Genomic DNA, 56,786 nt, shown 5'->3' with positions numbered 1-56,786 from the left:
GCCACCGCCAGTACCAGGATGGTCAGGTAGGGCAGTACCTTGATCAGGTCGTAGCTGCCCGCGTCCACGGCGCTCTGGCCGGAACCCAGCAGCAGGAACAGCACGAAGGTGATGGCGGCGGCAGGTGCGGAGACGCGGATGTTTTCGCGGAACTTGTCCTTCATCTCGCAGCCCTGGGTTCGGGTGGCGGCGATGGTGGTGTCGGAGATGATGGAGAGGTTGTCACCAAACATGGCACCGGAGATCACCGCGCCGGCCATCAGGGCAGGGTCGATGCCCGCCTGCTGGGCAATGCCGTAGGCCACGGGAGCCAGGGCGCCGATGGTGCCCATGGAGGTACCCATGGAGGTGGCAATGAAGCCGGCGATCAGGAAGAAGCCGGGCAACAACAGGGAGGCGGGGATCAGGGTCAGGCCCAGTGCCACGGTGGCGTCCACACCGCCTGTGGCCTTGGCCACAGAGGCGAAAGCACCCGCCAGCAGGTAGATCAAGCACATGGCGATGATGTTGTTGTCGGCGATGCCGGCGATGAACTGGTCCAGGCTCTTGTCGATGGCCTGACGGGCCAGGGCAAAGGCCAGCACAATGGCGGGCAGGATGGCGATCACCGGGGAGAGTTGATAGAAGGCGAAGTCCGCCCCCTGGCTCTGGTGATACAGGCCGGCACCGACGAAGGTGGCCAGGAACAGCAGCAGCGGCAGCAGGGCAACGGCGGAGCTGCTCTGGGGCTGGGTGGCGGTAAGGGTTTGGGACTGACTCATGCTATCTCTTATCTCTTGCAACCTGCGGCCATCCTGGTCTGCGGCGTGAACTCGACACCCCATGTCGAGTGGGCAATGGCCGCATTGTGTCGGATCTCCTCAATTGTGTCAATCTAGACGTCTAGACGTTTTGATGTTTTTGCATCTTGGTGGCCATAACTGATTGTTTTTGCCGCCACGGAGGCGCAGAAGGTACACTGACGCCAGTTTGATATCGGGATCTCACCATGCACGTTCATATTCTGGGGATCTGCGGCACCTTCATGGGCGGTATCGCCCTGCTGGCCCGCAGTCTCGGCCACACCGTCACCGGCAGTGACGCCAACGTCTATCCGCCCATGAGCACACAGCTCGAGCAGCAGGGGATCGAACTGATCCAGGGCTTTGAGCCTGATCAGTTGGAGCCACAACCAGACATCGTGGTGATAGGCAACGCCATGAGCCGGGGCAACCCCTGTGTGGAAGCCGTGCTCGACAGAGGACTGCGGTACACCAGCGGTCCCCAGTTCCTGTCGGAGTTTGTACTGCCCCAGCGCTGGGTGCTGGCGGTCGCCGGTACCCATGGCAAGACCACCACCGCCTCCATGCTCGCCTGGCTGCTGGAGGACAACGATCTGGCCCCCGGCTTTCTGATTGGCGGGGTGCCGCGGGAGTTCGGCGTCTCCGCTCGCCTGGGTGAGACTCCCTTCTTCGTGGTGGAGGCGGACGAGTACGATACCGCCTTCTTCGACAAACGCTCCAAGTTTGTCCACTACCGCCCCCGAACCCTGGTGATGAACAACCTGGAGTTTGACCACGCCGATATCTTCAGCTCTGTGGCGGACATCCAGCGCCAGTTCCATCATCTGATGCGCACCGTTCCCGGCAGTGGTCAGGTGATCTGGCCTCAGCAGGACGCCAACCTGGCCCAGGTGATCCAGATGGGCTGCTGGAGCGAACAGGTCATCATCGGCGAGGATGGCTGGAAGGCGGTGATGCTCAGCGACGACGGCAGCCGTTTCCAGGTGTGGCTGGACGGGGAGCTTCAGGGGGAGGTGAACTGGGATCTCATTGGCGATCACAACATCAGTAACGCCCTGGGTGCCCTGGCCGCCGCCCGCCACGTCGGGGTGCGCCCCGCCGATGGCATCGTTTCCCTCGGCCGGTTCCAGGGGCCCAAGCGCCGCATGGAGCTCAAGGGGGAGGCCAATGGCGTTCGGGTCTACGACGACTTTGCCCACCACCCCACCGCAGTGGCGACCAGCCTGGCGGGCATGCGTGCCAAGGTGGGCTTCGGTCGGGTGTTGGCGGTGCTTGAACCCCGCTCCAACACCATGAAGGCCGGTGTCCACCAGCATACCCTGGCGACCGCGCTCAAGGACGCCGACCAAGCCTTCCTGCTGCAGCCAGAGGGGCTTGAGTGGGACATGGCCGCTGCCATGGAGGAGGCGCCGGTTCCGGTGACTCTAAGCCCCAGCGTTGAGGCCCTGGTGGCTACACTCATTGAGGATGTCCGCGCCGGGGATACCATCGTGGTGATGAGTAACGGCGGCTTTGGTGGCATCCACGGCAAGTTGCTGAGCGCGCTGGAGGCGCTGTAATGAAAAAATGTGATCAAACTATCACTTTGGCTTTTACCGGAGCTTCCGGTGCGCCCTACGGGCTGCGGTTGCTGGAGTGTTTGCTACAATCCGGCCGCAAGGTATTTGTGATGATCTCCGCGGCCGCCCGGGTGGTGTTCGTTGAGGAGCAGAAGTTTGCCTTGCCGGGTAACCCCAAAGCTTGCGGTGACCTGCTCCGGGCCCATTTCGGTGTCAGTGAAGAGCAGTTGCAGGTGTTTGGCAAGGAGGAGTGGTTTTCACCGGTGGCGTCCGGATCCGCCGCTCCCCGGCAAATGGTTATCTGCCCCTGCTCTACCGGAACCCTGGCCGCGGTGGCCACCGGCATGAGCAACAACCTCATCGAGCGGGCCGCAGACGTGGTACTGAAAGAGCGGGGCCAGCTGATTCTGGTGCCCCGTGAAACGCCGTTCCACGCCATTCACCTCGAACACATGCTCAAGCTGAGTCAGCTTGGGGCCACCATCATGCCGGCGGCCCCGGGTTTCTATAATCAGCCCAAGTCCATCGAGGATCTGGTGGACTTTATGGTGGCAAGGATTCTGGATCATCTGGATATTGAACATCAGCTGTTGCCCCGCTGGGGCTATGGCACCCCTACAGAACCAAACAGAGAATAATTATGAAACATACCCTGGAAGTGATGATCTCCGAGGCGGAGATCAACCAAGCCCTGGATAAGATGGCCGAGCAGATCAACCGTGACTACGCCGGTGTGGACTCCCTGCTGGTGGTGGGTCTGCTGAAAGGCTCCGTCATCGTGATGTCGGATCTGGTGCGCCGCCTGGACGGCAATGTTCACCTGGACTTCATGACCGCTTCCTCCTATGGCGAGGGCACCGAGTCCAGTGGCGACGTGAAGATCGTCATGGATCTGGCCCGCTCCATCAAGAATCGTCACGTGCTGGTGGTGGAAGACATCATCGACACCGGTCGCACCCTCTCCAAGGTGCTGGCACTGCTGAACTCCCGTGAGCCCGCCTCCCTGGCCATCGCCTCCTTCCTGGACAAGCCCAGCCGCCGCGTCGTTGACGTGGAGGTGAAGTACGTGGGTGTGGCCATTCCCGACGAGTTCGTGGTGGGCTATGGCCTGGATTATGCCGAGGCCTACCGTCAGCTGCCCTACATCGCCAAGGTGATCCCCTCCGAGGAGTGATTCTGGACCCTGATTGCACAGCAAGGGCGCCTTGGGGCGCCCTTTCTGTTTTTGCCTCATCCGCCGGTGAGTTTTACCGACAAAGCCGCACCGCGTAATCGCTTTTATCTTTTGGTAGCGGGGGTATAATGGCCGCCTTATCAGCTTGGAGCCAATCATGACCTCGCGCGTGCCCGCACTCGAAATTACCGACCTGAAGAAGACCTATCCCGGTGGGGTGAAAGCCCTGAAGGGGATCGACCTGTCCGTGGAAGCGGGGGACTTTTTTGCCCTGCTCGGCCCCAACGGCGCTGGCAAGTCCACCAGCATCGGCATCATAAGTTCCCTGGTGAACAAGAGCTCCGGCTCGGTGAAGGTGTTCGGTCACCCCCTGGACAGTGAGCTGGAAGCGGCCAAGCGCCACATCGGCCTGGTGCCCCAGGAGTTCAACTTCAACCAGTTCGAGACGGTGAAGCAGATTGTCATCAATCAGGCGGGTTACTACGGCGTGCCCCGTGCCCTGGCCGAGGAGCGGGCCAAGGAGTACCTGGATCAGCTGGAGCTGTGGGACAAGCGTGATACGCCGGCCCGTAACCTCTCCGGAGGGATGAAACGCCGGCTGATGATCGCCCGGGCGCTGATGCACCATCCCAAGCTGCTGATCCTGGATGAGCCCACCGCCGGGGTGGACATCGAGATCCGCCGCTCCATGTGGGAGTTTCTGCGCCGCATCAACGGCCAGGGGGTGACCATCATCCTCACCACCCACTACCTGGAGGAGGCGGAGATGCTGTGTCGTAACATCGGCATCATCGACAAGGGTGAGTTGGTGGAGTGCACCTCCATGAAGGCGCTGTTGGCCAAGCTCAGTGTGGAGACCTTCATCCTGGATCTGGCCCCGGGCAGTCCCCAGGCCGACCTGGCGCCGTTTTCCCACCGTCGCCTGGACGATCACACCCTGGAAGTGGATGTGGCCAAGGAGGATGGGCTCAATGCGGTGTTTGCCAAGCTGACCGAACAGAAGATTGAAGTGTTGTCCATGAGAAACCGGGCCAACCGGCTGGAGGAGCTGTTTGTCTCCCTGGTAGAAAATGGCCGTAAGGAGACCCAGGCGTGAGTCACCCCTATTACATCGCGTTCAGCAGCCTGCTGCGCAAGGAGATCAACCGCTTTACCCGTATCTGGGTGCAGACCCTGGTGCCGCCGGCGATCACCATGACCCTCTACTTCCTGATCTTCGGCAACCTGGTGGGCAGCCGCATCGGCCAGATGGGGGGCTTCAGCTACATGGAGTTCATCATGCCGGGCCTGATCATGATGGCGGTGATCACCAACTCCTACTCCAATGTGGCCAGCTCCTTCTACAGCGCCAAGTTCCAGCGCAACATCGAGGAGCTGCTGGTGGCACCGGTGCCCAATGTGTTGATCATCCTTGGCTACATAGGCGGCGGCGTGACCCGGGGGCTGATTGTCGGGGCGATCGTCACCGCAGTGGCTCTGTTGTTTGTGGACATACAGGTGCACAACCCCTGGGTGCTGGTCTCCGTGGTGCTGCTCTCCTCGGTGCTGTTCTCCCTGGCAGGTCTGCTCAACGCCATCTTCGCCAACAGCTTCGATGACATCAGCATCATCCCTACTTTCGTGCTGACGCCGCTGACCTATCTGGGCGGGGTGTTTTACTCCATCAGCATGCTGCCGGAGTTTTGGCAGGGGGTCTCCAAGCTCAACCCCATCGTCTATATGATCAACGCCTTCCGTTATGGCTTCCTGGGAAGCAGCGACATCGGTCTGGGCAGCGCCTTCGCGGTGATCCTCACCTTCGTGGCCCTGTTCTTCGCTGTCGCCTATCACCTGATCAACAAGGGCACCGGCCTGCGTCACTGATCCCCGACGGCAGCGGCCTGGCCGCTGCCCTTACAGCCTGTTTCGGAATCCGCCATGCACGACGCCAACTCCCGCATCATCGTCTCCAACCAGAACGGTGTTCATGACCGCCTGAACTCTCTGGTGCACAAGCACCTGGCCAGGCCTTTTGAAAAGCCGTTTCATGACGCCACCCTGGAGACCTTCTACCGGATACGGGAGTGGGTCAGGGCAGACGGCCGACCGCTGATCTTCGACTCCTGTTGCGGGGTAGGGGAGAGCACCGCCAATCTGGCCAGGCGCCACCCGGAGGCGGTGGTGATCGGCATGGATAAGTCCGCCCACCGCCTGGGCAAGCATGAGGAGTACCGCCAGGAGGCGGACAACTACCTGCTGGCCCGGGTGGACCTGAATGACTTCTGGCGGCTGGCGGTGGCCGATAACTGGCGCCTGAGCCATCACTACCTGCTCTACCCCAATCCCTGGCCCAAGTCCGCCCATCTGCAGCGGCGCTGGCATGGGGCGGCGGTGTTTCCCTACCTGCTGATGCTGGGGGGCAAGCTGGAGATGCGCTCCAACTGGCTCCTCTACCTGCAGGAGTTTGCCCAGGGCCTGGCCATCGCCGGCATCGACGCCAGGGTCAATACCCTGGGGTTCGATGGCGACGACCTGACCCCCTTCGAGCGCAAGTATCGTCTCAGCGGACAGCCCCTGCATCAACTGAGGGCAGACCTGAAAGAGTTTTCTCTGCCCTGGCAGCAGAGTTTGCAGCTGCCTGCGAATCCCACTAAAAGTTAGCCTTATTCACTAAAATCAGTCCATTGCACTTGTTATCAGTCTGTTTAAGTCTATGATTTTACATAGACACAGTTCTGGCATGGCTTTCGCAAATCCCTCCTGTATTGGAGCGGTTACCCGGAAGGAGCAGCGTAATGAGCAGAGTGCAGCAGAAGTGGTTGGTGATTGGTGTCGGTATGAGCCTGGTGATGGCCTCGGAAGGGGCGGTGCTCTGGCTGGCCGTGCTTTAATTCCCTGTTCAGGCATCAGGGGCGCCGAAAGACCTGTGCCCCGAGGAGCAATTGCTGTGCGTCGTTCGGATTCGACGCCGGGTCGTTGTGTTCGCCGTCAGATACCCTGCCGTGTCCTGTTACGTTCGTTGTCCGTGCGCATTCGAGCGATCAGCAACAGGAGTAATGCACAAAAAAAAGCGCCGCACAAGGCGACGCTTTCCTGACAAGGGATGATCCTGTGGATCAGGCTGCCTGGGTCGGAATGACGTTGGCAGTACCCTTGATGTCGTTGTCCTGGTTCAGGTAAACCAGCTGAGGTTTGTGCGCTTTGGCTTCCTCATCGTCCATGACCACGTAGGCACAGATGATCACTCGGTCCTGAGGCTTCGCCTTGTGGGCGGCAGCGCCGTTTACCGAGATGATCTTGGAGCCACGTTCGCCACTGATGGCGTAAGTGCTGAACCGCTCACCGTTGTCGATGTTGTAAATCTCAATCTTCTCATACTCGAGAATGCCGGCGGCGTCCAACAGATCCTGATCAATGGCGCAGGAGCCTTCATACTCCAGCTCCGCGTGGGTAACGCGGGCCTGGTGCAGCTTCCCCTTCAACATGATACGTTGCATCTAGTTATTCCCTAATTACTTCTGGGTAAGATCCAGCCCCTGGGGGCGAACCGTTTACTTCGCCTCGTGGGCGATGGCTCGTCGGCCAGCTCAAGTGGCACAACGACGCCGGGGAAAACGCGTCTCCCTTGCGTCGCTGGGCTTTTGAGTCAGGTTGTTACACCTTTTTAACCTGAGCACTATAGCCAAATCAGTCGGCCAGATCCACCCGCAGGTTGTCGATGAGCCGTGCCCGGCCCAGTTGGGCGGCGGCCAGGATCACCAGTTCCTTGTCGTCGGAACCGGCCTTTTCCAGGCTGTGGGCATGGCAGATATGGATGTAATCGGTGCTGAATCCGGCACTGTTCAGACGGTCGGCCGCCTGCTGTTCCAGTGCGCGAAGATCGTTGTCTTCACGAAGTTTTTCAGCCATCCAGTCCAGGGTGCGTTTCAGTTCCGGGGCCAGTTGGCGCTCGTTGGCGCTGAGGTAGCCGTTGCGGGAGCTCAGGGCCAGGCCGTCGCTGTTGCGAACGGTCTCGATCCCCAGGATCTCAATGGGCATATTGAGATCGCGCACCATGGTGCGGATGACGGCCAACTGCTGGTAATCCTTCATACCAAACAGAGCCAGATCCGGCTGCACCAGATTAAACAGTTTGCACACCACGGTAGCGACGCCCCGGAAGTGACCGGGACGGCTCTCGCCGCAGTAGAGCATGGAGATGCCGGGCACCTCCACAAAGGTCTGATTCTCCAGCCCCTTGGGGTAGAGCAGATCCGGAGTGGGGGTGAACAGCAGATCGGCACCCAGTTCCACCAGGGAGGCCTGATCCTGCTCCAGAGTGCGCGGGTAGGCGTCCAGATCCTCGCCGGCCCCGAACTGCATCGGGTTGACGAAGATACTGACCACCACACGATCCGCGCGCTGCTTCGCTTCTTTCACCAGCAAAAGGTGACCACTGTGCAGGTTGCCCATGGTGGGCACAAAGGCGATGGTCTGCCCCTGGCTTCGCCACTGCTTCAGCTGCTGATGCAGCCGGTGGGTGTCACTGATGGTTTGCATGGGCTCTCCTTACTCGAAGCCGTGTTCCTCGGCGGGGAAGATCCCCTCCTCCACCTCACGGACAAAGGCGGCGGCTGCCGCCTGAATGGTGCCGTGCTCCTTGATGTAGTTCTTGGAGAACTTGGGGATGTACCCACTGGTGATCCCCAGAACGTCATGCATCACCAGGATCTGGGCGTCGGTATCTGGACCGGCACCGATGCCGATGACCGGGATGCTGAGGCTTTCGGTGATGTGGCGGGCCAGGGTGCTGGGGATGCACTCCAGCACCAGCAGGCTGGCGCCGGCGGCCTCGAGGCCTTTGGCCTGCGCCAGGATCTGGCGAGCCTGCTCACTGTCGCGGCCCTGGACTTTGAAGCCGCCAAATTGGTGCACCGACTGCGGGGTCAGACCCAGGTGGGCGCAGACAGGGATGCCCCGCTCTGTGAGACCACGGACGGTGTCCAACAGCCACTCTCCGCCCTCCAGCTTCACCATCTGGGCGCCTGCCTGCATCAGGGCGGCGGCACTTTCGAAGGCTTGCTCTTTGGTGGCGTAACTCATAAAGGGCATGTCGGCGATGACCAGCGCCTTCTGGGCGCCGGCACGGACACAACGGGTGTGATAGGCGATCTGCTCCACGGTGACCGGCAGGGTGTCTCTGTGTCCCTGCAGAACCATGCCCAGGCTGTCGCCCACCAGCATGACGGGGACGCCCTGGGATTCGAACGTCGCCGCAAAACTGGCGTCGTAGGCGGTCAAGGAAGCAAATTTCTTTCCCTCTTGCTTCCACTTCTTGAGGGTGGCAGTAGTGATCGCTTTCATCAGATTGCTCATCAAATGCTCGATGTTGGATCGGAGTTTATATTCTAATGACGGCCCGCTTGCAAATGAGAAGGCTCTTAAGCCGGGCTGTCACCGCCTGAAAACAGGAAAGAATCCGGTTTTCTGTAAAGGGTCTGGGGGGGGCAGGCGGCCAGCAGGGTGGTCAGCTGGCGGCCGTCGGCAAATTGGTAGCCGGGATCGATCTCAAACAGGGGCAGCAGCACAAAAGCCCGTTCCGCCACGCCGTAGTGGGGGACGGTCAGCCGCTGGTTGTCGATGCATTGGTCACCGAAGCCGATCAGGTCCAGGTCCAGGGTACGGGCGCCCCAGCGCTCGTGCCTTTCCCGCCCCTGGGCCAATTCGATGGCCTGCAGGGCGTCCAGCAGCGCCAGCGGAGCCAGATCGGTGTCGATGGCCGCCACGGCGTTGCAGTAATCCGGTTGTTGCATCCCCGCCATCGGGGGACTGGTGTAGAGGGAAGAGGCGTGCACTACCCGGGTGCCGGGCAGGCGATGGATCGCCTGCAGCGCCTCTGCCAGGATGGCCGGGGAGTCGCCCAGGTTGCTGCCCAGGGCGACAATGGCGCGGGTGGTCATCAGGCGTCCGGCTTGTTCTGGCCGGATGGCTTGCGTCGGCGTGGGCGGCGACGGCGGCGCTGGCCACCCTCGGAGCCCAGGTTGCGCACCATCAGGCGGCGGGCCTGATCGTCGGACTCGACAAACTTGGTCCACCAGCGGGCCAGTTCGGCCACATCGCCCCCTTCGGCTTCGCCGCGCAGCACCAGGAAGTCGTAGGCGGCGCGGAAGCGGGGGTGCTCGAAGGCGCGGAAGGCGCGGGCGCCGGAGCGTTTCTCCAGGCGGGACTGCATCTGCCAGATCTCCTGGGCCGGTGTGGAGAAGCGTCGTGGCATGGAGATGGTTTTACTCTGAGTGCTGACGACTTCGCCGCAAGCGGTCATCATGGCGTCATAGTGGCTGACGCCCTTGCTGGTGCGCTTGTCCATCATGGATTGCATGGGGTACCACAGCATGGCCGCATACAGGAAGGCCGGAGTCACCGGTTTGTCGGCGTTGACCCGGTCGTCGGTATTGCGCAGCACCGCTTCCACCAGGCTCACCACTTTGTCGCCGTCTTCGCCGCTCATCATTTTGTCCTGCATGGGGAACAGTGGGGCAAACAGGCCAAACTCTCGCATCATGCGGAAGTTCTCCAGGCCTTTGCCGGACATGAACAGCTTGAGGGTTTCTTCAAACAGGCGGGCGGCCGGGATGTCGCTCAGCAGGTGGGCCATCTTGTAGATTGGCTTCTCCACGCTGGGATCCAGTTTGAACTCCAGCTTGGTGGCAAAGCGCACGGCGCGCAGCATCCGCACAGGATCTTCGCTGTAACGCTTCACCGGATCGCCAATCAGCTTCAGGCGGCGGGCTTCGAGATCCTCCATTCCACCGAAGTAGTCACGGATGCTGAAGTCGCTGATGTCGTAGTAGAGACCGTTGACGGTGAAGTCTCGACGCTCGGCATCCTCATCGATGGAACCATAGACGTTGTCGCGCAGCAGCCTGCCGCTGTCATCTTTCTTGGCGTGCTTGCTCTCTTCGTCGTGATGGCCGCGCAGGGTGGCCACCTCAATGACGTCGCGGCCGAACAGGATGTGGGCCAGGCGGAACCGGCGGCCCACGAGACGGCAGTTGCGGAACAGGCGGCGAACCTGCTCCGGAGTGGCGTTGGTGGCCACATCGAAATCTTTGGGTTGGTGACGCAGCAGCAGGTCACGGACACCGCCGCCCACCAGATAGGCGTCATACCCCGCCTTATGCAGCCTGTAGAGCACCTTCAAGGCGTTTTCGCTGATGTCTGAGCGTGACACCCCATGGGCTTTTCTGGGGTGGATCTGCAGCTCGGGTTCTAACTGGATCTCTTGTTCCCGACTAACAAGTTTTTTTGCCAGTTTGGTCAGACGCTTAAGAATGGTACACCTCGACTGAATTTCAGGCTGTAAGGGTTGAAGGTATTATCGGCGCGCCATGATACCTCATCGCTGTCAAAATGATAAGCCGCAGCAGCGTTGTGGGTAAGGCGGTCGGCGTCAGCTTTGCTGTAACAGGATCTTCCTCTCTGTGGGCAGAGAGGCCAGCTGAAAGTGGCTCACAGCCCAGGCCAGTTGTGTGGGGCAGGGCGCTTGCCACAATTCTGGTGGCGGCGTCAGCCCCAGAAACGCCAGAGCCTGACTCAGCGCCAGCTCCGGTGCTGTCTCACCGATCGGCGGAGCGTGGTTCTGCTTGGAGAGCTTGTTGCCATCGGACCACACTGCCAGGGGCAGATGCAGGTAACCCGGGACGGTGAGCCCCAACGCTTGTTGTAGAGTTTGCTGGCGTACCGTGGTTTCCAGCAGGTCATTGCCCCGCACCACTTCGGTGATCCCCTGAAAGGCGTCATCGACCACCACCGCCAACTGGTAGGCGTAGAGGCCGTCACGGCGGTGGATGATGAAATCCTCTTCGGCAAACGCGCTGTCGGTGACGATGGGGCCGAGCAACCTGTCCTCAAAACTGGAGACGCCCTGGTCGTTGACCAGCCGAATGGCGCAGTCCTGACCGTCGAGATGGCTGTCCCGGCAGTGGCCATCGTAGACCCCTCCCAGCGCCTTGATTCGCTTACGCGGACAGTTGCAGTAATAAGCCAGCCCCTGCTGCTGCAACCAGCTGAGTGCGGCGTCATAGGCCTGATGGCGCTGGCTCTGATAGAGCACCTCGCCATCCCAGGTCAGGGCAAAGCGCTCCAGGGTGCGCAGTATGTCGTCGGCAGCCCCCGCCATTTCACGGGGAGGATCGATATCCTCCATCCGCAGAAGCCACTGGCCCTGAAGACTGCGGGCACGCAGCCAGCTGCCCAGGGCAGCAACCAGGGAACCGAAGTGGAGGGGACCGGAAGGGGAGGGGGCGAAGCGCCCGATATAATCTGTCATGGTGATCTGGAATGGAAAACGGGAGCCTGAGCTCCCGTTTCATTTGTCGGCTTAGCCGGCCATCTGTTTCTCTTTGATTTCGGCCAGTGTCTTACAGTCGATGCAGAGGTCAGCGGTGGGACGCGCCTCCAGTCGACGGATGCCGATCTCGACACCGCAGGAATCACAGAAGCCGAAGTCGTCTTCCTGAACCTTGATAAGGGTTTTCTCGATCTTCTTGATCAACTTACGCTCACGGTCCCGGGTGCGAAGTTCGAGGCTGAACTCCTCCTCCTGGGCGGCGCGGTCCACAGGATCAGGGAAGTTGGCGGCTTCATCCTGCATGTGGTTCAGCGTGCGGTCTACCTCTTCACGCAGCATGGTGCGCCAACCTTCAAGAATGGCTTTGAAGTGCGCCAGCTGCTTCTCGTTCATGTACTCCTCACCGGGCTCTTCGCGGTAAGGTTCCACATTGGCGTAGGCAAGTACACCGATCTTTTTCGCTTTGCCGTCCGGCATCACGCGTCTCCTGTCATTTCCAAGCGCGAGGCGTTCCTCAGAAAAAGTGGGCGGTATCTATAGCAGATCACTTTTGCTAACGCAAACAGTGTCTGAAATTCTGTACTGCTCCAGTTCCTTTTTACCCGTATAACACCATTCAGTAACGCTGACAAGCATTAGTCACGGGGTGAGAAGCACGGGCAGTGGCTTCATCACAGTTATGCCGTCGGGCGAGATCTCAGTCCCCACAGCGTAAAATTCGACCCCCTTGTCGGCGGCGTCTCTGCACAGCTTGGCGTAGGCGGGATCAATATGATTTGCCGGGGAAACCTGGGCTATGCCTGTATGTTGCACCAAAAACAACAGGGCGGCTCTATGACCTTGGTCTAGCATTTCCATCAGCTCTCTCAGATGCTTCTGGCCCCGGGCGGTTACCGCGTCGGGAAAGTACCCCTGGCCCTGATGCAACAGGGTGCAACTTTTGACCTCAATGTAACAGGAAGGTTTACGTTTATCTTCCAACAGCAGATCGATCCGGCTGTTTTCCACGCCATAGCGAACCTCCCTTCTCAGGTGGTCATATCCCGCCAGTTCCGGGATCAGCCCCTGTTCCACCGCTTCCTGGGCCAGGGTATTGGCGTTGGCGGTGTTGATGCCGATAAAGTGGCCTGAGGCGGTTTCGGTGAGCTCCCAGCTGCAGGGGTACTTGCGCTTGGGGTTGTCCGAGGTGCTGTACCAGACGGTATCTCCCGGGGTGGCACAGCCGGTCATGGCGCCGGTATTGGCGCAGTGCAGGGTAAAGACGCTGCCATCGGCCATCTCTACGTCGGCCAGGAACCGTTTATACCTTTTGATCAGGGTGGCCGACTTCAATGGCACTTCAAACTTCATAATCAAATAACTCGTCTAGGCGGAAGGTTTCTATGGGGTGGCCAGGGCTCTGACTGACCGCCACCATCTTGGCGGCCACCTGTTCGCCCCGTATGGGGCGATAGCGGCGCAGCCCGGGCAACAGGCAGAGCGCGGGCAGCAGCAGAGCCGCCAGAGTCTCCCCTGGGCGAAAGTCGCTGCGCTGGCCCAGCAGCAGAGAGGGCTGGAACAGGCTGATGCGGTTAAAAGGCAGGGACTGCACCCGCTGCTCCAGCTCCCCTTTCATCTTGAGGTAGGGGGACTTGGACCTCGGGTTGGCACCGCTGGAGGAGACCAGCAGGTAGTGACCCACTCCCTGTTCGGCCGCCAGCTGTGCCACCCGCCACTGGCAGTGGTAATCCACATGGCGCTGGGCCTCGATGGATCCCGCCTGCTTTTTGGTGGTGCCCAGGCAGGAGAACAGCAGATCCCCTTTCATCAGGTCGGCGTACTGGCTGAGCTGGTCGAAGTCGATCACCTTGTTGTCCACCTTGGGACTGGGGTGGGGGGCGGGGCGCCGGGTCAGGGTGCGAACCCGTTGGATATTGGGGTGGCGACTCAAATGGTCGACCAGGGCCCGGCCCACCACGCCGGTGGCGCCGATGACGACGGCGGTTTGACTCATGGCTTAGTCCTTTAGACCTCAAGAAATTACCGACAGTTACGCCGGCTGAGCCACAATGATACACTGCGTCGGATAACAAAATGCAAGGGAACAACGCATGAGCAACTTTATGAAAGTGGTCCTGACCCAGGACAGCGCCCCCGCCCACTGGGGCGAAGCCTCTCTGAGCTTCGAGGGCGACACCGCCCGCATCCATCTGGGAGATGATGACCTCGGGCGCCAAGTTCAGGGCGCCGCCCGCAAGCTTACTGGCCAGGGAATCCGCCGGGCTGAGCTGTGTGGTGAAGGCTGGACCCCAGCCCTGCAGTGGCACTTTGCCAACGGTTTCCAGACCGCCAAGCTCGATGGTGAGATTCGTTGGGCCGCTGAGTCTGAGCAGCTGGAGCGGCAGTGGCAGTCCGCCAACTGGTTGCGTGAACTGGTGAACATGACGCCGGAAGACCTCAGCCCAGAAGCCCTGGCGGACCGGGTGGCCGAGAAGATCACCGGTCTGGCGCCAGACAGGGTGAAATCCAAGCAGTGGGTGGGCGAAGCCCTGCTGACCGCCGGCTGGGTGGGAATCCACGGTGTCGGCCGCGGCTCAGAGCGCCCCCCGGTTCTGCTGGAGCTGGACTATAACCCTTCCGGCGAGGCCGACGCTCCTGTCGAGGTGGCATTGGTCGGCAAAGGGATCACCTTTGATTCCGGTGGTTACAGCCTGAAGCCCAGCGCCTCCATGGTGGCGATGAAGTGTGACATGGGTGGTGCCGCCACGGTGGCAGGTGCCCTGCACCTGGCCATCAGCTCCGGCCTCAACAAGCGGGTGAAACTGTTCCTTTGCTGCGCCGAGAACCTGATCTCCGGCCACGCCTACAAGCTGGGTGATGTCCTCACTTACAAAAACGGCACCAGTGTTGAGATCGTGAATACCGATGCCGAGGGTCGCCTGGTGCTGGCCGATGGCCTGATGGCCGCCAATGACGCCGGTGCCAAGCGCATCATCGACGCAGCGACGCTGACCGGTGCCGCCATGGTGGCGGTGGGCGATGATTACAATGCCCTGTTTGGTCTGCACGACGGTGCCTGTGCCGATGCCATGGCCGCCGCAGCCGAGGTCGACGAGGGTCTGTGGCGTCTGCCTTTGGCCAAGTTCCACCAGGGTAAGTGTCCCTCCGCCTTCGCGGATACCGCCAACTCCAAGGCACAGAAGGGCGGTGGCTTCGGCGGCGCCTCCAATGCGGCGGGCTTCCTGAGCCGGTTTGCCGGCGAACCTGAGCAAGGTTGGCTGCACTTCGATCTGTCCGCCTGTTACTCGGACTCCGCCAACGGCCTGTGGGCTGAGGGTGCGACAGGTGTGGGCATGCTGACTTTGGCTAAATTGCTGAGCTGATTCAGGTCGGTTTGACCAGAGACAACGCCCCGCTTCTGCGGGGCGTTTTTTTAGGGTCAGGTTGCACAGGTGGCCGTGGCCAGCCTGAGATCCGGGCAACATTCGACACGGTTTCGACCATTTTGTTTGGCCTGGTACAGGGCCAGATCTGCGGCGGTGAGAAGCCGAATGGTATCGGCAGAGCCGCCATTGCAGCCAGCCACACCGATGCTGACCGAGAAGGAGATGGGGGGGCGTGTGGTTCTGTCTACCTCGGGCAGAGGGACCCTCAGCTTGGCGATCTCCTTGTGAAGCCTGACTGCCAGAGCCTTGGCTTCACTGCCGCTGGTGTTCGGCAGTAACACTGCCACCTCTTCGCCGCCATAGCGGGCGACGACGTCGGCGTTGCGAGTGTGGTGCACCAGCAGATTACCCAGAGCCTTCAAGACTTCATCGCCCACAGGGTGGCCATAGGTGTCATTGATCTTCTTGAAGTGGTCGATGTCCAGCATCATCAGGGTCAGGGGACTCAGGTTGTCGCGACAGGTGAGCACCTCCTCCTGCATCCTGCGATCCAGGTAGCGGCGATTGAATATCCCCATCAGCGGGTCGGTCACCGCCTCTTTCTGCAGGCTGTACACCTGCTGCACCACCTTGGTGGTCTTCAGGGAGAGGGTGCACACCAGCAACACGAAGATGGCGCCGCCGAAGAAGACGATGGGCACCAGCATATGGCTCCAGCCCAGATAGCTGTCCCAGTTCATCAGGCTGAAGCCTGTGTAGCCGAGTATAAACAGCAGGATGAGCAGACGCAGGAATTGCCAGCTGCGGAAGAGTTGGCGGTTGGGAAGACGTTGTAACAGATCTCCGACCTTGATGGAGGCGATGGCAAGCATGGTGATGCCCAATATCACCATGGTGTTACCCATCAGGGGGAACAGGGTGCTCATCTTAAATGGCTCCGTCTTCGGGCTTTGCCCTCTTAAACCCATACTCCTGAAATTAAGTGGTTGATTCTGTTATATGGTTCACATGTGTAAAGAAATATATGAGGGCTGTGAACCGGCTCAAGTGATGTCAGTAGCTGGGTGAGAGATCATCGATTTTATCGGGCGTGCCAACGCACCAGAGGGCTGTAGATCAGCTTGCCCATCTCCCGGTGAGAACGCATCAACTGCACCTCGTTGAGCTCCAGGGTGACCGGTGCGGGTTCGGGCAACTCGGTGATCTCATGCACCCCGCGAAACAGGGTGACGTGGGGACGAAAAGGCGCCCTGTGGTTGTGAAGCCCGTGCTGGGCGGCATCCCGCCTGAGCTGTGCGGCCAACCGGTTCAGGGCGATGGGGGATGGGTCGCAGCCGAGACAGACCACGCCGGCCTTGGGAAAATGCAGGTAGCGATCCAGGGTCAGATTCAGCCTGGGCACCTCCAGATCCTGCCAGCGATCGATCAGCGCTTCCTTCTGTTTTTGAGTGACCTGGCCCAGAAACGCCAGGGTCAGGTGGAAGTTGGTGGCGGGCACCACCCTGCCCAACTGCCCCAGGTGGGCCTGGTGCTTAATCAGGGCCATCTGGCTGCTGATGCTGACAGGCAGGGCGAAAAACAGTCGTTCGGCCATGGTTCTCTTTGATTGAACTCCTTTAAGGTCAGTATATTCCCGCTCGTAGGCGAAAGCGACCACCCCCTTGGCCCCGGTGCACCCCGGGGGTACACTGTCGGTTTCCATGCTGTTGAGGAACGTTGCCCCCTTGTCCGCTTTGCCCATCGAAGAGGTGTTTGGCCCATTGCGCCAGGCCCTGGCCTCCCACAATCAGATCATCCTTCAGGCCCCCACAGGCGCCGGTAAGTCCACGGCCCTTCCTTTGGCGATGCTTGGCTGGCCCGAAGTCAAGGGGCGCATACTGTTGCTGGAGCCTCGGCGCATCGCCGCCCGGGCCATCGCCCGCTATCTGGCGGCGAAGCTTGGGGAGAGCGTCGGAGAGACCGTGGGCTTGCGGGTTCGCGGTGAGACCCGGGTCAGTGCCCGTACCCGACTGGAGATCGTTACCGAGGGGGTGCTGACCCGCCAGATTCAGAGTGATCCCGAATTGGACGGGGTCGCACTGGTGCTGTTCGACGAAGTGCATGAGCGTCATCTGGCCACGGATCTTGCCCTGGCCCTGGCTCTGGAGGTCCAGGGGGGGCTGCGGGAGGACCTGACCCTGATGCTGATGTCCGCCACCCTGGAGGGGCAGAGCTTTGAACAGTGCCTGACTGATGCGGTTAAGGTGAGCAGCGAGGGTCGCAGCTACCCGGTGTCGCTGGAGTACCAGCCGGTGCCCCAGGGTGAGCCCTGGGTCAATCACGCGGTGGCCCAGATTCGCCGCCAGCTGGGCCAGAGGCAGGGCAACATCCTGGCTTTCTTCCCCGGTCAGGGCGAGATTCGTCGGGCCCAGGAGCAGCTGCAACAGGGACTGGCAGACGGGGTTAAACTCTGTCCCCTCTATGGCCAGCTGTCCCCCAGGGAGCAGGATGAGGCGATTGCCTCGCCGCCCTCGGGCGTTCGTAAGGTGGTTCTGGCGACCAATATTGCCGAGTCCAGCCTGACCATCGACGGCATCTCCGTGGTGGTGGATGCGGGCTGGCAGCGTCAGGCCAGGTATAACCTGCGCAGTGGCCTGACCCGGTTGGAGACGGTGCGCATCAGTCAGGGCTCTGCGGCTCAGCGCAGCGGCCGAGCCGGGCGATTGATGCCGGGTCATGGGGTGCGCCTGTGGAGTGACGCGATGCAACAGGGGCTGGCGGAAAGTGATGCCCCGGAGATCACCACGGCGGACCTGACCCATCTGGCACTGGAGCTGGCAGCCTGGGGCTGCCGACAGGCGACCGACCTGTGTTGGCTCACCGAGCCGCCCAAGGCGGCCATGAATCGGGCCTGGATACTGCTTCAGCAACTTGAGCTGGTGGATGGGCAGCATCGACTGACCTCTATGGGGCGTCAGGTCCACCGCCTGGGCAGCGATCCCCGCCTTGGCCACATGTTGCTCAAAGCGGCTGAGCTCGAGCAGAGTCTCGGTGTCTCTGGGTTGCAGACGCTGGCCTGTGAACTGGCGGCGCTGCTGGAGGAGGCGGATCCCCTGCGCGGGCGCCGGGTTGGCGTGGACATCGAGCTGCGCCTGGGTAAGTTGGCGGGCCCCGCAAAACAGCAGGCACAGAAGTGGCGTGGCCAACTGGGGTGCAAAGGCGCGCCCGCTTCCGGCGACCATGCCGGTTTATTGCTGGCCCTGGCCTATCCGGACCGCATCGCCCAGGCCAGAGGCAAGGACGGTCGTTATCAACTCAGCGGGGGCAGTGGCGCCACCCTGCCTCAGGATGACCCCTGGCAGGGGCGTCATGGCTTACTGGTGGCGGCTCAGCTGTCTGAGCGCCAGGGGCAGGGGGATGCCCTAATTCATCTCGCCGCTGAGCTGGATTTGTCACTGCTGACCCAGGCGATGCCACACCTGATCGTCAGCAAACGCGCCCAGCACCTGGACAGCAAAAGCGGTGAGCTGGTGGCAGAGCAGAGGCAGATGCTGGGCAGTCTGACGCTCAAACGCCTGCCGTTGACCGACATCAGCGATGAGGATTACCGTCTGGCCTTGCTGGAGGCGATTCGCCGACAGGGGCTTGGCCTGCTGCCCTGGAATGAATCCATTGAACAGTGGCGCCTGAGGCTAGACCACGCCCGCCGGCTCTGCCCTGAACAGGGTTGGCCGGATCTCAGCGATCAGGCGCTGATGGAAGGGCTGGAAGCCTGGCTGGGACCCTATCTGACCGGCTTGAAGCGGGTGGCCCAGCTGAAAAAGGTGGATCTCAAGGGGATCCTTCAGGCCAGTCTGGAGTGGGCCCTGCAGCAGCAGTTGGACGCTCTGCTGCCCACTCATTGGCAGGCGCCCACAGGCAGCAAGTTGAAGCTTCACTATCACCCCAAGGGGGTGAAGTTGGCGGTGCGGGTTCAGGAGATGTATGGTGAGGCGGCCACCCCCAGGCTGGCGCGTGGCCAGCTGCCGGTGACCCTGGAACTGCTCTCCCCGGCTCACAGGCCGTTGCAGGTGACCGAAGATCTGGCCGCTTTCTGGAAGGGGGCGTGGAACGAGGTGAAGAAAGAGATGAAGGGGCGCTACCCCAAACACCTGTGGCCCGATGACCCCGCCAATGCCCAGGCGACCCGAGTGACCAAAAAGAGGATGCAACAGCAGTAGATGGCCAAACAGCCCAGTCGTACGACCACTCGCCCAAAACAGCCAAAAAGGGCGCCCCGAAAAGCGTCGGCCCGCAAGGGCTCAGCCCGCAAAAACAGCCGTCAGCCCCGTCGCTGGGGGCGGCGCCTGCTGGGCATTGCCCTGATCGGTGCCTTGGCCCTGTTAGGCATCACCGCGGCTTACTGCGTCTACCTGGACCAGGTCATTGCCGACAAGTTCGAGGGGCAGCGCTGGCACCTGCCGGCGCAGATCTACGCCCGTCCCATGGCCATCTATCCCGGGGCGCCCATTACCCATGCTCAGCTCAAGCAGGAGTTGTCACTGCTGGGGTATCGCAACACCGGCCATCCCAGCCATGAAGGGGAGTTTGCTGTGGCCAGCGACCGGGTGGAGCTGTTCAAACGGGCCTATGACGGCCCGGGCGGCTTCGAGCCAGCCCAGAAGGTGATGATCCGTTTCAGCGACAACCGCATCACCCGGCTGCAGCGCTCCAGCGACGGCCGGGACCTGGGTTTCGTTCACCTGGAGGCCCTGCTGCTGGATCGCATTGTTGCCGGTGACCGGGAAGACAGGCTGTTTATCCCCAGGGAGCAGATCCCTGAGAGTCTGGTGAATGCCCTGTTGCGCACCGAGGATAGGGAGTTCTACCACCACCATGGTGTGGCCCCGCTGGCCATCGCCCGGGCCCTGGTGGTGAATCTCAAGGCGGGCCGGACCGTTCAGGGGGGCTCCACCCTGACCCAGCAGCTGGCGAAGAACTTTTTCCTGAACCGGGAGCGCTCCCTGTGGCGTAAGGTCCGGGAAGCCTTGATGGCGCTGATCATCGACTACCGCTACGACAAGGACACCATCCTGGAGGCCTACCTCAATGAGGTGTACATGGGCCAGGATGGCAGCATCGGGGTTCACGGCGTCGGGCTGGCGGCCCGCTTCTATTTCCACCGGCCCATCGAGGAGCTGACCATAGGCCAGCAGGCCACCCTGGTGGCGATGATCAAGGGACCCAGTTACTACAACCCCTGGCGCTTCCCCGAGCGGGTGGCACAGCGGCGGGATCTGGTGCTGAAGCTGATGCTGGAGGAGGGGCTGATCTCCCGGGACCAGTATCAGCAGGCTGCGGGGCAAGGCTTGGGGGTACGCGATGCCAAGTCGCGGCAGCGTCATCGTGTGCCCGCCTTCATGCAGCAGGTCCGTTTCGAACTGGCCAACCGCTATGGCCCTCAGACCCTGAAGCGATCCGGGCTCAAGGTGTACACGACCCTCGATCCCTTGGCCCAGAAGGCGGCGGAGCAGGCAGTCAGCAAGGGGATGGATCAGCTGAGCCGTGATCGCAACGATGACAGCCTGCAGAGTGCCATGGTGGCGGTGGATCGCTACCAGGGCGGGGTGTTGGCCATGGTTGGCGATCGTAATCCCGAGTTTAAGGGGTTCAACCGGGCCCGGGATGCGCGGCGCCCCATCGGCTCTCTGGTGAAACCCTTCGTCTATCTCACGGCCCTGGCCCAGCCTCAGCGCTTCAATCTGGCCACCCCGGTGAAGGATGAGCCCATCACCCTGAAGAGCAGTGGCGGTTCAACCTGGTCGCCCAAGAACGACGATAAGCAGTATCGGGGGCAGGTGCCCTTGTCGGATGGCCTGGTTCGCTCCTACAACGTGCCCACGGTGAATCTGGGGATGAACCTGGGACTGGAGGCGGTGGAGGGCAGCCTGATGGAAGCGGGGTGGCAGCAGCCCATCAATCCGGTGCCGTCAATGTTACTGGGCTCCATGGAGGGATCCCCTCTGGAGTTGGCCCAGATCTATCAGACCCTGGCCAATGGCGGCCGGTATCAGCAGCTGCATACGGTGCGCCATGTGCTGGATCAGGACAATGCGCCTCTGGCCGAGCACAGGGATCGCAGCCGTCAGGCGCTGTCTGAGCAGGCCTCTTATCTGGTGGACCATCTGTTGACTCAAGTGGTAGTCCGGGGAACAGGTCGTCGGCTGGCCGAGGCGTTCCCCGGAGTTATTCTGGCGGGCAAGACCGGCACCAGCTCCAACGGCCGGGATGCCTGGTTTGCTGGCTTCGATGACAGGGATGTGGTGATCACCTGGGTGGGCAGGGATGACAACGGGGCGGCCAATCTCTACGGCTCCAGTGCCGCCCTGCCTCTCTATCGCCGCTATCTGGCTCAGCGGGATCCCTTGTCTCTGGTGTTGACCCCTCCAGAAGGGACACTGCAGGGCTACTTCAATGCGCGTGGTGTGGCGGTGGCTGAGGATTGCCATGGTGCCAGGGCCCTGCCGGCGGATGCCCGCAGCTGGCCCAACCCCACCGGCTGTGACGGTGCTGGCCGGGAGCGCAACTGGCTGGAGCGGGTATTGGGGCTTTAGAGGCGATGGTTTTCTTTGCCCCTGGCAAGGTGGGCGTGCCTAGGGGGTGTTGGCGGAGGGGGCTGCGGACAGTTTGCTGCGCAGATCCCTCTCGACAATGGCCAGGGCCTTGAGTGCCACATCGGGGTCGATCTCATTGCTTTCCAGCAGATAGATCAGATCCACCGCCAGCTTTATCTCCTGTGGGGCGTCATCCAGGGACATGGTGTTCTCCTGTGTTGGGGGAGGAGCATTGTACGTGTTGCAGGACCGGTGCTCTAGTCCAGGATTTCATACCCCAGAGCTTCACAGCGCAGCCAGGTACGACAACCGTAGTAATCGCGTTTTGACTCACAGCCATTGTAGCTGATGGCGTTGCCCCCCAGCTCGGCAACTTTGCTTCGCAGAACACTTTTCAGCCCTTTCTCCGATGGGAGCGAGTCGCTCCTCTCCTCCTGGCAGGATTCGGTGTCCACCGTACCGAGGAAGCGATACTGGTGCCGCTCCAGCTCCTCTCGGCTGTATTGCTCCACTTCGTGGGCAAACACCCGGCTCTCGACATAGGGGCCGGTGTTGCTGGAGACACGGATGCCGCTGCAGGCGGTGAGTCCGGCGATGGTCAATGCGATCAGTATCGGCTTCATGGAGACTCCTTCAAAGTTATTCTCTCCTTTGGTCAGTTAGTTGATTTAATTGATTAAAAATTCAATGGCAACTGATTTATTTTCATGCCGGGATCTCTTTCTCTTCCCTGGACTCCATTTCAATCCTCAATGAATGCTGCCAAGGTAGGGGGAGAGAGGTGTGAAGGAGACCCCATGGAAGCGTACCCCGCGTTGGAGGCGGTTGAACGCCATGCCAGGCCCAGACAGGCCCAGGCCAGAGACCGCATCGCCCAGGTGCTGGCCATGAGCAATCGGCAGCCCGATGAGGTGGAACGGCTGAAAGAGCGGCTCCGTTTGCAGGGGACCGTGGCGCTGCATTTTCATCCGGATCGTCCCGATCCTCAGGGGCGGCCGGTGATCGCCGGGATGGCGCAGCGGGGAAGTTACCTAAGCCAGTTCGACACCGGCCTGTCCAACGGCCACCTGTCCCCTGAACCCGGTGGGCCAAGGGACAACTGGGAGAGTGCCCTGTTCGGTCACCATTACCGAGAGGGCGGCGAGCGGCCCAAGTATGGCGCTCTGGACTTGGTGCGTGGTGCCGATGGCCCCAGCCCCAGGTTTGGCAGCTGCTATTTCCGTCTTAAGCCCGCTGTGATGGCCCGCTGCAGTTTCAGCTACCGGGACTCCTACCGCTCGCCGCAGGAGCGCGGCACCCTGAATCTGATGGATGACGTGCTGGCGGCCATGCTGGAGCAGAGCTTTGAAAGCGATACGGCCCTGGGGTGGCCAGCAAGGCCGCCTCATCTGCTGGATCATCTGGCGCAGGCCCTGTCTCAGCCTCTTAAGTGGCAACTTGAGCAGCCCGCGGTGCGCAGTCTGGACCACTACATCGAGGCTCAGGTTCATGGTGAGGTGCGGCTGGACAGAGATGTTGAGTCGCTGGTGGCCGACGACAGCTACCGGGGCACCGATACTGGAGCGCGGATGCAGAGGCTGGCCAACGAGGGCGGATTCTCCCTCGCCTGGCGCTCTGGCCCCACGCTGATGGCGTCGGAGCTTCCCGATGATTTTCGGGGCCCGTTGTTGCCTGAGCTTGGCCTGCGGGCGGCCGCCGATGGCATGTTAAACGCCTCTGCCCTGGGCCAGGCTGCCTGGCGGCTGCACCAAGACCCTCAGCTGTGGCGGGATCTTGGGGATGAGTCGCTGGCCCGTCAGGGGCTGAAGTGGTTATGGCATGCCCTGGTGCGCTTTGGTCATTACCAGGGGATGGTTTTGCCGCGCCAGTCCAGGTAGCTCAGAGTCCCGTCGGGCATCAGCTCGGCGGTAACCTGCATCAGGTGACGCGCGGCCTGCTCTGGGCTCAGCAGTTGCTCCGGTCGCAATCTCTGCTGGAAGGGACGGGAGAGCCGGGTATCCACCGTGCCAGGGTGGTAGGCCACCAATTTTACGCCCTTGGCCCGGCGGGCTGCTTCTATGGCACAGCACTGCAGCAACTGATTGAGGGCCGCCTTACTGGCCCGGTAGCTGTACCAACCGCCCAGACGGTTGTCGCCAATGCTGCCTACTCGGGCGCTGAGCACCGACAACACCACCTGGGGGGTGGCGTGCAGTAGGGGGATCAGGGCCCTGAGCCAGAGGGCTGGCACTATGGTATTGCTGTGCAGCAGCCGTGTCAGCGACTGCTCATCCAGTTGTTCCAACTTCTTTTCCGGCACTATGCCATGGTCGTGGAGGCGGCCGTTACACAGGGTGATTCGGGTGATTATCCCCGCAAAAGGCGCCAACGCTTCGACCGCCCTGGCGATGGCGCCAGGGCTGTTGTCACAACAGATCCACTGGACATCAGGGTGGGTAAACGGCGGCAGAGTAGAGCGGCTGATGGCGATAACCCGGGAATCGGGTTCCACCATGGAGAGGCGCACCAGTGCCTGGCCTAGTCCACTGCTGGCACCAATCACCAACTCAACCTTCATCGTCTGTCTCCCAGTTGGCACTGGCCCTGATCACAGGGCGTTTCTTTGAAGATCCAGGCGGAGATGCGGTGGCGATGGCGGGCAAAGTGCCGATACCCCAGATCGGAAACAGGTCGCAGCAGTGGCCAGTGAAGCCAGGCAACCCACTGTCCTCGACCTACCCTGTCCCAGGCAGCCAGGGTAACTTCGAGTCCGGTGTGCAGGCGTCCGCGCTCATCCACCCCATGAAGCACCTTCCGGCAGTGCCGGGGATCCACCTGGGGAAATCGCGAGTGCCAGGCGGGATCGGTGATCTCCTCAAACTGAAGGCGATTGAGTTTGTCCCAGCGGCGCAGGTGTTCACATTCGCGCCGGCACAGGGGGCATTGACTGTCCACAAACAGGGTATAGGGCATGGGCGCTCCGTATCCGGGATTCTCCCAGTAATACGAGGCGCCTCATTGAATCGATCTAAACCTAAGTGATCACAGCCCCAGGTGCCTGGCGTGAAAACGCAGGTGCTCCTCGATAAAGCTGGCCATGAAGTAATAGGAGTGGTCGTAGCCGGGGTGACGCCGCAGAGTCAGGGGGTAAGCGCTTACTTCTGCTGCGGCCTCCAGGGTTTCAGGCTTGAGCTGTTCGGTCAGGAACTCGTCAGACTCACCCTGATCCACCAATGCAGGAAGGAACTGCTTGGCCTGCTGCATCAGCACGCTGCTGTCGTGATCTTGCCAGGCCTCCAGATCATTGCCCAGATAGGCGGTAAACGCCTTGCGCCCCCAGGGGCAGTTCATGGGATTGGCGATGGGGCTGAAGGCGGACACACTCTGGTATCTGTCGGGGTTTTTCAGGGCGATCATCAAGGCGCCGTGGCCCCCCATGGAGTGACCACTGATGGCCCGCCGATCGGTCACCGGGAAGGTGGCTTCCACCAGTTTGGGCAGCTCATCCACCACGTAGTCGTACATGCGGTAGTGGCGATTCCAGGGAGCCTGGGTGGCGTTGACGTAGAAGCCAGCCCCCTGGCCAATATCGTAACCGTCATCGTTGGCGACCTCATCGCCTCGAGGGCTGGTGTCCGGAGCCACGATGGCAACGCCCAGATCGGCGGCGATGCGTTGTGCCCCCGCCTTCTGCATGAAATTCTCATCGGTGCAGGTCAGCCCGGAGAGCCAGTAGAGCACAGGGACCGGGTTGGCCTCGCTGGCCTGAGGCGGCAGGAAGATGGCGAAAGTCATGGAGCAGTTGAGGCTGCTGGAGTGGTGGCTGTACCTTTTGTGCCAGCCACCGAAGCTCTTATTGACGCTGATGTTTTCCAGGTTCATTGGGGTCTCTCTGTGGCAGAAAAGCCCGGCTTGGAAGCCGGGCTTGTTCATTACTTGTCGAAATGGATGACGCTGCGGATGCTCTTGCCTTCGTGCATCAGGTCGAAGGCGTCGTTCAACTGCTCCAGACCCATGGTGTGGGTGATGAAGTCATCCAGCTTGAATTCACCGCGCAGGTAACGCTCGACGTACTCAGGCAGTTCGGAGCGACCCTTCACACCACCAAAGGCGGAACCTTTCCACACCCGGCCGGTGACCAGTTGGAAGGGGCGGGTGCTGATCTCCTGGCCGGCGCCGGCGACACCGATGACCACAGACTCACCCCAGCCTTTGTGGCAGCACTCCAGGGCGCTGCGCATCACATTGACGTTACCAATGCACTCGAAGGAGTAGTCCACACCACCGTCGGTCATCTCGACGATCACCTCCTGGATCGGCTTGTCGAACTCCATGGGGTTGACGCAATCGGAGGCACCCAGCTTACGGGCCAGCTCGAACTTGCTTTCGTTGATGTCGATGCCGATGATGCGCGAGGCGCCGGCCATCTTGGCGCCGATGATGGCGGACAGGCCGATGCCCCCCAGGCCAAAGATCGCCACCGTGGCCCCCTCTTCCACCTTGGCGGTGTTCATTACCGCCCCCATGCCGGTGGTCACACCACAACCCAGCAGGCACACCTCTTCCAGAGGCGCTTCCTTGTTCACCTTGGCCAGGGCGATCTCCGGCAGTACGGTGTACTCGGAGAAGGTGGAGGTGCCCATGTAGTGATAGACAGGCTTACCGTCCACAGAGAAGCGGGTGGTGCCGTCGGGCATCAGGCCCTTGCCCTGAGTTTCACGGATCTTCTGGCACAGGTTGGTTTTGCCGGACTGACAGAACTTGCACTCGCCACATTCGGGGGTGTAGAGCGGGATGACGTGGTCGCCGACCTGAACGCTGGTTACGCCTTCGCCCACGGACTCGACAATACCGCCGCCTTCGTGGCCGAGGATGCAGGGGAAGATCCCCTCGGGATCGTCGCCGGAAAGGGTGAAGGCATCGGTGTGGCAGACGCCGGTGGCGATCATTTTGATGCGCACTTCACCCTTTTGAGGGGGCATCACCTCCACGGTTTCCATGGAGAGAGGCTGGCCGGCGGCCCAGGCCACGGCGGCTTTACAGCGAATGGTTTGTGCAGTCATGGACTCTTCCTATATTGAGTGGACACACCGGATGTGTGCTCAGATGGGTTCCATTTTATTCCTTGCTTTAAAGTTGATAATCCACCTGAATATAAAATGACTTTTACTTGTGGGTAATAATTGGTGGATGTTACAACACTGCCAAGGGCAGTATAGTCAGGCCTATCTGCAGGTGGGTTCCAGAATGTCGAGGAGTAGCGATGAGTGAGTGGGCTGGTGTCAGTGAGTTTGTGGCCGTGGCAGAGACCGAGAGTTTTACCGCAGCCGGAAAGCGCTTGGGGATCTCCACCGCCCAGGTCAGTCGTCAGGTCAGTGCCCTGGAGAGCCGGCTGGCGGCCAAGCTGCTCTATCGCACTACCCGCAAGGTCTCCCTGACCGATGCGGGCCGCACCTACTACCAGCACTGTCGCCAGGTGCTGGATGGCCTCTCCGAAGCGGAGCGGGCGGTGACCAACCTCCAAGATACTCCCAGGGGCCAGCTGAGGGTGACTGCGCCGGTGACCTTTGGAGAGCGTACTCTGGCCCCCCTGGTCAACGACTTCGCCCTGCGCTACCCGGAGCTGGAGGTACAGTTGGTGTTGACCAACCAGAGACTGGACCTGGTGGAGGAGGGGATGGACCTGGCCATACGTCTGGGCAGGCTGGAGGACTCCAGCATGATGGCGAGGCGGCTGGCCAGTCGTCAACTGCACGTGTGTGCGTCGCCGGGGTATCTGAGCCTCTACGGCGAACCCCATTCCCTGACCGAACTGGACCGCCATCAGTGCCTGGTGGGCACCATGGATTACTGGCGCTTCCAGGAGGAGGGACGGTCCCGCAATGTGCGAGTTCGGGGCCGGCTGCGCTGCAACAGTGGTTGGGCCCTGACCGACGCCGCACTCAAGGGGCTGGGGTTGGCTCAGTTGCCCGATTATTACGTCCAGGAGTCTCTGGCCAGTGGTCAGCTGGTGTCGGTGCTGGACCACCTGAGCGAACAGGGTGAGGGGGTCTGGGCCCTCTACCCTCATAACCGCCATCTCTCGCCCAAGGTCCGTTTGCTGGTGGATTATCTGGTGGAGTCCATGGAAACCCTACAGATGGACAGGCTTCAGCCTCAGATGAAAAATCCGAGGGTGAATACCCCTTGAGATCATGACTCGGCGGGATATGATTCTGGGAAAGAATCTGATAGGGAGAGAGTCATGGCTTGCCATCGAATTGAGGAGTTACTGGAGCTGCTGGAGCCTGTGTGGCAGAAAGATCAGGAGCTGAATCTGGTGCAGATGCTGCAGAAGATTGCCGATGAAGCGGGCTTCAAGGGGCCGCTGGGCGAGTTGACCGACGACACGCTGATCTACCAGCTGAAGATGGGCGGCACCGACAAGGATGCCATGATCCCCGGCATCCAGAAGGACTACGTAGAGAATTTCGACTGGAAGAGCGCCATCCTCAAGGCCAGAGGCATCGACGAGGAGTAACTCCCCGTTTGCCGGAGCAGATGAACGCCAATCCCAAGGTGGCTGGTCGGGTCGAAGAGTCGCCAATCTACTGGTCCGGTGCGCCCCGCCGCTGAGGCTGAGCAGGCGCTGAACAAACGGCAGGGGCCCACACCCCTGCCGTTTTTGCTTTATCCGGGGGGCTGATACACTGGCGGAATGAAATCAAGGAGACAGTAGGACCCATGCAAGGAACCCTGAAGAAGATGAGCAGCCGCCTGGCCGGTGTGGTGGAGTATGACCTGAGGCTGGGCGAGGAGCGTCTGCCCCTCAACCCCTTTATCGGCAAGACCCTGACTCTGGAGTATACCGGCGCCATCTACTGCGATGCCTGTGGCCGCAAAACCAACAAGAGCTTCTCCCAGGGTCACTGCTTCCCCTGTATGAAGAAACTGGCGCGCTGCGACATGTGCATCATGAAGCCGGAGACCTGTCACTTTGCCGCCGGCACCTGCCGCGAGCCTGAGTGGGGCGAGGCGCAGTGTATGGTGCCTCACTATGTCTACCTCTCCAACACGTCTGGGCTGAAGGTGGGGATCACCCGCCACACCCAACTGCCTACCCGCTGGATCGATCAGGGGGCCACCCAGGGTCTGCCGATCCTCAAGGTGCGCAGCCGCTATATTTCCGGCTTGGTGGAGGTCGCCCTCGGGGAGTTCATCGCCGACAAGACCAATTGGCGGGCGATGCTCAAGGGCAATAATGACTCTATGGACCTGCGTGCCCAGGCCCACTGTCTGCTGCCTCAGATCCAGGCGCGTCTGCAGGCGATCACCGAGGAGTTTGGTGAGGACGCCATCGAAGTGCTGGATGAGTCCGTGGTGGATATTCACTATCCGGTGTCCGAGTTTCCCACCAAGGTCTCGACCTTCAATTTCGACAAAACCCCCAGAATCAGCGGAACCCTTATGGGGATTAAGGGGCAGTACCTGATCTTCGACACCGGGGTGATTAATCTGCGCAAGTTTACCGGCTATGAAGTCAGGCTGGTCGATGAGTAACCCAAGATATACTTAGTTGTGTCATCGTTTCTAAGTGAACCCAGAGCATAAAAAAAGCCGCCAGAAGGCGGCTTTTTCGTGCTCCGGGGAGCGGATTAACCTTCGAAGGTCGCATCCCAGTCGCCGTAGTTTTCGTCGCCGGCGTAGATGGTCATCTCCGGCTTGCTGCCCAGGGCGGCTTCGATGATGCCGGTCAGGCGGGTGGCTTCCGCCTCTACGGTGGCGTCTTTGCTGTAGAAGTGGATGGCTACATGATACTGGTTGTTGAAGTAGGCCAGGAAGGTGCCCACGTTGTCGTTGGCGGCACCGAATACGGCGTCATCCAGCTTGTCGAACTGCTCCAGGTCCGCTTCGAAGCGGATGTGGATGCAGGTGGAGGCAAACTCACCAATGCCCATTTTCTTCAGGTGACGAGGCTTGTGGTGGCGCTTCACTTCGGGTTTGGCAAATTCCGCAACTGGGATAATGTTCATGGGGCCTCTCTTCTGGGCACGGGAAGTTGAAAAAGGGATCGCTTTGCGATCGGGCCGCTACTTTAACCAAGGCGGGCGCCCCAGGCAAGCGAAAGGAAAGGCCGGGGAGTACCCGGCCTTTTGTCTTAGTTGAGCTCGGAGAAGAGGCTTGTTTGGAAGCTCTTTTCGCAGTAATGGCACTTAAGGGTGGTGCCCGTGTGCTTCTCGGTGACGTAGAAGCGGGTCGCCACGCTTTCATGGCAGGTGATGCAGTTGGAGTTGGGGCAGCGCAGTACGCCGCTGATGGCGTCCGGCAACTGCACCTTGTACTTGTTGACCACCTTGAAGTCGTTGATCTCATTGATGGTGGCTTCGCTGGCAAACAGCGCAAGCTGGTTGGCCTGCTCCACGGTAAACACCGTGTTCTCCACCTTGATCAGATCCTTTGTATAGGTGTCTCCGCTGCGCAGATTGAGGCCGACGGTAATGCGCTCGTTCTTGTCGGTGAGCTGGAAGAACTTGAGGATACGCACTCCCATGCCGGCAGGGATGTGATCGATCACTGTGCCCTGGGCAATGGCTTCCACCTTGAGTTTGTTCTTGGACATGGCTTACAACTCCTCCTTCAGCACCAGTGCCAGCAGTGCCTGGCGGGCATAAACTCCGTTCTCCGCCTGCTCGAAGTAGTAGGCGTAGGGGGTATGGTCCACATCTGTGGTGATCTCATCGATGCGTGGCAGGGGATGAAGGATCTTGAGGTTGTTCTTAACCTCCCTGAGCATGGCAGCGGTGAGCACATACTTGGACTTCATGTGCTGGTATTCGGTGGGGTCAAAGCGCTCTTTCTGCACCCGGGTCATGTAGAGCACATCCAGTTCAGGCATCACCTGCTCCAGGTTTTCCACGTGGGTAAACTGGATACCGGCGTCGCTGAGCTCTTCGCACAGGTAGTCGGGCATCCTCAGGGCGTCCGGGGCGACAAAATAGAACCGGCAACCGAACAGAGAGAGTGCTTGGGCCAGGGAGTGAACGGTACGGCCATATTTGAGGTCGCCGACGAAGGCCACATTCAGTCCCTCCAGAGTGCCCTGGGTCTCATAGATGGAGAAGAGATCGAGCAGCGTCTGGGTGGGGTGCTGGTTGGCGCCGTCGCCGCCGTTGATGACCGGCACCGACGAGAACTCGCTGGCCAGCCGTGCCGCACCCTCCTGGGGGTGGCGCATAAAGAAGGCGTCACTGTAGGAGGAGATCACTTTGACCGAGTCCGCCAGGGTTTCTCCCTTCTGCGCCAGTGAGGTGTTGCCACCGGAGTCGAAGCCGATCACCGTACCGCCAAGGCGCTGGACGGCAGTCTCGAAAGAGAGTCGGGTTCGGGTGGAGGCTTCGAAGAAACAGCTGGCGATCACCTTGCCGGCGAGCAACTGGGGACGGGGTTCATTCTTGATCGATTGTGCGGTGGAGACGATCAATTCCAGTTCGGTTCGGGACAGGTCCGCAACAGAGATGATGTTCTTGTTATAGAGAGGGTTTGTCATGCTGATTCCCTAGGTATCGGCATTCACCGACGTGTCTGCAGGCCAGACACAGCCGGAAGGCGATTATACCAGTGTTCAGGGTTTAATCACACCACTTCAGCGGGTCTTTTCTTGGAGGCTTGATTCGCAGCAAGTTATAAAATGAAGAAAACATTAATTCACTGTCGATATCAAGTTTGTTGCGAGAAAGGTTGAGTTGATTTCGTTATTTATTTTCCTAAACCAAACCAATATGGTTTTACGTCAGTGTGATTGATGGAAATTAATAACACTTTGGGGCAGGTGTGTTGGTTTGCAAAACCAGAATTCAGGTTCAATTATTTGATTTTTCTATATTTACTACGTGTGTCACATATTTAAATTTTAGCTTGAAGCAAAATCATCTCTTTGGACTTTGGTAGTGAACTTTGAAGAGGTGACTCTTTTTTATTATCCAGAAAAGGCCTAACAGTCCCCAAAATAATCAAGGAAGTGTTTTGGAACGCTTGTATTTAAAGCCTTCCTTTTAATGTCACAAGGATGAATGATGATGCAGAGAAAAACTTATCTCAGTGCTTTATTGGCACTGGTGCTTGTTGGCTGTGGTGGAGGGGGGTCTTCGGGCTCTACCCCTCAGACACCTGAGGAGCCGGATACCCCGACGACCCCAGACACGCCAACGACCCCGGACACACCCACGACTCCGGATACTCCGACGGAACCCGATACTCCGACGGATCCGGATACGCCCACAAGCCCGGATGAGCCCTATCAGCCATCATTATCCAATAAGATTGGATTTCGGCTTTCAGGGGCCTCCCAGATATTCACATCGGTGGACAGTGCTTCTCAACAAGCCACAGTGCCAGGAGGGAATCTGGTTAAGGCTGTATCAGCCGACACTTCCCAATCCTCCCCTTTAAAGAGCTTTCGGTTTGGTGGCACGGACAGGGATGACAAGCTTGTTTCGAACTCGGTAATGGCACTTGCAGAACAGGTTGGGGCAGAAGACGGCGGTGCCAGCAACTTCTTTATATTGGATGACAAGGGTCAGACCCTGTTTGGGGCCGACTCAGAGTATGACTTTAAAGTGGCATACTCTGTTGTAGGGCCGAACAGCGAATATGTATACCTTGCCGTAGATCTCTGGGACTTGTGGGCTTCTGAATCATTAGTAAGAGAAGCCCAGTGTGCCATTTTTAAAGTGTCACTAGAGGACGACAGCTGGGATTGTCTCGAGTATGGCTATGGCGCAGCTTACATCGAAGATAGTTTCTACGGCCGTCTCAGTGACACTTCTCTTAAACCTATCCAGTTCAACTCATCTGGTGAAGTCGTGTATATGGCCAGAAAGCTGAATTTTGAATTGGGGGAGCGTCCTGCCTTCGAGGAGGTGGAAGTTCCTTTGGTGGATGAAAACGGCGTTCCTGTTCTGGATGAAGACGGCAATCCCAAAACGACAATCGAGCTGCGTCCGGTTTTGGACGATGATGGCAACCAGGTAACAGAAAGCTATATCGTTCGGGTGGAGCTGGATTGGGAGACGCCAGCCCAATTGCGTCGAGTGGGCGTGGAAGGGGAGGGGTATTACCTTTCTCCCGATGATATCGGTATCAGCAGTTTTATCATGCTGCCCAACGATACTCTGGTGTACGACTATTGGAGTGATAATGGTGGTATGGGCCTTAGAATGGTCAGTAATTTGGATGCGGATTATCCCGCAACCAACGATTTGACCAATGATCAATATGGCCACAGCTATTTCTACGCAGCCGATGATCATGAGACTGTCATTTTCTATCAGGCGTACGACCATGATCAGGATGGATTACAGTTTGCTCAAGCTAATGCTTATGGCGGCCGTGAACATGTCCGGCTGGATACTTCTGCCTTTGCCGATAACCAGTGGGAAACAACGCCAGAGCGTGTCATCTTAGCGGATGATGGATATGTATACGGATTGTTTGTTGAGTCTCGCTGGGATGAACAGCTATCTCGAAACCATTACCAAGGTAATCTCTACCGAATTCTTCCCTACTCCGAAAATAAGATCGTCAGCATCGACATGGGTGATGACTGGTGGGGGTATTGGGATCAGGGGGATAGAGCACTCCAGATCTCCAAGGGATACGTCTACTATATCGAGCAGCAAGAGCACGAGAGCAACAGCTTCAGTCCAAGGACAGTGATTCAGGCCGTGCGCATGGTCAGTGGAGAGCGCATCAGTATATTGGCCGGGGAGGATAGCGAAGGTCATTGGCTAGAGCGTTACGACATCTCCAACTGGAAGCTTTCGGCAGACGTTCTTCATTTCACCGGTTTCGATATGAATCGGTCCATGATGATCTCAGGAACCCTGGATACCTTGTTGATGAAGCAAGGCGCAGTTCCGGAAGAGTATCTCACCGTAACCGAGACAGCCTCTGTCTCTGGATCGGCTCTGGAGATCGATGACCTAGAGGTATTACCTTCGAAGGAGGCAGACAATCATAGCGGTGAGCAACCCCGAGTGGTGCAGTACTACACCAACAGTGAAAACGTTGCTTCTGCCAGTATCGAGTTTAGCAAACCGATGGATCAGGCTTCGGTAAACCAAGGATTGAGGGTTACGGATCACAACACCAGGGGAGCGGAAGGGATCGATGAGCAGCCTTTCAACATGAAGGTTTGGCTTAATCGCAATGTTCACTTGATCTTTGATGCTAATCGCACCAATGGTGCCCAGACAGATACTCTAGCTTTTGGGGAGCGTTATTCCATAGATGTGGATGGCACCGTGCTGGACTTTGAAGGAATGCCTTTGGGGACTTCGGAGGAACCTCAATTGTCTTCCTGGGAGTTTACTACTCGCCCTGAATCTGGTTGGTATGCTGGTACGGTTGGTGCGATTCCCGGTGTTACTGATGGTGAAGTGGCTAAATTGGCACAAGCCGCTCCCTCTTGGCATGAATACAGCCTGAAATTAACCAATGAACTTGAGTCTTTAAATCATCAGGTGGAGTTCAGTGTACCCGTTCGCCAGCAGGCACAGGTGAGGTTGGCGCTGAAGGACTCCCGGCAGGTGAATTGGGAAAAGGTGGAGTCTCAAATTCATGATCCAGATGGAGTGGTTTGGCGATGGCAGGAGAGCTTTTACTACGATATCAATGGCAATCGCTATGAGACCCATTGGCCTGTCGATGAGGAAGGGGCGGATAAGCTTGATCAGTTTGGCCAAAGGCAAAGGATCATGCAGGTTTCTTTCACCGATTCTACGGGCGTGGTGACAAGTCAGAATAGCTATGAGTTGGTGTCAAGCCATGGTGTCAACATCGATGGTACGCAGCACTATTTCAACTCTACTTATGTAGATCCGACGTCGGGAGAGGGTCAATGGGCGCTGTTTCATGTTGAAACAGGCAATTACCTCTTCCAGCGAGAGGGGTATTACCAGGACTCTGAAACTGGGGTGATCTATCGTTGGTCCTTTGGGGCCTGGCGGGATGATGATGGCAACGAATGGGATGAAACCAGCTACCTTGTCTGGGTAGAGGGAGGTTACCAGGATCAGTACGGAAACTCCGTGGAGGTGCCTGACTTAGAGTGGCAGGAGGAGTATTGGGTTCCGGTTGGAACCGAAAACCCCCTGGCCTTAGCCGTGGAAGAGCGTTTCATATTGCCCGCCGTGGAATGGTCCAATGGCTTCTATGCCGGTGACAGAAATGGCGATGGGAGTATCGATTATCGAGGACTGCTCAGTGTCTATGATTCCTTGCCGGAAGGTGTAGAAGCTGAAACCACTCGCGATTGGCGAGAGGAGTGGTCTTGGGATCCTGTTTTTACCGAAGACTCCTTCATGCCGACAGAATTCGGTCAGTGGTTCGTAAACACCAATTCCAGTGACTGGGGCATGCATCATGATCGTATTGCCATGCAGACTACTGGAGCGGACCCTATGCTCAACCCTCATAAATATCTGCACAGTGAGGGCTTTGGCAGTGATCATGACTGGCTCAAGCACCGAGTGAGCTTTGTTCAAAATGACGGTGGCCTGACTGTGACTGTTCGATATGAGGTGCTGGACGGTGATGGGAATGTGATCACCGAATTGGTCGATGCCGAAGCCTTCGTTGGTCATCAGGATGCGAGTGGCCGTTATTCTCTTCAGATGCTGGTGAACGGTGTCGGAGCCATCGACAATATTCGGGTCACTGAAATAGGTGTTGAAACTCCTGTGTTGGAGCAGGATTTCAGTGAAAACGCCGAGCTGATCTTCTCTCAGTGGCAATAGCACAGAGCCGGACATGATAAGCCACCTTCGGGTGGCTTTTTTGTGTCCGGAGTGAGCGTCGCCCTGCGACAGACACCGGCGGCATCAACGCGCCATCGGCTCGCCTTATGACTCTCTTCCCCGGTCTGTTCAGCACAGAGACTGAAACAGGGCGAGCCTTCAAGCGGCTCGGAATAGCGGGGTACCAGCGGCATAAGAGTCGACACCAAGCTGACCAGGCATCTGCCTGATCCCTGAAACGACAAAGGGCAGCCCATGGGCTGCCCTTTCTGCGCTTGATGTCGGGATTAACCGGCGATCTTGGCCAGTACCCGCTCGGCGGCGGCGATGGTGGCGTCGATGTCTTCGTCGCTGTGGCTCATGGACAGGAAGCCGGCTTCATAGGCGGACGGCGCCAGGTTGACCCCCTCCTGCAGCATGCCGTGGAAGAAGGCGTTGAACTGCTCCATGTTGCACTGGGTCACTTGATCGTAGCGGGTGATCTTCTCCTCGGAGGTGAAGAACACGCCGAACATGGCGCCGACGTAGTTGATGGCCATGGGCACGCCCGCCTTGTCGGCGGCGGCTTTCAGGCCCAGAGCCAGCTTCTCGGTCTTGGCAGCCAGGGCCTCATAGATGCCGGGCTCGCGCAGCAGCTTCAGCTGAGCCATACCGGCGGCCATGGCGATGGGGTTACCGGACAGGGTGCCGGCCTGGTATACCGGGCCAGCAGGGGCCAGGTGCTGCATCACGTCGGCGCGACCACCGAAGGCACCCACGGGCATACCGCCGCCAATGACCTTACCCAGGCACACCAGATCAGGGCGTACGCCGTAGTGGCCGTGGGCACCGGTCAGGGAGACGCGGAAGCCGGTCATTACCTCGTCGATGATCAGCAGGGCACCGTGCTCGTCACACAGGGCGCGCAGACCTTCGAGGAAGCCTTCAACCGGTGGGATGCAGTTCATGTTACCGGCCACGGGTTCCAGGATGATGCTGGAGATCTGACCCGGGTTGGACTCGAACAGCGCCTTGACGGAGTCCAAATCGTTGTAGGTGGCGGTCAGGGTGTGCTTGGCGAAGTCCGCAGGAACACCTGGGCTGGTGGGCTCACCGAAGGTCAGCATGCCGGAACCGGCTTTTACCAGCAGGCAGTCGGCGTGGCCATGGTAGCAGCCTTCAAACTTGATGAACTTGTCACGGCCGGTGAAGCCACGGGCCAGACGCAGGGCGCTCATGGTGGCTTCGGTGCCGGAGTTGGCCATACGCACCTGCTCGACGTGAGGCAGGATGTCACAGACCAGTTCCGCCATCTCCACTTCGGCGGCGGTCGGGGCACCGAAGGAGAGGCCGTTGTTGGCCGCCTGAACCACGGCGTCGCGGATGGCTGGGTGGTTGTGGCCCAGAATCATTGGGCCCCAGGAACCGACGTAATCGATGTACTGCTTGCCGTCCACGTCGTACAGATAGGCGCCGTCGGCGCGCTCGATAAAGACGGGAGTGCCGCCGACGCCTTTGAAGGCGCGTACCGGGGAGTTCACACCGCCGGGGATGGTCTTTTGAGCCTGTTCAAACAGGGATTCGGAGCGATTCATCATTATCCTTCCTGGGTAGGGCGACGGGCGCCCGCTAACGGTATAAAGTTGGCGATCCGCGTTTTCTGAGGCGGATGCCGGAAACTGTGTGCATGGTATCGACAAATGCCAGCCAATGACAGTTCCCTTGCAAAGGCGCAAGGGTGGCATTTTGTGACCTGGGTTGGCAAGGATCTCCTTTCCAGCTTGCGGTGAGGCTCACTTTCCTCGGCCGGGGGAAGCTGTTGACTCAGTTAGAGAACCGGAGTGCGGCCAACGGAAGGGGCAGTGACAAAAGAGCGGCTGTTTCTAGAAGTGTTTGGCCCTAAGAGCCTGACGCAGCATGGTCCAGGTGATGACGCCGATAGGGTGGTCCGGCCCGGTGTCGTAGATGTACACCGCCTTCTGCCGGTTGCGATTGAGCAGTTTGTGCACCTCCGCCAAGGTGGCGGTCATCGGTAGGGGAAAGGCGTCGGTACGCATCAGCGGGGTGTCGTCGTCGTAGTTGGCGTGCAGGCTGACCAGTTCACAGCGGTCCATGTGCCTGAGCAGCAGTCGCTGCTGGCTGGCGTCACTCATCAGTTTCAACAGGTCTTCGTCGCTCTGATTAGGTGTGCCGATGACAAACTGGCGGTCCGCCAGGGCCATGACACCGGTTTTCTGCAGGCCAGCCTCGGTGGGGGAGACCCGGTACTCCAGTCCCTGGGCGTCCAGCTGGCTGAGGAAGAGGGAGCGGGAGCCGAACACCGAGTAGGCCAGCAGGTAGGCGGGCAGGGTCACCAGCAGGGACGGCAGGATGATGGACGCGTCCTGAGTCAGCTCCAGCAGGGCAAGGAGTGCGGCCATGGGGGCATGCAGACAGACCCCCATCATGGCGGTCATTCCCAATACGGCGTAGAGGGGGATAAAGGGCTGCAACTGGGGAAACAGGGGGGTCAGCCCCCAGGCGATCAGGCTGCCTACCACGGCGCCGATGCCATAGAGGGGACCGATGATGCCGCCTGGAATGCCCAGGCCGATGGCGGCCCAGGTTGCCAGGATTTTGGCACCGAGCAGGGCCAGTAACAGCAGCAGACCCGGATTGTCACTCAGGGCAATGGATACCGCGGCGTGTTCGGTGCCCAGCGCCTGGGGCAGCTGCAGGCCAATGAGGGCGGTAAAGCCGCCGGCCAGCATCAGCCTGAGGGTGATGGGCCAGCGCTGGCTGATCTCGGTGATGGTGACCAGGCCATGGCTGAAACCTGCGGCGATGCCGCCGATGAGCAGGCCGGTGAGCAGCAACAGCGGATACTGAGAGACGGGAAACACCTCCATGGCGAAGTGGTCATAGAGGTGAATGTTGCCATACACGCTTTGGGTGACCACGCTGCCGGTCACCGAGGCAATAAGAATCGGCAGGAAGGTGTGGATACGGTACTCCCGCAGTACCACCTCCAATACGAACAGTACCGCAGCCAGCGGCGAGTTAAAGGTGGCGCTGATCCCGGCGGCGATGCCGCAAGAGGCCAGCACCGACAGGGCATTATCCGGCAGTTTCCAGTAGCGGGCGAAGCCGGTGGCGACCGTGGCTCCCAGGTGAACCGCCGGCCCCTCCCGGCCCACGGAGAAGCCGCTGGCCAGGGCGATCACCGCACTGGCGAACTGGTTCATGGCGCTGCCCAGGGGCAGGCTGCCGTAGTGGACTTTGATGCGGTGAATGACGTAGGCGATGCCCAGGCGCCGGTACTTGTTGGCGGTAAACGCGGCAATGAGGGCGATGGCGCCGGCGCCGGCTACGGGAAGAAGGGCTCGCCACAGGGACGGCAGATCGCTAAAATCGTCCGGGCTGTCCAGGATAAGCCCCTGGCCAAGATCGATCATGAACCGGAACAGCAGCAGGAACAGACCGGCGGCCAAGCCAACCAACAATCCCAGCAGGCAGAGATGCACGCTGAGTTTGGCTTGGGATAGGGTCAAAGGGCTGTTGCGGAACATGGCATAAAGGGTCGCTTCAAGTGACTAGAGCTTAACAATATTCAAGTCGTTTCACTATGCAGAATTGGAAACATCGCTGGCACGCTCTCAAACATTTTGAACAGCAGTTCAATCCCCGGGGGCTGGTGCTGCTGCTGATACTGGGCATGGCGGTGGCCGTTGGCTACCTGTTGTCACTGCCTCAACAGATGATCCAGGGAGGAGCAAACCGGGATCTGCAGACCCAGATCGCCTTGCAGCAGGAGCGGATCCGCGTCCTGACTGAGTCAGAGGCCGCGCTGGAGATCGATTTGCAGGCGGAGCGTCAGTCCCAGACCGACACCGTGGCCATGATGGCCAACCTGCAGGGGCAGGTGGACAGGCTCAATACCGAACTGATCTTCTACCGCAACATCATGGCGCCGGAGAAGAGTGCCGATGGGGTGGTGATCCATGAACTGGCCATGGAGCAGATAGGCGACAGCGACCACTATCGCTACAAGCTGGTGCTGACCCAGCAGAAGAAGCGCAAGGGATTTTCCAAGGGCAAGGTGGCCATCAGCGTTAAGGGCAGCCTGAAGGGGCGCCCGGTGACCTACAGCCTTACCGACCTCGGGGTGGAAGCCAAAACTTTGGGCTTCTCCTTCCGCTATTTCCAGGAGCTGGAGGGCGCCTATCGGCTGCCGGACAACTTTGTGGCAGATCAGATTCAGGTGCGTGTCAGCCTCAGTGGCAAGAAAAAGGGCGGCAGTACAGACCAGGTCTATCCCTTCCTGGAGTTGACCGGTGTCGGGTTTGAGGAGGAAACTTCTACCGACAACGGGGAGAAAACTTGAACCTAACAGTCGGGTATTAGATAATCCGCGCCAGAGTGTCGTTTTCGAGGTAACCAATGACAGCTACAGCAGAACAAGCCATGCCTATCCAGTTTTCCGATGCCGCCGCACTGAAGGTGAAGGGACTGCTGGAGGAGGAGGAGAACCCAAACCTGAAACTGCGGGTGTACGTCACCGGTGGTGGTTGCAGCGGTTTCCAGTACGGCTTCACCTTCGACGAAAAGGTGAACGAAGGGGATACCACCATCGATAAGGAGGGGGTCACCCTGCTGGTGGATCCGATGAGCCTGCAATATCTGGTGGGTGGCATCGTGGATTACACCGAGGGGCTGGAGGGCAGCCGCTTCTTCGTCAACAACCCCAACGCCACCACCACCTGTGGTTGCGGTGCCTCCTTCTCTATCTGAGAATCCGGCACCGACAGCGTAAGAAAGGCACCTTCAGGGTGCCTTTTTTGTTGGCAAAGGTTTCTGAACACTTTTGCAACATCAGGCTTTAACGTATTCTGACACGATTGGATTACAAGGAGTTGCCTCGTGAAGCACGTCGATGCACCGGCCAGCCGCTGGTACAGCCACCCCTATTTCATCGCCTTTCTAATCAGCCTGTTACTCGTACTCTGGGTATTGTCTGGTCAACTGAGCGCCGACCACTCCCCGGAAGTGGTTCCCGCCACCGAGCCCCATGAGGTGGCCGCGACCCGGGTGACAGTGAAACGCATCGCGTCGACCCTGGTGACCCGTGAGGTGCAGCTCTATGGCCGCACCGAACCGGATCGCATGACCCGCATCGCCGCCGAGATTGGCGGCCGGGTGCTTAAGGTTCACGCTGACAAAGGCAGCCAGGTAGAGATGGGGCAGCTGCTGATCGAGCTGGATGCCCGGGACCTGCCTGAGCAGCTGCAGAGTGCCAAGGCGGTGCTGGCCCAGCGGGAGCTGGATTACCAGGCGGCCAAGAAGCTGGCGACCCAGGGGCTGCAGGGTAAGTCGCAGCTGGCTCAGAATCTGAGTGCTCTGGAACTGGCCCGGGCCGAACTCAAGCGGTTGCAGCTGGCGCTGGAGCACACCCAGATCCGCGCACCGTTCTCCGGGGTGTTTCACGATCGCATGGTGGAGCAGGGCGATTACGTGGGGGTGGGTGATCCTGTGGGGGAACTGGCGGATCTCAACCCGCTGGTGGTCAAGGCCAACGTCACCGAGGCGGATGTGGCCCGGTTGTCTCTGGGACAGAGCGCCACCGCCCGTTTCGTCGATGGCCGCAGCGCCAAGGGCAAGGTGCGCTACATCGCCACCGTCTCCCATGGCGGCACCAACACCTTCGACGTTGAGGTGGCGTTCGACAACGCCGATGGCAAGCTGTGGGCGGGCAAGAGCGCCGAACTGGCCCTGCCTCTGGAGAGCCACTATGCCATCAAGGTCAGCCCGGCCCTGCTGGCATTGGATGAGGAGGGTAACCTGGGGGTGAAATCGGTGCGGGACGGTCAGGTACACTTTATCCCCATCCAGGTGGTGATGGCGGACTCCACCGGGGTGTGGACCGGCGGTGTCGGCAGTGAGGTGGAGGTGATCACCCAGGGCCAGGGTTTCGTCCGTGACGGTGACCCGGTCGAGGTGACCTATGAGACGGAGGATGGCGCATGAATACCCTGCTGGCGGGGCTGCTTGGCCGTATCCGCCCGGTGATGATGGTGTTTGTGCTGTTGATTCTGGCGGGGTCGGTCACCTATGTGCAGATCCCCAAGGAGTCGGAACCGGACATCACCATCCCGGTGATCTACGTGTCCATCGTCCACGACGGCATCTCGCCGGAGGACGCCGAGCGGATGCTGGTGCGTCCCATGGAGACCGAGCTGCGCTCCATCGAGGGGGTGGATGAGATGCGTTCTACCGCCTCAGAGGGCCACGCGTCGGTGGTGCTGGAGTTCGAGGCGGGCATGGATCCCAAGGCGGCCCTGGCGGATGTGCGTGACAAGGTGACTCTGGCCAAGGCCAAGCTGCCGGCGGACACCGAGGAGCCGGAAGTCCATGAGGTGACCATGGCGGATCAGAACCCGGTGCTGACCGTGACCCTGTCCGGGCCGGTGCCGGAGCGCACCCTGGTGCAGATCGCCAAACAGCTTCGAGACCGGCTGGAGTCCTTCCCCGAGGTGCTGGAGGTGGAGATCGGCGGCGACCGGGAGGACATCGTCGAGATCCTGGTGGATCCCCTGCTGATGGAGAGCTATCAGCTGGATCAGAACGACATCTTCAACCTGCTCTCCCGCAACAACCGGCTGGTGCCGGCGGGTACCATGGACACTGGTCATGGCCGCTTCGCGGTCAAGGTGCCCTCGGTGTTTGAGACCATCAAGGACGTGATGGAGATGCCCATCAAGGTGCAGGGGGAGCAGGTGATCACCTTCGGTGACGTGGCCCAGGTGCGCCGCGCCTTCCGGGACCCCAACTCCTACGCCCGCCTCAACGGCCATAAGGCGGTGTCTCTGGAGGTGAAGAAGCGCCCCGGTGAGAACATCATCATCACCGTGGCCAAGGTGAAGGCACTGATGGAAGCCGCCAGAGAGCAGTGGCCCGAAAACCTGGAGGTCACCTACACAGGGGACAGCTCCGAGGATGTGGAGCAGATGCTCAGCGATCTGCAGAACAACGTGGTGTCCGCCATCCTGCTGGTGGTGATCGTGGTGATCGCCGCCCTGGGTCTGCGCAGCGCCGGCCTGGTCGGGGTGGCCATTCCCGGCTCCTTCCTCACCGGTCTGCTGGTGCTGGCGGTGTTTGGCCTGACGGTCAACATGGTGGTGCTGTTTGCCCTGATCATGGCGGTGGGGATGCTGGTGGACGGGGCCATCGTGGTCACCGAATACGCTGACCGGCGCATGACCGACGGCGTGGATCGTAAGGAGGCCTACCTGGAGGCGGCCCAGCGGATGGCCTGGCCCATCATCGCCTCCACGGCCACTACCCTGGCGGCCTTTGCGCCGCTGCTGTTCTGGCCGGGGATCATGGGCGAGTTCATGAAGTACCTGCCCATCACCCTGATTGCCACCCTCACCGCCTCTCTGGTGATGGCCCTGGTGTTTGTGCCTGCCCTGGGCAGCCTGCTGGGCAAGCCATTGCCGATGACCGCGCGTCAGCGGGAGAATCAGCGGTTGGCGGAGGAGGGGGAGCTCACCATCCTGTCCGGGTTTACCGGCACCTACATCCGTACCCTGGCCGTGGCCATCGCCCACCCCTGGAAGGTCTTGCTGGCGGTGCTGCTGGTGCTGGCCGGCATTGTCGGCAGCTACGTTAAGTTCGGCGCCGGCATGGAGTTCTTCCCCGATGTGGAGCCCCCTGGCCTGAACCTCTATGTGCGCGCCTACGGGGACCTCTCCATCGATGAGAAGGACGCCATCATGCACAAGGTGGAGAACCGCCTGTTGGGGATGGAAAGCCTGGAGACCCTCTACAGTCGCACCGGTGGCAATGACCGGGCAGGCTACATCCGTCTCAATCTGCTGGACTGGGATCAACGGGTCCGCGCCGACAAGGTGATCGAAGAGGTGAACGAGCGCCTGGGCGATCTGGCGGGCATCGAGTATGAGCTGCGTAAGGATGAGAACGGCCCTCCGACCGGTAAGGCGTTGCAACTGGAGCTCTCCTCCAAACTTCCCGATGCCCTCAACGATGCGGTGCGCAAGGTTCGTCTCGCCCTGGAGGGGGATGGCCGCTTCATCAACATCGAGGACACCGGCTCCAAGCCGGGTATCGAGTGGCAGCTGAAGGTCGACAGGGACGACGCCGCACGTTTTGGTGCCGACGCCACCCTGCTGGGCAATACGGTGCAGTTTGTCACCTCCGGCCTGAAGATTGGCGAATACCGCCCCGATGACGCCGACGACGAGTTGGATATCCGGGTGCGCTTCCCCGAGGAGAAGCGCCATATCCTGAGGCTGGATACCCTGAGGGTGAAGACCCAGTACGGTCAGGTGCCGGTGAGCAATTTCGTCGAGCGGGTGGCGGCGCCGAAGGTGGACTCCATCCGCCGCATCGACGGCCACCGGGTGATGACGGTGAAGGCGGATATGGCGCCTGGTGTGTTGCTCAATGATGTCCTGCCGGAGTTCCGTGAGCGCCTGGAGACCCTGGGCCTGGACAGCCGGGTCAGTTACAGCTTTACCGGCGAGAATGAGGAGCAGGAGGAGTCGCAGGTCTTCCTGTTGAATGCCTTTATGGTGGCCCTGTTCGTGATGGCCATTATCCTGGTGACCCAGTTCAACAGTTTCTACCAGGCGTTTCTGATCCTCACCGCGGTGCTGCTCTCCACCATGGGGGTGCTGCTGGGGCTGCTGGTGACCGGCAAGCCCTTCGGCATCGTCATGTCCGGCATCGGGGTGATCTCCCTGGCGGGGATCGTGGTCAACAACAACATTGTGCTCATCGATACCTACAACGTGCTGCGCGCCCAGGGGCTGGCGGCCACCGAGGCGATCCTACGCACCGGTGCCCAGCGCCTGCGCCCGGTGATGCTGACCACCATCACCACCATCCTCGGCCTGATGCCCATGGTGCTGGAGATGAACGTGGATCTGATTAATCGCGCCATCGAGGTGGGGGCGCCCTCCACCCAGTGGTGGTCGCAACTGGCGACCGCGGTGGCCGGAGGCCTGGCCTTTGCTACCGTGCTGACCCTGGTGCTGACCCCAAGCCTGTTGGCGCTGCGTGCCCGCCGGCAGGAGCGCAAGGCGTTGCGTCGCTACAAGGCCCAGCAATTGGAGCAGGCATTACCCCAGGGCTAGCCCCTGAGGAAAGCGGAGAGAGAAAAAAGGCGCCCCAGGGCGCCTTTTTCTATGGCCGAAGCTTACCGGCGAACCCGGCGAACCCGGCGACCCAGCAGGGGAAGCAGCAGCAGGGTGAACCACCCCAGGCTGCCACCACCGCCGCCACCGCCACTGGAGGTGGAGCCGCCGTTATCAGTACCGCCGGTGCCACCACTGTTGGGGATTGCGCTTACTTCGACGGAGCGGCTGTTTTCCAGCACCCGACCGGCCTCATCCAGAGCGGTCAGGGTCAGGGTATAGCTGCCGTCTGAGGGGTAGGTGTGACTGATGGAGGCGGTGTCGTAGGTCTCGCCATCGCCGGTCTCCCAGATGTAGCTCACCGTGCCCTGACCATGTTCCGTGGTTGCCTGAGCACTCAGGGTCAGGCCGTTGCTGGCGGTGGTCAGACTGGCGATGTTGAAACCGCCACTGCTCTTGGTCAGCGCCAGGGTAGCGGTGGCCGAGTTGCTGGCCTGCTCGGTGACCGCCATCTTCAGGCCCACCTTGGGCAGCACCAGGCCGGATTGTGGCTGGCTGGGGGCGCTGTAGTCCTTGGCGTCATCGAACTCGGAGATGGGCTCCAGGCTGGGGTCGTTGTAGCCTGCGGTCTGGGCATAACGGCTGAAGGCTGCATCCTTGATCTGGATGGTGGTGCCCTGATTGGGGATCAACTGCTGATCCGCATCCACCACACCGGTAAAACCGTAGCCGGCGTGGGTGCCGACGTTGTTGTCGGAGTAGGCGCGGTTGTAGTACCACAGCAGCACACCGGGGCTGTAGCCGGTGCCGGTCAGGCCGGTGTCATTGCCACTGAACTGGCGCAGCTGCAGGAAGTAGCCGTGGTTGGCTCCTGGGCGGTAGTTGCTGATGCGGCTGAAGCCATTCAGGGTCATGGTCTGGGCGGTCTCGCCGCCGCTCTGCCAGACGGTGTCGGCGCCGTTGCTGACCACCAGGTCGTCGGCGACGAAACCGTAGCCCCCTTCGGACTGGTCGGTGACATAGCGCAGCCCCAGAGTGATGCGCTGGCCGGCGTAGTCACTGAGATCCACCTCGATGGTGACCCAGCCGACGTCGCCTTCGGCGCCCGCTCTGCCGAGTGAATTGCCGGTGTAGTGGGGGCCCAGGTTGGCGTGGTAGGGATTGATGGTGCTGGTGTGGCTGCCGGACACCGCAGTGCCGTTCACCAGGATCTGGGCGTAGTCGTAGCCGTTTTCGATCTGCCAGTGGGCTTTCAGAGTCAGCCCGGGGCTGCCGGAGGGCAGGGTCAGGCTGGCTTCGGCGCTGTGGCGGATCTCATGGCCGGCACCCGAGTAGTACTGCAGCTTGCCGCTGTAGGGGGCGTGGAACGCCTCCAACTGAGCCGGCAATGGCAGGGTCAGCTGGTTGATGCCGTTGTGATTGATGGCGCTCACCAGGCTGTGGTTGGACGGGGATTCACCCAGGCTGTCCAAATCGATGTCGGTGTTGTTGATCCAGTTGCCGCCGTAGCGCTTCTGCAGGTAGTCCCGTGCCCAGGCGCTCATGGAGGAGGGGCGGCTGCCTTCAGGAGTACCGGTCCAGCTGCCGCCGGACATCAGAGACCACATGCCCACCGGCGAGCCGTGCTCGCTGTATTCGAGGTCGTACTCGTCGGGCAGGCCCAGGTCGTGGCCAAACTCGTGGGTACAGACGCCGGTGGCGGCGTCGATGGGTTGAATGGTGTAGCCGAAGACTCTGTAATTCTCGCCGTCTTTGTATTGAGTGCCAGGGATATTCTTGGGCTGGTCGTTTTCGAACACGAAGTAGCGGTGGGACCAGATGGCGTTGTCCTCCAGATAGCCGCCGCCGGCCTCTTCGCCGATGCTGGAGTGGAACACCATGATGTGGTCGATGATGCCGTCGGGCTCGTTGAGGTTACCATCGCCGTCACGGTCGTACTGATCTTCCTGATCGAACTCACTCAGATCCACATCGCCCCGAGCCACCAGCTTGGTGACCGCTTCGAACACCAGGTCCGGTACCGCGCTGTCCTTGTCCTCACCCTTGGGGGCGCCATAGTGAGCGGCATTGTTGTCGGCGGTGACCCAGTCGAACACCTTGCCACTGAAGTCGAAGCTGCCGCCGGACTCCTCGGTGTAGAACTGGCGGGCGGATTGCAGAGTCCGGCCTGTGGGGCCGGGGAAACCGGTGCTGGAGAACAGCAGCTTGTCGTAGTGGCTGGCGGGGTAGCTGGGGTAATACATCCCGGTGTCGTCAGACACCAGGCGATTGTTGTCGTGGGGCAGGTCGGGAAAATCCACCAGAATCCCCAGCACCTTGACCGCTTTGCCACTGTCTGCGTTCTGGGACAGGGCCATCGCTTTGATCAGGGGAGACTTATGCTCATGGCCCAGGTGAACCGGCGCCAGTGACACCCCCTGTTTCCGGGTTTCCGGGGTGAAGGCGCCAGCGGTGTATTGCGCTATTTTGGCGTCGATCTCGGTGCGGCTGTGGGAGTCGTCGATCTCGCCGCGCTTGGCCATCCAGTATTCGATGCGCTCGGGGTTGATCACCCCGGGGTCGGCCAGTTGCACCTGCCTCGGGGCGGCTTGCACACTGGAGGCCAGTCCAACCGTAACCAGGGCGGTGGCCAGTACACTGATTCTTTGCATAGTTTTCCCTAAAAGACTTCCTGGGTTCTCGATGGCACTTGCCAGCGCCACTCTTGGGTTCCCTGATGTTTGTCCCTCTGAGAGCTCGCGTTTTTTTGGCGTCTCTTCCGTCGGACGGTATTTTCCTGTCGGATCGGCCCGGGGGCTCACTCCCCCAAACCTCTTTTTTCTCAGTAAAGTCGCGAAAGAGGTCGGCCCAGTTTGGATTCTCACTACTTTGTGGTGGTAATTGCAATTAATTTACTCGCAAGCGAGTCTTAAATCACGGTAAATCAACAAATTAGGTACCGGGCATGACAATTGCTTACACAGTCCGAACCCAAATTGATTACCAAAAGGAGTTTGTCGATGAATGCGTATTCTGTGCTGGTCACTCTGCCTCTGCTGTGTGCACTGCCCGCCTGGGCCGATCCCTGCTATCAGGGCCAGGGCCCCAAGGTGGTCAGCGAGGCCCTGGAAATGGAAGGCATTGACAGCCTGAGGGTACGGGCCGGTGCGGGGGCCCTGACCATACAAGGCGGTGACGGCAATCGCATCGAGATGGAGGCAGACGCCTACGTGGGGGAGACCACCGAATATCGCCTGGTGCTGGAGCGTCAGGGGAGTGAAGCGGTGATCCAGGCATTGGTGGACGACGATCGCCAGTGTCGCGGGCAGGAGCACCCCTATATTGATCTGGTGGTCAGGGTCCCCGCCGGCATCGATGTGCATGCAAGCGACGGTTCCGGTCACCTGAAGGTGGTGCGGCTGCAAGCCAACCTCCATCTGGAAGACGGTTCAGGCGATGCCGAGATTCTCGGGGTTGGAGGCCGGGCCACCATCGGCGACGGCTCCGGAAACCTGGTGGTTCGTGACATCCAGGGGGAGACCCTCATCGAGGATGGCTCAGGCAACCTGATGGTCAGTGGTATTCAGGGGGACATCCGCATCGAGGACGGTTCCGGCAACCTCAAGGTTCAGGATGTGCAGGGAGATCTGAGGGTGGACGACGGCTCCGGCAACATCACCGTCAGCCAGGTAACCGGAACCGTGACCATCGATGACGGTTCCGGCGACATTCTGGTGGAGCAGGCCGGTGACGTGAAGCTGGAAGAGACCGGTTCAGGCTCGGTGGAGTTGTCTGCCGTAGGCCGGAATCGCCTGAAGTAAGGCTACTTGGGCGTCAGGCAGCCCAGTATGGCCGGGCGGCTGGCGCCGGTGGCTGAGGGCAGGTTGCCGGGCAGCCCCTCGATGTGGCGCATCGCCAGCCAGGCAAAGGCCATCCCCTCGACCCATTGCGGAGGCACCCCCAGGGCATCCGTGGTCTGGATGCGGTGCCGAGGCAGTGCCTGGGCCAATTGGCGTACCAGTTGGCCGTTGAAGGCGCCGCCGCCGCACAGATAGAGACCGCAGTCCGGGCTCAGTGCCCGGATCTCGGCGGCCATGGTCTCCACGGTGAACGCCAGCAGGGTGGCCTGGATGTCTTCCGGGGCCAGGTTCATGAAGGGCTCCAGCTGGTAGTTGAGCCAGGCCTGATTGAACAGCTCACGGCCGGTGCTCTTGGGCGCGGGCTGGGCAAAGTAGGGGTGGCTCATCAGCCGCTTGAGCAGCTCCGGCTGCAGCTGGCCTCTGGCGGCCAGGGCACCGTCACGGTCAAAGGGTTGCTGAATGTTCTGTCGTGCCCAGGCATCCATCAGGGTGTTGCCCGGGCCGGTGTCGAATCCCAGCACCGGGCCATCGTCACCGGGCAGCCAGGTGATGTTGGCGATGCCGCCAATGTTGACGATGATCCTCGGTTGGTGGTCGCTGAACAGCGACTGATGGAAGGCGGGCACCAGGGGGGCGCCCTGGCCTCCCAGGGCAATGTCCTTGCGCCGGAAGTCGGCAACCACGTCGATGCCGGTTTCCACCGCCATGGTGTTGGGATCCCCCAGCTGCAGGCTGAAGCCATTGAGCCCCTCGGGCTGATGACGCACGGTCTGGCCGTGGCTGCCGATGGCTCGAATATCCCTTGGAGACAGGCCGCTTTTCTTCAGCACCCCGAGCACCGCCTGGGCGAAGGCCCGCCCCACCTGACGATCCACATGGCCCAGCCGGTTGACCTCATCCTCTCCGGTGCTGCACAGGCGGTGCAGCTGCTCCAGTAGGTGGGGCTCATATTCGTGGGTGTGGCTGGCCACCATCACCGGCTGACCCTCCTGAAACTCCACCAGTACCGCATCGATGCCGTCCATGCTGGTGCCGGACATCAGGCCTATGTATCTGCTCATTGCATTGCCACCATGATCTGCTGACGATGTTTCAGCACCGCAAGTTGCTCCTCGGCGAACTCGAGAAATGCGGCCCTGTCTTTTTTGGCGATGTCTGCCGCTTCCGGCAGCTTCACCTTGCGGGGGTTGCGATGCACCCCGTTGACCAGGAACTCGTAGTGCAGGTGGGCACCGGTCACCCGGCCTGTGGCGCCCAGAAGGCCGATGGTCTGGCCCTGGCGGACCCGCTGCCCCTGTTTCACCTTACGCTTACTCAGGTGCAGGTACTTGGTGACGTACTTGCCGCCATGCTGGATGAACACATAGTTGCCGTTGAGTTTATTGTAGGCGGACTTGGTCACCTTGCCGTCACCGGCAGCCATGATGGGGGTCCCTACCGGAGCCACGTAATCGGTGCCGTTGTGAGGGCGTACCCGCTTGGTGACCGGGTGCAGGCGGCGTGGATTGAAATTGGAGCTGACGTAGTTGAACTGAACTGGGGCACGCAGGAAGGCTTTGCGCATCGCCTTGCCTTTGTCGGAGTAGTAATTGCCGTCGCGGTGGCGCACTGCCCGGAAGGTATCCCCCTGGTTGGTGAACTCCGCCGCCAGGATCTTACCGTCTGCCACATAGTGCCCGTCGATATACTCCTCCTGGTAGAGCACGGAGAAGCGGTCACCTTGACGAATGTCCAGGGCGAAGTCGATGTCCCAACCGAAGATTCCCGCCAGGCTCATGATCTGGTTGGGGGTCATACCGGCGCTCACTGCGGCGTTCCAGAAGTTGCTGGTGATCTCCGCCGAGGCGAAGGCGGTACGAATCTCCACCTCTTTCTGGTCCAGGCTCTCCTGGTAACCCTCTTCTGTGGCTGTGACCACCAGGGTGGTGCGGCCATCGATGGCGTAGCTGAGCTGTTTCAGTTCTCCCTGGTCGTCACGGCCCAGCTGAATCTCCTGGCCCGGCATCACCTTGGTCAAACGTTTGCCCGCCTGTTCAAGCTGGGTAATACGGTAGAGCTGCTGAGGGCTTAATCCTGCGCGGTCAAACAGCCTGGCCAGGCTGTCTCCGGACTGAACGGTAAAGCTGCGCCACTGGAGGCCGGGCTCGGCATCGGTGCTGTTCTCAGAGTCTGGCAGTTCCAGGGGGAGGGCCACTCTCTGGTTCAGGGGCAGGGGAGTATAAAATTCGGCAGCCAGGTCATTGCCGGAGGGGAGCAGTATGCCCACCAGCATCAGCAGCAGGACCGAGGTCAAACCGACTCTGTGGGGGCGCGGCAGCACCTTGAAGGTGCCGACAAGGCCGGTCAGGGGGGCAGATTTGCGGCGCTTATTCTCTCTGATCATCTCTTCGTGCTGGTCACTCCCCGTCAACAGAGGGGATTTGGCCGGAACAGCCTAGTCTACACCCTTTCCTTTGTTCTGCCTAACCAGTAACATTGACCTCTTTGTTGAAAGTTGAACACCGTCGGAGTGGCCTTGATGAGTGAGTTGGAACGGGCACTGGCAGAGATTCGCCGTGGTACCGAAGAGATCCTGGTAGAAGAGGAACTGGTTGAGAAGCTGAAGCAGGGCAAGCCCCTGAAGGTGAAGCTGGGCGCTGATCCTACGGCGCCGGATATTCACCTGGGTCATACCGTGATCCTGAACAAACTGCGCCAGTTTCAGGAGCTGGGCCACGAAGTGATCTTCCTGATCGGTGATTTCACCGGCATGGTAGGCGATCCTTCAGGCAAGAACAGCACCCGTCCTCCGCTGACCGAAGCGCAGGTTATGGCCAATGCCGAGACCTATAAGGAGCAGGTGTTCAAGATCCTGGATCCTGCCAAGACCCGCATCGAGTTTAACTCCCGCTGGCTGGGAGACATGGGCGCAGGGGGCATGCTGAAGCTGGCAGCCAAGCAGACTGTGGCCCGCATGCTCGAGCGTGATGACTTCAAGAAGCGCTACGCCAACGGCCAGTCCATCGCCATCCACGAATTCATGTACCCTCTGCTGCAGGGCTGGGATTCCGTGGCCCTGGAGGCGGATGTGGAACTGGGCGGTACCGATCAGAAGTTCAACCTGCTGATGGGCCGTGAGTTGCAGAAGGAGGAGGGTCAGCGCCCTCAGACGGTGATCACCATGCCTCTGCTGGTTGGCCTGGATGGCGTCAAGAAGATGTCCAAGTCCGCCAATAACTACATCGGCGTATCCGATCCGGCCAACGAGATGTTCGGTAAGATCATGTCCATCTCCGATGACCTGATGTGGAACTACTATGAACTGCTCTCTTTCCGTCCTCTGGCGGAGATTGAGCAGCTCAAAGCTGACATGGCGGCCGGTGCCAACCCCCGTGATATCAAGATCGCCCTGGCCAAGGAGATCATCGCCCGCTTCCACGACGAGGCGGCAGCCGAGGCAGCCCACCAGGACTTCATCCAGCGTTTCCAGAAAAATGCCATCCCCGATGAGATGCCTGAGGTGACCCTGGAAGCCGGTGCCGGCATCGCCAACCTGCTGAAGGACGCCAACCTGGTTGGCTCCACCAGTGACGCCATGCGTATGATTCGCCAGGGCGCGGTGAAGATCGATGGTGACAAGGTGGAGGACACCAAGCTGGTGCCCGCCGCCGGTACGGCGGTATACCAGGTGGGCAAGCGTAAGTTTGCCCGAATTACCCTGGCCTAGGATTTCCGCCGGATAAAAGCCGCCCCTGGGGCGGCTTTTTTGTGTCTGTCTGAGCCGCAGGGCAGAAGCGCCACCCTCATCAGGTCAGATGATCCGCACCGGCAGAACTCAGGTATTCTTGGTTAAGGCGTTACGAATGGGAGAGCCACGGGTGCAGGACGGTATCTGGCAAAAAGCGGTGATGGAAGCATTGATTGGACTGAGCGCGGTGGCGATCTCCCTGCCGATGCTGTCCCTGACCCAGGAATTTGGCTCACTGTTGCCGGCGACCCCCTGGTATGCGGTGTCGGTGACCGGAGACGCCGTGCTGGCGTATGCGCCGATGTGGCTGCTGTTGGCGTGGATCAGCTATCGCCTCGGTACCCTGGAGTCCGGGATCTGGCTGGCGGTGGGGGCGGCGGCAGGCACCTATCTGGCGCTGCCGCTGCTGGTGGGCACCAGCTGGTACCTGGCCAGTTGGATCTGGTCTCAACCAACCGCGCTGATGGCCCAGCTTCTCGGGGTCTGTCTCGGGGTGATCCTGGCCAGGCGCTGATTACTGGCTGGCCAGTTGATCCCTCATGGCGTCGTAGTCCAGCAGATCCACGTGCTTCTTAATCTGCTTCTCATCCATGTCCAGCTCCAGCGTCGTGACTCCGGGAATGGTCAGCTCGATGGTCTTTCCCGGTTTGCCAAACAGATCGCCCCGGCTGCGGTAGCGGTAGGTGCCGATCAGCACCACCAGGGACCCCGAGTGGAAGATGTGGTCCGGTTCAAAGCTGTAACTCAGGGTGTAGACATGGATGCGCCGCAAAAAGGTGAGGATGTCGGTGGCGCCGGTCACTTTCTTGCTGGCGGTCTTGTCCTCAAACACCGTTTCCCTGCTGTAGAAGCGGTTCAGGCGGCTATAGTTCCTGCCGGTCAGCGCCAGGATATATTCCTGGGACAGGCGGATCGCCTCAGGCACCGTTGGCTCAGTGGGCTCGCTACTGTCCGGTTCATCAGGCACGATGTCGGCGCCGGCGGCCCAGGTGGCTGACGGCAGTAACAAGGCAAGAACAATTCCGAGGATCAACGCTGGCACTGCTACTCCTTGGGCAGATCATTGAGTTCAAATGCGGGCAGAGAGAGTCGCCAGTAGATGGCGGAGACCCGGATCGCCAGGGCGCCGCCCATGGCGATCAGCATGGCCGGAACCTGCTCGACACCCAGTTGAATAGAGATGGTATACAAAATACCACCCAAGATGGAAGCGGTGGCGTAGATCTCTTTTCTCAGCACCAGGGGGACTTCGCGGCAGAGGACGTCGCGGATCATTCCCCCCACCACGCCGGTCATCACCCCCATCATCACGGCGATCAGTGGTGAAGCCCCAAAACTCAGCGCCTTCTGGGCGCCGATGACGGTAAACAGGGCCAGGCCGAAGGCGTCCGCCATCTGGAACCAGAGGCCGGAAAGACGCCTCGGACAGCGGACCAGCAGCATCACCACAAGGGCGGTGATCAGCACCACCCAGATGTAGTTGGTGTCATGGATCCAGAATACCGGGGCGGCCCCCAGTATGGTGTCGCGGACGGTGCCGCCGCCGATGGCGGTCACGGCCGCCAGAACGGTGACGCCGAAAGGATCCATTCTCAGCCGGCCAGCCGCCAGGGCGCCGGAGACGGCGAATACCGCGGTACCAAAGAGATCGGCGTAGTAGACGAAATCGGTCACAGTGCAGTTTCCAGTTGAAGTCTAGAGGGGACCGGCCAGTGCCATGGCCAGGGCGATGCCCCCAATCAACAGCAGCGAGAGCCACAGCCAGCGGGCCAGCTGCAAAATCTTGTCGGCCCTCAGCAGGTGGTGAGGGGTCGGAGTCTGAGGTGGTCCCAGCCGGGGACGGTCCAGCCGCCGCTCCTCCAGCATCCAGGGGCCACCAAGTTGCGCCCCCAGGTGATGCGCCATGGCGATCTGCGGCCAGTGAGCCCCCCCGGGCAGAGCCTGTTTGACCCCCTTAAGCTCCTGCCAGCCCGCCAGGGGGCGGCCATAGAGGCTGAGGGTCAGGGCCAACAGGGCGTTCACCGGCAGCTGCAGCCAGTGGCTTAAGCGGGCGACGCCCTGGCCAAAAAAGCGGGTTCTGGACTTCAACGGCGTCCATTGACGGTCCAGTTGCTGAATCAGCCAGATGGCGAAGGCCAGTTCCAGTCCCACCAGGGGGTAGAACAGCAGCCAACTGAAGGTGGCCCTGGCTTCATGAACCAGCCGACTTTCGATGCCCGCTTTAATCAGCCCCACCTCACTGAGGTTGTCGGTGCGTCTCAGGGTAAAGGGGCCCAGGGTTTGCCGGGCGCGGCCCTTCTGGCCGGACTGTAGCTGGCTGATCATCGCCCGGTGTTCCAGCTGCTGGGCACGGCCAGGCAGGCAGAAGGCGATAAGCAGAATGTGAAAAGGCTCGGGGTAGGCGGCCAGGGAGACCAGGGCCCACAGCACGCCGGTGGCGGGCAGCAGGATGATCATCATGGAGAGCAGTCCGGCGAGCCTTTGCTGGGCCCCGTCCCGGTAGGGGTGGATCACCTTATCCGCAATGGCATCGGCCACTGTGCCCAGCTTATGGGTCAGCAGCCATCTGTCTGGCAGCAGCTGATTGATCAGCACCGCCACCCCCAGTATCAGTGCGGGGGCCAGCCAGGGATAGAGGGGGCCCAGAGCGCTCTGCATCAGTGGCTGAGCTTGTCCAGCATGGCGATCACCACCTTGGCGGAGTGTTCGCCGGCCTTGACGATGAAGCTGTCGAAATCCACGGCGGAATCGTCGTTGGCGTTGTCGGAGATGGCGCGAATCACCACGAAGGGCATGTCGAACTGCTGACAGGTCTGGGCGATGGCACCGGCTTCCATCTCACAGGCGGCCATGGCCGGGAAGTGGGACAGCATCACCTTAGTGCGCTCGGGATCGGCGATGAAGCTGTCGCCGGTGCAGATCAGGCCTTCGATCGCCTTCACCTCGCCCACCTCGTCGATGGCAGCCTTGGCAGAGTCCACCAGATCCTGGCAGGGCAGGAAGGCGGCGGGCTGGCTCGGCAGCTGACCCATCTCGTAGCCAAAGGCGGTGACATCCACATCGTGATAACGAACCTCGCTGGAGATCACCACATCGCCGATGGCCAGTTCATGGGCGAACCCACCGGCGGAGCCGGTGTTGATCACCGCATCCGGGGCGAAGCGTTCAATCAGCAGGGTGGTGGCAATGGCGGCGGTGACTTTGCCGATGCCAGAGCGGGTGACCACCACATCGGTCCCATTGAGGGTACCGGAGTAAAACTCGATGTTGGCGATGGTGGTGACGGTCAGGTTGTCGATGTGGCTGCGCAGCAGGGCAACTTCCTGCTCCATGGCGCCGATAATTCCGATCTTCATCTTCAGGCTATCTGTTTCCGGGAAATGTGTGGCGGGCAGTGTAGCATAATCGCATTGGAAATTAGCCCCTGTTGGAGGGCCGGACGGCCAAACAAAAAGGGCGGCCAATGCCGCCCTTTGGGGAGTTCTCTGACAGGGTTAAGCCTTGTCGTCGAGCATGTCCAGAATGCCGGTGGCCCCGTGGCGACCCTCGTCGATGGCGGTTACCACCAGGTCGGAGCCACGGACCATATCTCCGCCGGCGAACACCTTGGGATGACTGGTCTGGAAGGCATACTTGCCCTGGCCTGGGGCACGGACCCGGCCCCAGTCGTCGGTGAGGATGCCAAATTCGCCAAACCAGGGTGCCGGGCTGGGCTGGAAACCGAAGGCGATCAGGACGGCGTCGGCCTCGAGGGTATGCTCTGAGCCTTCCACCGGCTGTGGACGGCGACGGCCCTGTTCGTCCGGTTCACCCAGTTCGGTGTGGCAGCAGCGCACGCCGGTCACCTTGCCCTCGGCATCGGTCTCGATGGCCAGAGGCATGCGGTTGAACAGGAACTCTACCCCCTCTTCGCGGGCGTTGGTCACCTCGCGGCGAGAGCCAGGCATGTTGGCCTCATCCCGTCGGTAGGCGCAGCTGACTTGAGCGGCCCCCTGACGTATTGCGGTGCGGACACAGTCCATGGCAGTGTCACCGCCACCGAGCACCACCACCCGTTTGTCCGCCAGATCGACGAAGGGGTGCTCACAGGGGTAGTTTTCCACGGCACTGGTGTTGGCGATCAGGTAGGGCAGCGCCTGGAACACGCCATCGGCGTCTTCTCCGGGCAGCCTGGCCTCCATCGCCTTGTAAGTGCCCATGCCCAGGTAAACGGCGTCGTACTGATCCAGCAGATCCTGGAACGCCAGGTCCTTGCCAATTTCCACACCAAGGCGGAACTCGATGCCCATCCCCTCCAGCAGGGTACGGCGGCGGCGTACCACCTCCTTCTCCAGCTTGAAGCTGGGGATGCCGAAGGTGAGCAGGCCACCAATCTCCGGCTGGCGATCGTAGACCACCGCCTTGATGCCGTTTCTGGCCAGCACATCGGCACAGGCCAAGCCGGCAGGACCGGCCCCGATGACGGCCACCTTTTCGGGGCGGGCCTCCACTTCGGACAGGTCCGGTTTCCAGCCCATGGCGATGGCGGTGTCGGTGATGTACTTCTCCACGTTGCCGATGGTGACGGCGCCGAACTCATCGTTCAGGGTGCAG

At 60.4% G+C, this 56,786-nt stretch carries 52 protein-coding genes (2 of these 52 only partly in view); 21 read left to right on the top strand and 31 right to left on the bottom strand.

What is annotated here, in order from left to right; translation table 11 throughout:
- On the bottom strand, positions 1-761 hold the 5' portion of the coding sequence (locus tag G505_RS0119235; protein WP_028111014.1) for a Na+/H+ antiporter NhaC family protein. It extends 571 nt beyond the left edge of the window; 761 of the gene's 1,332 nt are visible here — the first part of the coding sequence; the start codon lies at positions 759-761; its stop codon lies beyond the left edge, outside the window.
- Positions 762-988: 227 nt separating this feature from the next.
- Between G505_RS0119235 and mpl the strand changes: the two genes are divergently transcribed.
- The 6 genes from mpl (at position 989) to trmB (ending at position 6,155) form a co-directional block, all read left to right on the top strand.
- Positions 989-2,341 (top strand): UDP-N-acetylmuramate:L-alanyl-gamma-D-glutamyl-meso-diaminopimelate ligase, encoded by a 1,353-nt coding sequence (gene mpl / locus G505_RS0119230; RefSeq protein WP_028111013.1) that lies wholly within the window; start codon positions 989-991, stop codon positions 2,339-2,341.
- Positions 2,341-2,979, top strand: a complete 639-nt coding sequence (locus G505_RS0119225; protein WP_028111012.1) for a flavin prenyltransferase UbiX — start codon at positions 2,341-2,343, stop codon at positions 2,977-2,979. Before mpl ends, G505_RS0119225 begins: the two co-directional genes overlap by 1 nt.
- A 2-nt stretch (positions 2,980-2,981) precedes the next feature.
- Positions 2,982-3,515, top strand: a complete 534-nt coding sequence (gene hpt, locus G505_RS0119220; protein ID WP_028111011.1) for a hypoxanthine phosphoribosyltransferase — start codon at positions 2,982-2,984, stop codon at positions 3,513-3,515.
- 157 nt (positions 3,516-3,672) lie between these two features.
- The gene (locus G505_RS0119215; RefSeq protein WP_035385560.1) at positions 3,673-4,611 is read left to right on the top strand and encodes an ABC transporter ATP-binding protein; all 939 of its coding nucleotides are present in this window, start codon (positions 3,673-3,675) and stop codon (positions 4,609-4,611) included.
- Positions 4,608-5,378 (top strand): ABC transporter permease, encoded by a 771-nt coding sequence (locus G505_RS0119210; RefSeq protein ID WP_028111009.1) that lies wholly within the window; start codon positions 4,608-4,610, stop codon positions 5,376-5,378. Before G505_RS0119215 ends, G505_RS0119210 begins: the two co-directional genes overlap by 4 nt.
- 54 nt (positions 5,379-5,432) lie before the next feature.
- Positions 5,433-6,155, top strand: coding sequence for a tRNA (guanine(46)-N(7))-methyltransferase TrmB (trmB, locus tag G505_RS22065; RefSeq protein WP_051216478.1), 723 nt, complete (start codon positions 5,433-5,435; stop codon positions 6,153-6,155).
- Positions 6,156-6,610: 455 nt separating this feature from the next.
- On the opposite strand, the gene panD is transcribed toward trmB, so the two are convergent.
- The 9 genes from panD to G505_RS0119155 all read right to left on the bottom strand — a co-directional run bounded on the left by panD (position 6,611) and on the right by G505_RS0119155 (position 13,816).
- Positions 6,611-6,991 carry an aspartate 1-decarboxylase gene (gene panD / locus G505_RS0119195; protein WP_028111008.1) on the bottom strand — a complete coding sequence of 127 codons (381 nt, stop codon included), beginning with the start codon at positions 6,989-6,991 and terminating at the stop codon, positions 6,611-6,613.
- Between the two features lie 190 nt (positions 6,992-7,181).
- Positions 7,182-8,033, bottom strand: a complete 852-nt coding sequence (gene panC / locus G505_RS0119190) for a pantoate--beta-alanine ligase (protein WP_028111007.1) — start codon at positions 8,031-8,033, stop codon at positions 7,182-7,184.
- A gap of 9 nt (positions 8,034-8,042) precedes the next feature.
- The gene (gene panB, locus G505_RS0119185; protein WP_028111006.1) at positions 8,043-8,837 is read right to left on the bottom strand and encodes a 3-methyl-2-oxobutanoate hydroxymethyltransferase; all 795 of its coding nucleotides are present in this window, start codon (positions 8,835-8,837) and stop codon (positions 8,043-8,045) included.
- 77 nt (positions 8,838-8,914) lie between these two features.
- Complete coding sequence (folK, locus tag G505_RS0119180) at positions 8,915-9,433, bottom strand: 2-amino-4-hydroxy-6-hydroxymethyldihydropteridine diphosphokinase (RefSeq protein WP_028111005.1); 519 nt, start codon at positions 9,431-9,433, stop codon at positions 8,915-8,917.
- Complete coding sequence (gene pcnB / locus G505_RS0119175; protein WP_084644073.1) at positions 9,433-10,785, bottom strand: polynucleotide adenylyltransferase PcnB; 1,353 nt, start codon at positions 10,783-10,785, stop codon at positions 9,433-9,435. Before pcnB ends, folK begins: the two co-directional genes overlap by 1 nt.
- A 138-nt stretch (positions 10,786-10,923) precedes the next feature.
- Positions 10,924-11,802 carry a tRNA glutamyl-Q(34) synthetase GluQRS gene (gene gluQRS, locus G505_RS0119170; protein WP_035385558.1) on the bottom strand — a complete coding sequence of 293 codons (879 nt, stop codon included), beginning with the start codon at positions 11,800-11,802 and terminating at the stop codon, positions 10,924-10,926.
- A 51-nt stretch (positions 11,803-11,853) separates the two neighbouring features.
- On the bottom strand, positions 11,854-12,300 hold the full coding sequence (dksA, locus tag G505_RS0119165; protein ID WP_028111002.1) for an RNA polymerase-binding protein DksA: 447 nt from the start codon (positions 12,298-12,300) through the stop codon (positions 11,854-11,856).
- Between the two features lie 162 nt (positions 12,301-12,462).
- Positions 12,463-13,173, bottom strand: a complete 711-nt coding sequence (sfsA, locus tag G505_RS0119160; RefSeq protein ID WP_028111001.1) for a DNA/RNA nuclease SfsA — start codon at positions 13,171-13,173, stop codon at positions 12,463-12,465.
- Entirely contained in the window at positions 13,163-13,816 is a 654-nt protein-coding gene (locus G505_RS0119155; protein WP_028111000.1) for an NAD-dependent epimerase/dehydratase family protein, read from the bottom strand. The genes sfsA and G505_RS0119155 overlap by 11 nt, the downstream gene beginning before the upstream one ends.
- Before the next feature lie 97 nt (positions 13,817-13,913).
- Between G505_RS0119155 and pepB the strand changes: the two genes are divergently transcribed.
- On the top strand, positions 13,914-15,185 hold the full coding sequence (gene pepB / locus G505_RS0119150; RefSeq protein ID WP_028110999.1) for an aminopeptidase PepB: 1,272 nt from the start codon (positions 13,914-13,916) through the stop codon (positions 15,183-15,185).
- A gap of 56 nt (positions 15,186-15,241) precedes the next feature.
- On the opposite strand, the gene G505_RS22060 is transcribed toward pepB, so the two are convergent.
- Both G505_RS22060 and thpR read right to left on the bottom strand, forming a co-directional pair.
- Positions 15,242-16,114: a GGDEF domain-containing protein gene (locus G505_RS22060; RefSeq protein ID WP_051216476.1), complete on the bottom strand. Its 873-nt coding sequence runs from the start codon at positions 16,112-16,114 to the stop codon at positions 15,242-15,244.
- 155 nt (positions 16,115-16,269) lie between these two features.
- Complete coding sequence (gene thpR / locus G505_RS22055) at positions 16,270-16,782, bottom strand: RNA 2',3'-cyclic phosphodiesterase (protein WP_051216473.1); 513 nt, start codon at positions 16,780-16,782, stop codon at positions 16,270-16,272.
- A 130-nt stretch (positions 16,783-16,912) separates the two neighbouring features.
- Between thpR and hrpB the strand changes: the two genes are divergently transcribed.
- Both hrpB and mrcB read left to right on the top strand, forming a co-directional pair.
- Positions 16,913-19,387 carry an ATP-dependent helicase HrpB gene (gene hrpB, locus G505_RS0119135; RefSeq protein WP_245568404.1) on the top strand — a complete coding sequence of 825 codons (2,475 nt, stop codon included), beginning with the start codon at positions 16,913-16,915 and terminating at the stop codon, positions 19,385-19,387.
- Positions 19,388-21,760 carry a penicillin-binding protein 1B gene (mrcB, locus tag G505_RS0119130; RefSeq protein WP_028110997.1) on the top strand — a complete coding sequence of 791 codons (2,373 nt, stop codon included), beginning with the start codon at positions 19,388-19,390 and terminating at the stop codon, positions 21,758-21,760.
- A 39-nt stretch (positions 21,761-21,799) separates the two neighbouring features.
- On the opposite strand, the gene rsmS is transcribed toward mrcB, so the two are convergent.
- On the bottom strand, positions 21,800-21,964 hold the full coding sequence (rsmS, locus tag G505_RS0119125) for a pleiotropic regulatory protein RsmS (protein ID WP_028110996.1): 165 nt from the start codon (positions 21,962-21,964) through the stop codon (positions 21,800-21,802).
- A 53-nt stretch (positions 21,965-22,017) separates the two neighbouring features.
- The gene (locus tag G505_RS0119120; protein WP_028110995.1) at positions 22,018-22,383 is read right to left on the bottom strand and encodes a hypothetical protein; all 366 of its coding nucleotides are present in this window, start codon (positions 22,381-22,383) and stop codon (positions 22,018-22,020) included.
- 174 nt (positions 22,384-22,557) lie between these two features.
- On the opposite strand from G505_RS0119120, the gene G505_RS22050 reads away from it, so the two are divergent.
- The gene (locus G505_RS22050) at positions 22,558-23,637 is read left to right on the top strand and encodes a DUF3626 domain-containing protein (RefSeq protein ID WP_051216471.1); all 1,080 of its coding nucleotides are present in this window, start codon (positions 22,558-22,560) and stop codon (positions 23,635-23,637) included.
- Here the strand turns inward: G505_RS22050 and G505_RS0119110 are convergent.
- From G505_RS0119110 to G505_RS0119095, 4 genes are all read right to left on the bottom strand, one after another.
- Positions 23,601-24,317 carry an SDR family NAD(P)-dependent oxidoreductase gene (locus G505_RS0119110; RefSeq protein WP_035385557.1) on the bottom strand — a complete coding sequence of 239 codons (717 nt, stop codon included), beginning with the start codon at positions 24,315-24,317 and terminating at the stop codon, positions 23,601-23,603. The genes G505_RS22050 and G505_RS0119110 overlap by 37 nt on opposite strands.
- Positions 24,314-24,712, bottom strand: coding sequence for a thiol-disulfide oxidoreductase DCC family protein (locus G505_RS0119105; protein WP_028110993.1), 399 nt, complete (start codon positions 24,710-24,712; stop codon positions 24,314-24,316). The genes G505_RS0119110 and G505_RS0119105 overlap by 4 nt, the downstream gene beginning before the upstream one ends.
- A gap of 69 nt (positions 24,713-24,781) precedes the next feature.
- Positions 24,782-25,621 carry an S-formylglutathione hydrolase gene (gene fghA, locus G505_RS0119100; protein ID WP_028110992.1) on the bottom strand — a complete coding sequence of 280 codons (840 nt, stop codon included), beginning with the start codon at positions 25,619-25,621 and terminating at the stop codon, positions 24,782-24,784.
- Between the two features lie 50 nt (positions 25,622-25,671).
- Positions 25,672-26,802 (bottom strand): S-(hydroxymethyl)glutathione dehydrogenase/class III alcohol dehydrogenase, encoded by a 1,131-nt coding sequence (locus tag G505_RS0119095; protein WP_028110991.1) that lies wholly within the window; start codon positions 26,800-26,802, stop codon positions 25,672-25,674.
- A 200-nt stretch (positions 26,803-27,002) separates the two neighbouring features.
- Between G505_RS0119095 and G505_RS22045 the strand changes: the two genes are divergently transcribed.
- From G505_RS22045 to G505_RS0119080, 3 genes are all read left to right on the top strand, one after another.
- A complete protein-coding gene (locus tag G505_RS22045; RefSeq protein ID WP_051216469.1) occupies positions 27,003-27,929 on the top strand; it encodes a LysR substrate-binding domain-containing protein in 927 nt (308 codons plus the stop codon).
- Positions 27,930-27,983: 54 nt separating this feature from the next.
- Positions 27,984-28,259, top strand: a complete 276-nt coding sequence (locus G505_RS0119085; protein ID WP_028110990.1) for a YihD family protein — start codon at positions 27,984-27,986, stop codon at positions 28,257-28,259.
- A 203-nt stretch (positions 28,260-28,462) separates the two neighbouring features.
- Complete coding sequence (locus G505_RS0119080) at positions 28,463-29,278, top strand: DUF2797 domain-containing protein (protein WP_028110989.1); 816 nt, start codon at positions 28,463-28,465, stop codon at positions 29,276-29,278.
- A gap of 95 nt (positions 29,279-29,373) precedes the next feature.
- Here G505_RS0119080 and G505_RS0119075 read toward each other — a convergent pair whose 3' ends face one another.
- From G505_RS0119075 to pyrB, 3 genes are all read right to left on the bottom strand, one after another.
- Complete coding sequence (locus tag G505_RS0119075; protein ID WP_028110988.1) at positions 29,374-29,751, bottom strand: hypothetical protein; 378 nt, start codon at positions 29,749-29,751, stop codon at positions 29,374-29,376.
- 125 nt (positions 29,752-29,876) lie between these two features.
- Positions 29,877-30,338, bottom strand: coding sequence for an aspartate carbamoyltransferase regulatory subunit (gene pyrI / locus G505_RS0119070; protein ID WP_028110987.1), 462 nt, complete (start codon positions 30,336-30,338; stop codon positions 29,877-29,879).
- A gap of 3 nt (positions 30,339-30,341) precedes the next feature.
- Positions 30,342-31,265: an aspartate carbamoyltransferase gene (pyrB, locus tag G505_RS0119065; protein ID WP_028110986.1), complete on the bottom strand. Its 924-nt coding sequence runs from the start codon at positions 31,263-31,265 to the stop codon at positions 30,342-30,344.
- 526 nt (positions 31,266-31,791) lie between these two features.
- Here pyrB and G505_RS0119060 point away from each other — a divergent pair.
- Positions 31,792-35,514: an Ig-like domain-containing domain gene (locus G505_RS0119060; RefSeq protein WP_035385556.1), complete on the top strand. Its 3,723-nt coding sequence runs from the start codon at positions 31,792-31,794 to the stop codon at positions 35,512-35,514.
- Between the two features lie 287 nt (positions 35,515-35,801).
- Here G505_RS0119060 and hemL read toward each other — a convergent pair whose 3' ends face one another.
- Together hemL and G505_RS22040 are read right to left on the bottom strand one after the other, a co-directional pair.
- A complete protein-coding gene (gene hemL / locus G505_RS0119055) occupies positions 35,802-37,088 on the bottom strand; it encodes a glutamate-1-semialdehyde 2,1-aminomutase (RefSeq protein WP_028110984.1) in 1,287 nt (428 codons plus the stop codon).
- Between the two features lie 288 nt (positions 37,089-37,376).
- On the bottom strand, positions 37,377-39,023 hold the full coding sequence (locus G505_RS22040; protein ID WP_245568403.1) for a chloride channel protein: 1,647 nt from the start codon (positions 39,021-39,023) through the stop codon (positions 37,377-37,379).
- A 74-nt stretch (positions 39,024-39,097) separates the two neighbouring features.
- Between G505_RS22040 and G505_RS0119045 the strand changes: the two genes are divergently transcribed.
- The 4 genes from G505_RS0119045 (at position 39,098) to G505_RS0119030 (ending at position 44,627) form a co-directional block, all read left to right on the top strand.
- Entirely contained in the window at positions 39,098-39,856 is a 759-nt protein-coding gene (locus tag G505_RS0119045; protein ID WP_028110983.1) for a DUF6776 family protein, read from the top strand.
- A gap of 56 nt (positions 39,857-39,912) precedes the next feature.
- Positions 39,913-40,263, top strand: coding sequence for an iron-sulfur cluster insertion protein ErpA (gene erpA, locus G505_RS0119040; protein ID WP_028110982.1), 351 nt, complete (start codon positions 39,913-39,915; stop codon positions 40,261-40,263).
- Between the two features lie 129 nt (positions 40,264-40,392).
- Complete coding sequence (locus G505_RS22035) at positions 40,393-41,496, top strand: efflux RND transporter periplasmic adaptor subunit (RefSeq protein ID WP_035385554.1); 1,104 nt, start codon at positions 40,393-40,395, stop codon at positions 41,494-41,496.
- On the top strand, positions 41,493-44,627 hold the full coding sequence (locus G505_RS0119030) for an efflux RND transporter permease subunit (RefSeq protein WP_028110981.1): 3,135 nt from the start codon (positions 41,493-41,495) through the stop codon (positions 44,625-44,627). Before G505_RS22035 ends, G505_RS0119030 begins: the two co-directional genes overlap by 4 nt.
- 62 nt (positions 44,628-44,689) lie before the next feature.
- On the opposite strand, the gene G505_RS0119025 is transcribed toward G505_RS0119030, so the two are convergent.
- Positions 44,690-47,278: an immune inhibitor A domain-containing protein gene (locus G505_RS0119025; protein WP_028110980.1), complete on the bottom strand. Its 2,589-nt coding sequence runs from the start codon at positions 47,276-47,278 to the stop codon at positions 44,690-44,692.
- A gap of 348 nt (positions 47,279-47,626) precedes the next feature.
- On the opposite strand from G505_RS0119025, the gene G505_RS22030 reads away from it, so the two are divergent.
- On the top strand, positions 47,627-48,427 hold the full coding sequence (locus G505_RS22030) for a DUF4097 family beta strand repeat-containing protein (protein WP_051216467.1): 801 nt from the start codon (positions 47,627-47,629) through the stop codon (positions 48,425-48,427).
- Positions 48,428-48,429: 2 nt separating this feature from the next.
- Here the strand turns inward: G505_RS22030 and G505_RS0119015 are convergent, their stop codons facing one another.
- Complete coding sequence (locus G505_RS0119015) at positions 48,430-49,527, bottom strand: anhydro-N-acetylmuramic acid kinase (RefSeq protein WP_028110979.1); 1,098 nt, start codon at positions 49,525-49,527, stop codon at positions 48,430-48,432.
- Entirely contained in the window at positions 49,524-50,849 is a 1,326-nt protein-coding gene (locus G505_RS0119010; protein WP_051216465.1) for a peptidoglycan DD-metalloendopeptidase family protein, read from the bottom strand. The genes G505_RS0119015 and G505_RS0119010 overlap by 4 nt, the downstream gene beginning before the upstream one ends.
- A 135-nt stretch (positions 50,850-50,984) precedes the next feature.
- Between G505_RS0119010 and tyrS the strand changes: the two genes are divergently transcribed.
- Together tyrS and G505_RS0119000 are read left to right on the top strand one after the other, a co-directional pair.
- Positions 50,985-52,172: a tyrosine--tRNA ligase gene (tyrS, locus tag G505_RS0119005; RefSeq protein WP_028110977.1), complete on the top strand. Its 1,188-nt coding sequence runs from the start codon at positions 50,985-50,987 to the stop codon at positions 52,170-52,172.
- 136 nt (positions 52,173-52,308) lie between these two features.
- Positions 52,309-52,707 (top strand): hypothetical protein, encoded by a 399-nt coding sequence (locus G505_RS0119000; protein ID WP_028110976.1) that lies wholly within the window; start codon positions 52,309-52,311, stop codon positions 52,705-52,707.
- On the opposite strand, the gene G505_RS0118995 is transcribed toward G505_RS0119000, so the two are convergent.
- The 5 genes from G505_RS0118995 to G505_RS0118975 all read right to left on the bottom strand — a co-directional run.
- Positions 52,708-53,235, bottom strand: a complete 528-nt coding sequence (locus tag G505_RS0118995; protein ID WP_051216463.1) for a nuclear transport factor 2 family protein — start codon at positions 53,233-53,235, stop codon at positions 52,708-52,710.
- A 2-nt stretch (positions 53,236-53,237) separates the two neighbouring features.
- Positions 53,238-53,867, bottom strand: coding sequence for a trimeric intracellular cation channel family protein (locus G505_RS0118990; protein WP_028110974.1), 630 nt, complete (start codon positions 53,865-53,867; stop codon positions 53,238-53,240).
- Positions 53,868-53,888: 21 nt separating this feature from the next.
- Positions 53,889-54,851 (bottom strand): cobalamin biosynthesis protein CobD/CbiB, encoded by a 963-nt coding sequence (locus tag G505_RS0118985; protein WP_028110973.1) that lies wholly within the window; start codon positions 54,849-54,851, stop codon positions 53,889-53,891.
- On the bottom strand, positions 54,851-55,549 hold the full coding sequence (locus tag G505_RS0118980; RefSeq protein WP_028110972.1) for a 5'-methylthioadenosine/S-adenosylhomocysteine nucleosidase: 699 nt from the start codon (positions 55,547-55,549) through the stop codon (positions 54,851-54,853). The genes G505_RS0118985 and G505_RS0118980 overlap by 1 nt, the downstream gene beginning before the upstream one ends.
- Positions 55,550-55,687: 138 nt before the next feature.
- On the bottom strand, positions 55,688-56,786 hold the 3' portion of the coding sequence (locus G505_RS0118975; RefSeq protein WP_028110971.1) for an FAD-dependent oxidoreductase. 317 nt of this gene lie beyond the right edge of the window; only the last 1,099 of its 1,416 coding nucleotides appear in the window; its start codon lies beyond the right edge, outside the window; its stop codon occupies positions 55,688-55,690.

Origin of the sequence: Ferrimonas futtsuensis DSM 18154 (assembly GCF_000422645.1) — a bacterium.
GTDB lineage: Bacteria > Pseudomonadota > Gammaproteobacteria > Enterobacterales > Shewanellaceae > Ferrimonas > Ferrimonas futtsuensis.
Note: the sequence above shows the minus strand (reverse complement) of the source record. Positions and strands in the feature narration are given on the sequence as shown.

Bases quoted from the DNA above. Each gene is read 5' to 3' on its own strand.
- mpl (WP_028111013.1), top strand. From the start codon at position 989: ATGCACGTTCATATTCTGGGGATCTGCGGCACCTTCATGGGCGGTATC.
- G505_RS0119225 (WP_028111012.1), top strand. From the start codon at position 2,341: ATGAAAAAATGTGATCAAACTATCACTTTGGCTTTTACCGGAGCTTCC.
- hpt (WP_028111011.1), top strand. From the start codon at position 2,982: ATGAAACATACCCTGGAAGTGATGATCTCCGAGGCGGAGATCAACCAA.
- G505_RS0119215 (WP_035385560.1), top strand. From the start codon at position 3,673: ATGACCTCGCGCGTGCCCGCACTCGAAATTACCGACCTGAAGAAGACC.
- trmB (WP_051216478.1), top strand. From the start codon at position 5,433: ATGCACGACGCCAACTCCCGCATCATCGTCTCCAACCAGAACGGTGTT.
- panD (WP_028111008.1), bottom strand. From the start codon at position 6,991: ATGCAACGTATCATGTTGAAGGGGAAGCTGCACCAGGCCCGCGTTACC.
- panC (WP_028111007.1), bottom strand. From the start codon at position 8,033: ATGCAAACCATCAGTGACACCCACCGGCTGCATCAGCAGCTGAAGCAG.
- panB (WP_028111006.1), bottom strand. From the start codon at position 8,837: ATGAAAGCGATCACTACTGCCACCCTCAAGAAGTGGAAGCAAGAGGGA.
- folK (WP_028111005.1), bottom strand. From the start codon at position 9,433: ATGACCACCCGCGCCATTGTCGCCCTGGGCAGCAACCTGGGCGACTCC.
- gluQRS (WP_035385558.1), bottom strand. From the start codon at position 11,802: ATGACAGATTATATCGGGCGCTTCGCCCCCTCCCCTTCCGGTCCCCTC.
- dksA (WP_028111002.1), bottom strand. From the start codon at position 12,300: ATGCCGGACGGCAAAGCGAAAAAGATCGGTGTACTTGCCTACGCCAAT.
- sfsA (WP_028111001.1), bottom strand. From the start codon at position 13,173: ATGAAGTTTGAAGTGCCATTGAAGTCGGCCACCCTGATCAAAAGGTAT.
- G505_RS0119155 (WP_028111000.1), bottom strand. From the start codon at position 13,816: ATGAGTCAAACCGCCGTCGTCATCGGCGCCACCGGCGTGGTGGGCCGG.
- pepB (WP_028110999.1), top strand. From the start codon at position 13,914: ATGAGCAACTTTATGAAAGTGGTCCTGACCCAGGACAGCGCCCCCGCC.
- G505_RS22060 (WP_051216476.1), bottom strand. From the start codon at position 16,114: ATGAGCACCCTGTTCCCCCTGATGGGTAACACCATGGTGATATTGGGC.
- thpR (WP_051216473.1), bottom strand. From the start codon at position 16,782: ATGGCCGAACGACTGTTTTTCGCCCTGCCTGTCAGCATCAGCAGCCAG.
- mrcB (WP_028110997.1), top strand. From the start codon at position 19,388: ATGGCCAAACAGCCCAGTCGTACGACCACTCGCCCAAAACAGCCAAAA.
- rsmS (WP_028110996.1), bottom strand. From the start codon at position 21,964: ATGTCCCTGGATGACGCCCCACAGGAGATAAAGCTGGCGGTGGATCTG.
- G505_RS0119120 (WP_028110995.1), bottom strand. From the start codon at position 22,383: ATGAAGCCGATACTGATCGCATTGACCATCGCCGGACTCACCGCCTGC.
- G505_RS22050 (WP_051216471.1), top strand. From the start codon at position 22,558: ATGGAAGCGTACCCCGCGTTGGAGGCGGTTGAACGCCATGCCAGGCCC.
- G505_RS0119110 (WP_035385557.1), bottom strand. From the start codon at position 24,317: ATGAAGGTTGAGTTGGTGATTGGTGCCAGCAGTGGACTAGGCCAGGCA.
- G505_RS0119105 (WP_028110993.1), bottom strand. From the start codon at position 24,712: ATGCCCTATACCCTGTTTGTGGACAGTCAATGCCCCCTGTGCCGGCGC.
- fghA (WP_028110992.1), bottom strand. From the start codon at position 25,621: ATGAACCTGGAAAACATCAGCGTCAATAAGAGCTTCGGTGGCTGGCAC.
- G505_RS0119095 (WP_028110991.1), bottom strand. From the start codon at position 26,802: ATGACTGCACAAACCATTCGCTGTAAAGCCGCCGTGGCCTGGGCCGCC.
- G505_RS22045 (WP_051216469.1), top strand. From the start codon at position 27,003: ATGAGTGAGTGGGCTGGTGTCAGTGAGTTTGTGGCCGTGGCAGAGACC.
- G505_RS0119085 (WP_028110990.1), top strand. From the start codon at position 27,984: ATGGCTTGCCATCGAATTGAGGAGTTACTGGAGCTGCTGGAGCCTGTG.
- G505_RS0119080 (WP_028110989.1), top strand. From the start codon at position 28,463: ATGCAAGGAACCCTGAAGAAGATGAGCAGCCGCCTGGCCGGTGTGGTG.
- G505_RS0119075 (WP_028110988.1), bottom strand. From the start codon at position 29,751: ATGAACATTATCCCAGTTGCGGAATTTGCCAAACCCGAAGTGAAGCGC.
- pyrI (WP_028110987.1), bottom strand. From the start codon at position 30,338: ATGTCCAAGAACAAACTCAAGGTGGAAGCCATTGCCCAGGGCACAGTG.
- pyrB (WP_028110986.1), bottom strand. From the start codon at position 31,265: ATGACAAACCCTCTCTATAACAAGAACATCATCTCTGTTGCGGACCTG.
- G505_RS0119060 (WP_035385556.1), top strand. From the start codon at position 31,792: ATGATGCAGAGAAAAACTTATCTCAGTGCTTTATTGGCACTGGTGCTT.
- hemL (WP_028110984.1), bottom strand. From the start codon at position 37,088: ATGAATCGCTCCGAATCCCTGTTTGAACAGGCTCAAAAGACCATCCCC.
- G505_RS0119045 (WP_028110983.1), top strand. From the start codon at position 39,098: ATGCAGAATTGGAAACATCGCTGGCACGCTCTCAAACATTTTGAACAG.
- erpA (WP_028110982.1), top strand. From the start codon at position 39,913: ATGACAGCTACAGCAGAACAAGCCATGCCTATCCAGTTTTCCGATGCC.
- G505_RS0119030 (WP_028110981.1), top strand. From the start codon at position 41,493: ATGAATACCCTGCTGGCGGGGCTGCTTGGCCGTATCCGCCCGGTGATG.
- G505_RS0119025 (WP_028110980.1), bottom strand. From the start codon at position 47,278: ATGCAAAGAATCAGTGTACTGGCCACCGCCCTGGTTACGGTTGGACTG.
- G505_RS22030 (WP_051216467.1), top strand. From the start codon at position 47,627: ATGAATGCGTATTCTGTGCTGGTCACTCTGCCTCTGCTGTGTGCACTG.
- G505_RS0119015 (WP_028110979.1), bottom strand. From the start codon at position 49,527: ATGAGCAGATACATAGGCCTGATGTCCGGCACCAGCATGGACGGCATC.
- G505_RS0119010 (WP_051216465.1), bottom strand. From the start codon at position 50,849: ATGATCAGAGAGAATAAGCGCCGCAAATCTGCCCCCCTGACCGGCCTT.
- tyrS (WP_028110977.1), top strand. From the start codon at position 50,985: ATGAGTGAGTTGGAACGGGCACTGGCAGAGATTCGCCGTGGTACCGAA.
- G505_RS0119000 (WP_028110976.1), top strand. From the start codon at position 52,309: ATGGGAGAGCCACGGGTGCAGGACGGTATCTGGCAAAAAGCGGTGATG.
- G505_RS0118985 (WP_028110973.1), bottom strand. From the start codon at position 54,851: ATGCAGAGCGCTCTGGGCCCCCTCTATCCCTGGCTGGCCCCCGCACTG.
- G505_RS0118980 (WP_028110972.1), bottom strand. From the start codon at position 55,549: ATGAAGATCGGAATTATCGGCGCCATGGAGCAGGAAGTTGCCCTGCTG.